The organism is Streptomyces aureus (assembly GCF_001418135.1).
Taxonomy (GTDB): Bacteria; Actinomycetota; Actinomycetes; order Streptomycetales; family Streptomycetaceae; genus Streptomyces; species Streptomyces aureus_A.
The window spans coordinates 1-50,483 of sequence record NZ_LIPQ01000004.1; the positions used below are offsets into that span (position 1 = coordinate 1).

Sequence of the window (50,483 nt, forward strand, 5' to 3'; positions counted from 1 at the left end):
CGGCAAGTCGACCCTGCTGCACGTCGCGGCGGGCATGCTCACCCCCGAGCGGGGCGACATACGGCTCTTCGGCCGTGCCGTCGCGGCCTGCCCGCCTGCGGAGCTCACTGCACTGCGCGTGCTGGCCCCCCAGGAGGCGTACGTCTTCACGGGCACCCTGCGGGACAACCTGCGGTACCTGCGGCCCGACGCCGACCGGGCCGCCGTCGACCGGGCCGTGGACGCGCTCGCCCTGGAACCGCTCGTCGACCGGGTGGGCGGGCTCGACCGTACGCTGACGCCCGACGCCCTGTCTCACGGCGAACGCCAGCTGATCGCGCTGGGGCGCGCCCATCTGGCCCCCGCCCCGCTGCTACTGCTCGACGAGGCGACCTGCCACCTGGACCCCGTCGCGGAGGCCACGGCCGAGCGGGCTCTCAGCGCCCGGCCGGGAACCCTGGTCGTGGTCGCCCACCGGTTGTCGTCGGCACTCCGAGCGGACAGGATCCTCGTCCTCGACGGCACCCGGGCCCAGTACGGAACGCACGACGAGCTGCTCGCGCGTTCCGCTCTCTACCGCGATCTCGTGGGGCACTGGAACCAGGTCCAGGAGTGAGCGGACCGCGCCCGCGCGGACGCCGCGGCAGTGCTCAGGTCCAGCCGGCGCCCTGGGCGATCCGGATGGCATCCACGCGGTTCCGTGCGCCGACCTTGCGGATGACGCTCGCCATGTAGTTGCGGACCGTGCCCTTGGTCAGGAACAACGTCGCGGCGATCTCAGCGACCGGCGCTCCGTCGGCGGCCAGCGAGAGGACGCTCAGCTCACGCCGGGTCAGGGGCATCTCCGCGGCCTGGAGGAACCCGAGCGCGAGCGTGTCGTCGATGTAGCGCTCCCCCTTGGCCAGACGGTGTACGGCCTCCAGTAATCGATGCTTCGGGGCGTTCTGGTCGACGAAGCCGCTCGCCCCCGCGGCATGGGCCCGCCGCAGAACCCCCGGCCGCTGCCCGGCCACGAGGGCCAGCAGAGCCGGGCGGCCACCCGAGCCCTCTCCCGGGGGCGGTGCGGCAGCGGCCACGGGCCGCGTCGCCGAGGGCGGCAGACACTCGGCGTCCGCCACGTACACGTCCGGTTCGGACTTCCCCGTCGCCGGGCCGTGCGGCCATCGGGGCAGCGAGGAGACCACCATGACCCCGCCCGACCTCAGCAGTTCGACCAGCGCGGTCCGCAGGAGCTGCGCCTCGTAGACCACCGTCACTCGTATCATTCCCACCCCTTCGGTTCTCCGTCGTGCCAGGGGTGCACGACGCGAGCAATCACCCCCACCCCTCTGCCCTTGCCGCACCAGGCGGAACGCCGCACCGGGTGCACAGGGGGCGCACTCCGGAGCGCGTCGGCCGGATCCGGTTCGTCCCTCCGATGGCGAAGCAGGCCGACGGCGTGTGATGCCTGCCGCGCCGAAGCAGGAATGTCCGGATCGAACCCGTACGGCGCGCGGGCGCGGGAGTGCGCCCACGGGGATCCGGCGAGTCGCCACGGACCCGCTCGGCCGGTGCCCGACTCCGCCGCATGCGCGTTCGATGAGGAGGACCCTGCCTGGCGGGCGGGCCGTCGGCGGCTGATCACCTTGGTGCGACGTGCGGCCGATGGATCCGAGGATGGGCGGTGGCTGTCCGAGGCGACATGTGCCGCATTGGACGAGCGGACCGTGACGGTCCCGGCGACCGGGGCGGCCGCGTTGATCCTCCCGAGCTTGGCCGGCTCGCGGACGGCTGTGGCGGTGGAGTCTTCGACAACCGGCAAGCCAGCACGCCGTTCTCTCGACCACCCACCGATGCAGGCCCAGCCGCTGCGAGGACTCGACACCTTTGCGGGGCCTGGCTGCCGTCACCCGTCCAGGAGCCGTACCGGCACTGTTCTACGATCATGGTTCTGCCGTCATGCGGCGCTGTACGAGTACGGGATGGACTGGGGGACGGAATGGCGATCGACAGGCCTGGCCGGCCGGAGAACCTGCCGGCAGCCGAAGTGTTGTGGGCGCGCTGGGCCCTGGTCGCCGTGCTGGAGGCCACGGCGAAGGCGGAAGCCCAAGGCGTTCGCCGCGGCGGCACATGGATTGACGGCAGCGGTCTGCACCTCGATGATCGCGGCTGCACCTGGTGGACGTTCCAGCAGATGGGAGAAGGCCGCTACCTGCTGTACGGCGAGGACGAGTCCAGTGCCGTGAAGTGGCACGAACCCTCGATCGACATGCTGGCGCAGGCGCCGGACTGGCTGCCGTACGAGCACCTTCGCGAGCTGCTGGAGGGCTGGGAGCTGGGCTGTGTGTACTGGTACGAGAACGGTGCCTGGGCTCGTGCGCCCTACCCGGACGACTTGGACGACGACGGCCTCGACTGCGGGATGAGCCGTTACGCGGTGCGCGAGGAATTGCTGCGCGACCTGATCGCCTCGGAGCGCGGCCTGCCCCGCGGCCGGGCTGACGGTCTTGTGGCCGCGGCGGAGGCGCGCAGCATGACGGCCGCCGAGATCCGGGAGGTGCTGGACGCGGCTGCCGCCGCGGACGAGTACGTGCCGGCGGACCGGGAAGCGCTGCTGCGGTCCCTGGAGCTTGCGGCGCTGGCTGCCCCCGGTTCCGTCGCTCCGGCCGCGTCGAACGAGCCCGGCTGAGGCGCGGGAATCCATCCACGCGCAGGCCCGCTCCCACTCAGGACAGAGACGTCGTTCGTCACAGACGAGTCCATATCTGAGACGTGACGACACCCGTGGGTGACCACGACGACCACCCGCCACCGTCGGCCGTCGCCCCTGCCCTACATGGCGACACCGAACAGCGGGCTGGTCGTCCCGGGCCCGCTTTCCGGTGTCGCCGCGTCGCGGGCTTGGAGCCCATCAGCACCTCTACAGGCTCCATCGGGACCCTCACCACCACCAGCCACGCGCCAGGACCCGCATCCCGTCACGGCGGCGGAGACTGTCCTGATGATTTCTGGCGCCGATCAGGTCTTGCGGGCCCCACCCCAGCCCTGCCGCACCTGTACACAATTGCCCGACCGAACCAGCATGGGCATCACTGCCCCTGCCGCATCACGGTCCTCACCAGCAGCTGCGCGGCCGCCTCGGTTTCCCTGCCCAGGTCTCACCCGCGCGGCTCACCCGCCACCTGCTTGTCGACAGGAATGTCCAGCCGGGCGGCCAAGGTGGTGAGGGCCGCCCCCAAAGGCAGTGCTACCCGCGTGACCGCGTGTCGGTCGCCGCGGGTCGGGTCCTGGTTGATGATCAACACCGGCTTTCCCGCCTGGGCCGCCTGGCGAACGAACCGGAGCCCGCTCATCACGGTGAGGGAGGACCCCAGAACCAGCAACGAGGCTGCTTGATCCACCAGCTCACGGCAGTGCTCGACACGCTGCGGTGGAACGGCTTCGCCGAAGAAGACCACATCAGGCTTGAGGACGCCTCCGCAGACAGCGCATGGCACCACACGGAAGTCCCCGACCTGTTCGTCGCTGAGGTCGGCGTCACCGTCCGGGTTGATTCCGGCCGCCATCGGCTCGAAACCTGCGTTAGCCTCCTCCAGCCGCCGCGCGAGATCGCTGCGCCGGCTGAAGGCGCCGCAGGAGAGACAGACCACCCGTTCCAGGCTTCCGTGCAGTTCCACGACGTCTTCGCTGCCGGCCGACTGGTGCAACCCGTCGACGTTCTGGGTGATCACCCCCGAGAGCAGTCCGTGGCGTCCGAAGGCAGTCACTGTCAGGTGCCCGGTGTTGGGCCGGGCGCGGCCGAAGGTACGCCAGCCGAGGTGGCTGCGCGCCCAGTACCGGCGCTGTGCCTGACCGTCGGCGATGAATTCCTGGTAGGTCATCGGAGTGTGTCGGCTCAGGCTTCCGCCCGCGCCCCGGTAGTCGGGGATGCCTGACTCCGTGGAGATGCCCGCTCCGCTGAGCACCAGGACACCGCCAGTGCGCAGTGCAGCGACGACCGGCTCCAGATTGGTCGTGCCCGGCAGCAGGTCCTCGGTGGGGGTCCAGCTCAAAGTAGGGCGCATACGCATGCCACCAGGGTACGGAGCCAGGCCGTTTTCTTCGGATCACATGCCGTCGGTGCCGCTCGCATCCACGTACACCGGACCACGGTCCGAGCTGCGCTCCGTCCTTTGACCGTGAGGCCACGTCTGGGCGCTGTTCCTCACCCCAGAGCCTCCTGACCAGGCACCTCACGTATGCCTAGTGGTCGATCCGGCACCGACGAAATCGTTTCCGCGGCCTCGGAAGAATGCCTGGCATGGGTACAGACCCAGCGGTTCATCGAGTATCGGGCTCCGCAAGACGCTCAGGAGGAGGCGTCCTGGTACAGCGCACACGGTCTCAGCTCCCTCGACACTGTCCGCAACTACGCGAACCTCCTTCCCCTGGCCCCAGGCAGGGGGTTTCCGCCGATGCCTCGGCCACCGCGAGTGCACGGCTCGCCCAATGACACGGGGCACGACAAGGGCGCCTGCCGGGCTCTGCCCGGCAGGCGCCCTCGGGCTGTTCCGGCCCGGCCCGCGCCCCTCCCCGGCGCAGGTCGGACCGGTTCAGGCCGTCAGGACCGAGTCGTCCTCGGGGCGCGCTCCGGGCAGGCGGTGGCGGGCGGCGATCAGCGCGGTGTCGACGTCCCGGGTGCCGGTGGAGACACACAGCGTGTAGGCGAGGTCCTCCATGCGCCGACGCACCTCGCGGCTCCCGTCCTCCGCGTGCAGCACGCTCAGTGCCTCGTACTCCTCGACCAGCTTGCTCAGCACCACGGGATGGGCCATCAGCACAGTGGATCTCTCCTCACCGCCTGGGCGCCGACCGCCCGGCTTGGAGCCGCGCCTACCCCGGTTTCCCAGGCGCATACCGACACCCGGGGGCATGCCCCCCACACGTCAGGGCGGCCGGACCGGGGGACGGCGTAGTGAACTCCCCGTCACCTCCGCACCGGGCGCCGTCCCTGTCTGCTCTCCGCCTGATTCCTCGCCCTGAACCACGACGGGGAGTTCAGCGTGTCGCAGGCAGGCTGCGGACAGCCATGGGTCACCTCGACAACCACCCGCCACCGCCGCCCGATGTCCCCGCTGTGCGCGGCGACACCGATCAGCGGACCCCGTACTGCTAGGGCGCTGTGGCGTGCTGCGGCATCGAGGGCATCGGCCCGCGGTGGACTATCGCGGCTTCTACCGGTTCCACTGGAACCTCACCGGCACCGTCCACTCGCCGCATACGGCGTCGGGGCCGGCTTCGTTCGCACACGCCTGCGCCGTCGCGAGATCCGGCGCAGTCCCGGCGGGGACGTAGGTGAAGCCGTCCCGCTGCTCCAGAACCCGCGGCTCGTCGGGCCGGAGGTGGCCACCGCATCCGGGGAAGGGCCGGTGACGGTGGCAGTCGTCCGGTGGCGGGCGTCTGCGCTTGTCGTACGTATCGAGCGGGTCTTCGGCGTTCACCGCGCGGGAAGACGCGGGACGGCCGGGTCGGGGACCGGGTCGGCGGTTGCTTGCTCATGCACTCGATGCTCGCGGGCTACGCACGGTCGACTGCAGCCATCTCGTACGAACAGGTGGCGGCGAACAGTGCGTTGGGGCACATCTGCTCTGGGACGACAACCGTGGCAGTGCTGGACATCGCGCCGGGAGACGCTGGTGGATCGCCAGAGCACCGACTGCCGGTATCGCGCCCTGAGGGGACGGCTCGGCGGCACGCACCACTGTAGGCGAGGTGAAATGAACCCCCGGGATACCCCGTTCATGTAGATCCGATCCTGCTGATCGTTCTGTACTAGCGGGCTAGTTCGGAGACGGGAGAGAAGCCCCGGGCCCCGTCGGCCCGGCCCTGTGCTCGCTCCCGAACGGGTCGATGCCGGCGGCGTCGAGGCAGAGGACCAGGGCACAGCAGCCGGTCTGGGAATTGCGGCCCGTGGACGCTGGCCCCTTCGCAGTGATCAGGGTCTTGGCCGGGTGGACACGCTCGCCGTCGTGGAACTCCCCTCTAGGACGTAAACGAACTCCTGCATGTGACAGGGGCTTTCGCCGAACGGGGCACCCGGCGCGAGCTCGAAGAGCGTCACCGACGGCTCATCACCGGTGCCCTCCTGCTGCGCCATGGTCACATGCCGTCGGCCGCCGGCGTCCTAGCGCCTGATCGACGTGGGCGGCTTCGAATTCTCCGCGCGTACCTTGAGGTCGACGCACGGTCGCCTGCGGCCGAAACCCAAGTTCCGTCGGTCGCTCGTCCGCGTGACGCCCAGCAGAGAATTGGTACGCCTCCCTGTGTGCCCCCACGCCAGCGATCCCCGGGTTGGGGGCGCAGTACGTTCCCCCTTTGCTGCGGGGCGGGGCTGTGGTGGACGGCGGTGGTCTCGCAGGCCTGGGCGAAATCGGTCTGCGCGTCGGTTTGGTTCTGGTCGGCTGCCAGGCCCCAGGGGCTCTTGGTGGTGACCCACTCGGAGACGAAGCGGCAGTGTGCCTCGGGGAGTTCAGGTAGCCACTCGACCGGGACCTGGTCGGCCTTCGACCGGTTCGTACGCGCGGTGACTACCAGGAGTGGGGCGGCGGCGTCCTGGTCGTTCAGGGCGACTGTCGGATTCACGTTCCGCGCTGTTGGTCCATCAAGAGCTGCTGGAGCTGACGAGGGTCCCTACGGTCGATCATGGACACCCCCGCCACAGGACGGGTGCCCCCGGGGCTGGTGCCGGGCCCGCCGCTTCCCCGAGCATGACGAGATCGGCCCCCCTTTGGGGCCTTACGCGAGAGTAAAGGACTGGGCCTCGGCGGCCAGCTTCGATACGCAGAAGGCCACACCCGGTCTCGGGCGGTCAGGTCGGCGTGGGGCCAGAAGCGGCGGGCAGCGCCGACGCCACTGGTTTCGAGGCAGCCGCGGATCTGGTCAGCCATCACCACTGCCTCCAGCGCACCTCACCATCGCCACAAGGCGCGCACCAGTCGCAGGGTGCCCCGGATCAGGAGCGGGACCAGGGCCGGCGTCCGTTGCTGTGGCGGGTACGGCCGGCGCCGATGCCCGCGACGTGCAGCGCCAGGGCCGTGAGCCCGAGCAGCATCACGTTCGTCGAGGAGAACACATCGTTGGTGCCGATATCCGCGGCGTTGATCAGGAAAGCGATGAAGAACAGTACGGCGGCTGCGATGCCGAGCATCGTGAGGCTCCTTCCGAGAGGTGCTGTCCGTGTGCCCGCGCACTGCTGCTGCACACATGTACGACCACGGGCCGGGTGCTGGCCGGGATGCGAAGGAGCGAACGAGAGGGGACTTCGATACACGGCCTAGCCTTGCAGGCCACCGAGCGGGTAACAAAGGTCTACCGCTGCATCCACCAAGTGAGAGCTGCTCCGCCGGTACGACGTGCTGGCTCGTCGGCGGAGGGGACGGCCCGCGGCGGCAGCCGTCATCTCCAGGGCCCGTGCGCGTCGTGCGCGACTCGCGGGGTTCGACTCCACGGATGCCGGCACGGAAGACCGAGGCGCACGGATCCGAAGTCGAGGTGGCCGAGTTCGCCGCCGTGGGCCTGGCGAGCCGGGTGTCGAGGGTTTCCCGCATGCCAGACAGCCGCAGGGCCCTTGAGTGACTCCCGCAGGGCGGCGTCCATCACGGTCATCGGGCTTCCACCTCGGCTTCGTCGTGGACCTGGTCGTCGTGGTCGCCGTCCGTCGGGTCGGGGGTCGCGACGGTGGCGGAGAGGCGAGCGGGGCCGTGGAGTAAGAGGTCCTAACAGAAGCTATTGATCATGTGACTGTCGGCTTGGCTGCTCGTTGGTCCGTTCGTGGCGAAGAGGAACTCCCGGCCGTGGATCGTGTCGGATGAACTGTGGTCGCTGGTCGAGCCGTTGTTGCCAGCTCCGGCGCCGAAGCTGGTGTCGGGGCGGCCGCGGGTTCCTGACCGGCAGGCTCTGTGCGGGATCCTGTTCGTGCTGCACACCGGCATCCAGTGGGAATACCTGCCCCAGGAGCTCGGCTTCGGCTCCGGCATGACGTGCTGGCGACGCCTGGCGACCTGGAACGAGGCCGGCGTGTGGGACCAGCTGCACCTGGTCCTGCTCAAGAAGCTGCGCTCGGCCAAGCAGCTGGACTGGTCGCGGGCGGTGATCGACTCCAGCCACGTCCGGGCCGCTCGACGCGGCCCAAAAGCGGACCCAGCCCGGTCGACCGAGCACGGCCGGGCAGCAAGCACCACGTCCTCGTCGACGGACAGGGCATCCCACTCGCCGTGTCGCTGACCGGCGGAAACCGCAACGACGTCACCCAACTGCTGCCCTGCTCGCCAAGATCCCGTCCGTCGCCGGCCTGGTCGGACGACCCAGGCGACGACCGGACACGCTGCTGGCCGACCGCGGCTACGACCACGACAAATACCGCCGTCTCATCTGGGCGCAGGGCATCAAACCGGTGATCGCCCGCCGCGGCGTCCCACACGGCTCCGGCCTCGGCGTCCACCGCTGGGTCGTCGAGCGGACCATCGCCTGGCTGCACGGCTTCCGCCGTCTCCGCGTCCGCTGGGAACGACGCGACGACATCCACGAAGCCTTCCTCGGCCTCGCCACCTGCCTCATCACCCACCGACACGTCCAACGCCTTTGTTAGGACCTCTAAGGCTGCTGCTCCGGCGTCTCCGCCGGTCTCGGGCTCGGGGTCGGTTTCGGTGCCCGCGATCAGGATGCCCTTCGATCGAGACTCCCGTTCGATCGACAGACTCCATGCTCGGTATGACACCGGCTTCTCAGGACCATCCCCGCAGGCGTGGGGGCGATGGAAGAGGAGACCGGGAACACCGGCCTGATCACGGAATTCACCCGGCGGGGGCTGCGCGGTCGTTCTCCTGAGCTGGAGGCCTTCCGGATCATCCCCGCCGGTGCTGGATCGGAGAGGGCCAGGTGATCCCGAGCGCCCGTCCGAACCACCCCTGCCGGCACGGGGCGACCGGTGACACACAGGAGTCTCGGGGTAGTACCTCGCACGTCAGACATGCTGTTGCAGCCGGGCCCTCATGCCATGGACCGGCTCCGGCCCATCGCACAAACCAGCGCCTGTGGGCCGCCGCGCGCCCATGCCCGGACGGCGCCGGGAAACCTGGAGACCTTCGGCGGCACGTTCCAACCTCACCATCCTGATAAAGGCTTCCGCCTGCCCGGAACAGTAACCAGGCGCGCCAGGGCCACGAGCGCACGTCCCGCAGCGTTGCGTGGCCACATATCGCAGTCGCACCCTTGCACCCCTCGAACACGACTGCGATTACGTGCCGTGGTCCGGGGCAGAAGGGCGCCATGACGGCGACGGAGGAGACGAGTGTGAGTGGTACTGACGGACAGAGATCCGCGCGCGACGAGACGCACCAGGAACGGGCGGACCGTCGGTGGACTGAGCTCATGCAGGAGATACGGGTCGCGCAGACCGGAGTGCAGATCATGCTGGGCTTCCTGCTCACCGTGGTCTTCACCCCGACCTTCCGGGGCTTGGGACAGACCGACAAGACGATCTACCTCACCACGGTCGTGCTCGGTAGCCTGGCGACCGGGGCCCTGATAGCACCGGTGGCTTTTCACCGCATCGTGTCCGGACGGCACCTCAAGCCCCACGGCGTCGCCTGGGCCTCGCGGCTCACCTTCACCGGTCTCGTGCTGCTCCTCGCCACTCTGACGTCCTCGCTCTTCTTGATCCTGCGCGTGGCGACGCACGACCGATACGTACCGTGGCTCGTGGCCGGGGTCGTGACCTGGTACCTGTGCTGCTGGTTCGTCCTGCCCTACTGGGCGCGCTTCCGCTACGCGAGCGGCGACGAGGACTGACCAGGGCCAGTCCAGAACCGGACGCCCTGTCCTCGCCCCGGCCGGTAGGTGGCACAGCACTGTCGTCGCCGGATGGAGGCGAGCCGGCCACCAGCGGGCGCGCAGTACGCCATCGCTGCCCGGTTGGGCAGAACCGGCCAAGGGGTGCCGTTCGTCGACGTAGTACGAACCGACTGGCACGAACACTTCGCGTCCTTCTACACCTTCCCCGACAAGTCCCGCGGCGCGGTGACGGGACTCCGGCCCGATCCGAAGGACGCGACCTGCTGGTCACGCTCGCCAGAGGCCGTGCGGGGGAGCAGCACTCCAGCCACTCCCCCGCCGGCGCTGGAGCAGCCTTCGGTCGGCCGACGCAGAGGTGAGGGCTGCCGCCGCAAAGGGTGCTCTGCCCCCACGGGACGTGACGCTGCCGACTCAGCCGCTGGACATGTTCCAGCTGGCAGCCACAGGCTGTGTCCCCGCTACCCAGGCCGCAGACTCTCGCCGACCAACAGACAAGGACGCCCATCACCGACAGGCCGCGCGCATTGCGCCAGGTGGCGGGCGTCCTGGCGGTGATCGTCACCACATTCGTGGGCGGGTGATGCCGGTCTGTCGTGCGCTGCGGTCAGGGGCGGGGAGGGAAGTGCTGAGGGTGTCCCGGCCCCCGGTTCCGGTCGGGTCAGTTTGTAGCTGTGTCGCTGCATACGCATCCGATTACGCGCGGGCCGGGCCGCTCACCCATCACCATGGCTGCACCACCCACCCCCAGGGGGAGCATTCAGCCACGGACGAGCCCCTGCACGCCTGCTCCCTTTGCACTCCCGGCCGTCCTGGGGCGCCGGGGGCTTGTAGCTACCACCTGGGGCGGGTATCGAAAGTGCCTGGTGGAGAGCCCATTTGTGATCCAGAATGTTTGAATGGTCACGCTTGAGACTCCCCGTTTGATCCTGCGGCGCTGGCGCGAGGAAGACGTTGCGCCCATGTCAGCCATCAATGCCGACCCCGAGGTCATGCGGTGGATCCGTGACGGCAGCGTCCGTGACGAACAGCAGACTCGCGGCGGAGTCCAGGCATGGGAGAGCGAGTGGGAGTCACAGGGATTCGGCCTGTTCGCCGTGGAGATCCGGTCCACTGCCGAGCTGGCCGGGTTCACCGGGCTTTCGGTGCCCGACTTCTTGCCGGAGGTACTGCCGGCGGTTGAGGTCGGCTGGCGGCTCGGACGTGCCCACTGGGGGCAGGGCTTGGCCACCGAGGCCGCCGCGGCCGCTGTACGGTTCGGGTTCGAAGAGCGAGGGCTGGAGCGGATCGTCAGCATCACTCAAGTGGGCAACGACGCCTCCGAACGGATCATGACCAAACTGGGGATGCATCCGGTCCGTGAGACCGTCAATCCCACCGGCGGTCGGCGAGTAAGGGTGTTCGAGTTGTCGTCGGACCAGTACGTCACAACCACTCGTTGATGGCGGCAACGAGGACGGTAGCCTCGTAGCGGACCGCGAGTTTGTCGTACTGGGTGGCTACGGCTCGATGTCTCTTGAGGCGATTGATGCCACACTCGACCGCGTGCCGGGCTTTGTAGTCCTCTGGGTCGAACTGCGGCGAGTCCCCCGCTGCCCTGCCGTCACCACGATCGACATGGGCTTCTGACCCTGCTCGACAGCCAAGTGCAGCTTGGTCGTGAACCCGCCGCGCGAACGCCCCAGCCCGTGATCATCGGGCTCGTCGAAGACACCGCCCGGTGGTTCTTTCTGCGGGTCACTCTGCTTGCGGGCGCCGGCCGCATGCTGATGGGCACGGCACACGGTGGAGTCGACGCTCAGGTCCCGCACAATCGCGCCCTTCGCATCGGCCAGGGCCTGGAGCCGGGTGAGAACCTGGTGCCAGGTACCGTCTCGCTGCCACCGGCGAAACAGGTCGTTGATCCGGCCCCACGGCCCGTACTCGACGGGCACGTCCCGCCATGGCACTCCGGTGCGGACCCGGAACCGTATGCCGTCAGCTGCCGCCGGGACCAGACCGGCGGCCGCCCCACCTTCATCCTCTTCGGCAACAACGGCTCCAGCACAGCCCACTGCTCATCCGTGAGATCTCCCCGCCCCATGAACCGAGATCATCCACAGCTCAAGATCCATACACGGCCGAGGAAACCACGCTCCCCCGGTACGCGAGCTCCAGGGGACGGTCAGCCCCGCCGGCCGGAGTGCCCCGTACGGCGGAACCACACCGAGCGGGCTGTACCGGTGGCTCCGTCGAACCGGCCTGTGCTGCCGGAGCAGGTGGCCGTGTTGAACGTGACCCTGCAGCCAGAGAGAGCGGCGCTCGAAGTCGATGCTGCTGTCCCTCCAACCGCGCCCCACGGACGCTGGCCTCGCCGTTGGAGAACTCCGCCTTGCCGAAATCGATCCCGCCGCCGGAGAACCCCGTGCCGAGAAACGGCGGAACGCACCCCACCAGGTTGCTCGCAAACCCCAGTCGACATCGATGGCAGGAGGTGGTGTCGGGAAGCCAGGACAGGTCGTGCCCGGCGACGGGATGCTTGCACGTCTTGGCGCGGCAGAACTTGCGGTTTGTGGGTTACCCAAAGCAGTTCCGCCGGCCAGCGGTGTGCCCAGTCGGGTGGGTCGGTTTCGTTGTAGCCGTTGGGTGTTCCGGGTTCGGGCCGCGGCTCGATCAGGTCGTCGATGATGAGACCCGCGCCGCGAAGGACCCTGACCCAGTCGCCGTAGGTGAGCTGATAGCTCGTCGCGCCGTCGCCTTCGGCGATGGTGTCCAGCCCGAAGAAGTCCTTCTGCAGCGTCGTCGTCACACGGCTGCCGCCTTCGTCGTAGCAAGCTTCGAACCACGGCGTTGAACACCAGGCGCCCACCCCGGCGCAAGGGCGTGCGGCCTACGGCACTGCCAGGTGCCGGGGGGCGCCCAGCTGAGCCCACCGAAGTCGCAGAACATCAGGTCGAAGCTCTCTTCGACGAAGGGGAGTTACACGGCCACGCCTTGTACCAGCTGGTAGCGGGCATCTCCCATCACGCGGTCCGCTGCAGCAAGTTGGGCTTCGGACAGGTCGAACCCGACCACGGTGGCGCCCTCGGCGGCGAGCGCCCTGGACCACTGGCCGGCGCCGCGGAGGAACGCCCGAGATGGGGGACAGACGATGGACCTGCCGAGTTGAGCCAGCAGGCCGTGCGCGCTCACAAGCTGTACGACAGGCTGAACGAGCACCAGCGAGGCCGGACCTGGACCCGAGAAGAGTTCAGGCTCGGCTTCACGGGCGACGTCGGGACCTCTCCAAGCTCGTCATGGGGCGGAAGGCGCCCGAACGATGCGCGGAGGCAAAGCCGCCCTGAGCCAAGTGGCCCTGGCTCACGTGCTGTGATCTGTGCCTGGTTACTCACCTGCGCAAACGGCGAAACCAGCCCGGCATCCTGCCGGTGATGACGCCACCGTCTTCCATGGCGAGGAGTCCGGTCCGGCAGCAGGGGCTCGATCCTGGCCAACTGAGCGTCGGTCAACACGCTCAAGACAGCGACAGGCGCCCAGCGCCTCAACGGCTCAACGGCTCAGAACCCGGCCATGGCCTTGTCGAGCACTCCGCCCAGCGCCCCGTAGGCGCTGCAGCGAACCGAGTGCCTTGCCCTGCGGCGCAGCCCGAATCCCACGACGAACGACAAGGCGAAGAGTCCGCCAAGGACCATCGTCACGACCGGGTTGTAGACGAAGTACGTGAAGCACGCCACCCCAGCCCAGACAAGGACCGGCAGGAACGAGCCGCGCAGTACCGACCAGAACCCGATCCGCTCAGGTCCCGACGGCAGCGCACGGTCATGCCACACCTCTATGTGATGCCTGGTCACACAATGCTCGGGTCGCATGGATCCATCAAATCACTGGTAGCTCGGCGACTGTCCAGTGATCGACAAGAAGCGGCCTGGACCTCCTGGCCGTGCCGCAGCGGCACCGGCCCGGTGATCACCACCGTCTGCGACTTTGCGGGTTCCGCGGACGGCAGCGTTGCCGCTGGCCTGCCCAGAACCCACACCCCGCACCACTGATCTTCGAGCGAAGACGTATGCATGGTGACAGGATCTGTGGGCAGCCGGGTGGAGAGCAGGTGGGACTGCTCACCGGGTCCGCGGACTCCCCTGCCGCAGGGCCCGACCGGGTGGACGACCGGCCCGCACTCGTGGTGTTGTGCGGGCCGGTCACCCGTACGGGCGCTCCAAAGCCCGGTCACTGTCGTCCCCGTCGCCATCCCGGCACTGACGGCCCTGTGCACGGTTCCGAAGAGCCCGAAGCGAGGGCATGCTAGCGACGAGGTCGCTACGAATCTCGTGTCCGCCTCATCCGCGGGTGCGGCGAAGGGTCGCACACATTCACGAGGCCGCTTCGCTCTCTCCGCGCTCTTCGCATGGCGTGAGTGGAGGGCTTGAGGGCTCGGCAGTGAAGTCGGACGGGCAGGGACTTCCGGCCCGTCGCAGCCCCAGCGCAGGAGGCAGCGGACTCGGCCGATCCGGGAGACGGTGTCATGGGACCCGACGTCGTCGAACAGCTCTACGCGGTTCGGTCCGCGACGTAGACGTAGGCCGCCGGCTCTCCGACGGCTGGATGGCTGTTCTCGGCGACCAAGGTACGTGCGCGTCGACGTCAGTCTCGGCGTCGCAAGGGATCAGACCGCGCTTGCGCGCCTTGATCCAGGTCAGGGCGAAGACGACGGTCGGGCGGGCGTCGTGGGCGGTGGGCCGCAGGCCACTGCCCGGTGTCCAGGGCTCGTTCGCTTGACGACCAGGAGCTCCGGCCGCGTGAGCACGACGTCGGGGCTCCAGTCGGGGGTGAGGGCTGCGGTGGTGAGGGCTTGTCGGAGTCGGTGGGCCGGGGCATCTCGAAACGTCGTGCTCGTCCAGGGCCGCGTACTTCTCGCCCCCGCACCACGCGGTAACGGGTACTGAGCACGGCGAGCCCGTCGCCGTACTCCGTCCCCAGTCGGGCGACCGCAGCCCGGCAGCGCGCCCTCTCCTGGGGGCTCTTCGCCAGCTCCTTCGCCCTCTCCACCACAGCAGCGCATTCACGGCGGCCGAAGAGCGGCGCACGCACGAGGACTCCCTCAGTCAGAGGACGGAGGGTCGGATCGTTTGATGGCCCGGCCGACAAGCACAGCGAGCGGGATCACGACTGCGATGTAGACCGCGCAGAGCGCTGCTGCCGTAGTGCTGGCGAATACCAGGAGGACAAGCCCTCCGAGAACGAGGGCCACGGTGAGTGTCAAGAGAAACACGCGCATGAGAGATTCAACGACCAAAGCAGCCTGGGGACCTCAACTACATCCAATGACTTCTTACCAGAGTGCGCGGCGCCAACGGAGCCGCTGCAAGCCGAGTTTCTGCCGGCCTTGTCCCCCACAAGAGTGGCTCAACCACACAGAAGAGTGCGAGACCTGTACCGGCGCTGCTGCGTCCGTGGCCCGGACGGGATCGTCGTCGGACTGGCGCAGGCGATCGGCTGAGGGGCAGCGGGCCCGGCGCTGCGACCAGGCGCTCCGTGCGAGAAATAGGGGGCCGCCGGCCGATTACGTGGCCTACGCTTCCGGCTCATGACCGTCGTACTGCGGGGCGAAGCCCTGGAACTGACCCCGGCCGGGCCGGACGACGTATCCGCTCTGGCCGCCATCCGGGCCACGCCAGAAGTGCGTGAACGCTGGCGCGGCGGGCCCGACCTGGCGTCCGAGATCACCGACGACCTCACCGACCCGGACACCCACTGCCTGACGGTCCGCAGCGAGGGCCGGATCGTCGGCATGATCCAGTGGTACGCGGAGGAGGACCCCGACTACCGGCACGCGGGCATCGATCTCTTCCTCGACCCGTCCGTGCACGGGCGCGGGCTCGGCACCGACGCCGTACGCACGCTCGCCCGCCACCTCGTCCACGACCTGGGCTTCCACCGCCTGGTGATCGACCCGGCCGCCGACAACGCCCCCGCCGTCCGCTGCTACACGAAAGTCGGCTTCCGGCCGGTGGGTGTCATGCGGCAGTACGAGCGCGGCGCCGACGGCAGCTGGCACGACGGGCTGCTGATGGACCTGCTGGCGGAAGAGCTGCTCTAGGGCGTGTTACTGATAGCTGCGGCACGGGCATTTGGGTTGCATGCGTGGGGGGGTGCCCCTATGTGTTTGGTCAAGGTAGTGGGTGCCGGGCGAGGGTCATCTGGCACTCTGCCTGCCATGAGTGATGAAGCACATGTGCAGGAATCAGCCGATGAGGGCATGCGTCCGTGCGTTTTCTGTAATCACCCTGTCGTGATCAACTGTCTCGACGAATGGGACTGCCCGGTGTGCGGCGTGTCCGATGAGGATCAGCCTGAGGTCACGGTCCGGGACTCGTAGAAGGTTCCGTCGCGGAGCATCGCGGACAGGACGTCGGCTCGTCGGCGGGCGAGGCAGAGCAGGGCCTGGGTGTGGTGCTTTCCTTGGGCGATCTTCTTGTCGTAGTAGGTCCTGGAGGCGGGGTCGGCCAGGGCAGCGAACGCGGACAGGAAGAAGGCGCGTTTGAGCTGCTTGTTTCCACGTCTGGAGGGTTGTTCACCGCGGATAGAGGAGCCCGAGCTGCGGGTTGCCGGGACGAGGCCGGCATAGGCGGCGAGGTGGGCGGCGGACGGAAACGAACTGCCGTCGCCGACGTCGATGAGGATCCTGGCTCCGGTCCTGACGCCGATCCCCGGCATGGACGTCGGGACCTTGGAAAGAGGGTGAGCCTCCAGCAGTTCCTCTATCCGTCCGGCCAGCGCTTTCCGCTGGTCAAGGACTGCGGTGAGCGAGCCGGCCAGGCTTGGGACAATCAGCGCGGCCGCGTCGGTGCCGGGGACGATCACGGTCTGCTCGTCCAGCGCGGTGAAGATGTCGTCGACCAGCCGCTCGGCCATCCGCGGAGCCTTCGGACGTATCAAGGTCACGAGTCGTCGTCGTCCGGCCTTGCGGATCTGGGCCGGGGATCCGAACCGTTCCAGCAGCGTGAGCACGGCCAGGTGCTGGATGCGAGGGCCGAGGACTCGCTCCAGGTGCGGGTGGGTCTGGGTCAGCAGGCCGCGGAGGCGGTTGGAGATGCGGGTTGCTTCTCCGGCCAGGTCGTCGTCGAACCCGACGATCATCTCCAGCTCGGCGATGGTCTCGTCTTCCAGCCCGACCGAACGGAGCGTGTGAGGCATGACGCGGGCCGCGTCCGCGATGACGAAGGCATCGCGGACATGGGTCTTGGCCTCACCTGGATAGAGGTCCGCAATCCGTCGCATCGTCAGGCCCGGCAGACAGGCGACGGGGCAGCCCATGTCCCGGGCCACCGCCAGTGGCAGGGCACCGATCGAAGCGGGCTGGTCAACCACGACAAGCACAGTTCCGTGATTGGCCTTGAGCTTGCCGAAGACCTCCCGGAGCTTGGGCTCGCTGCTGGACAGCCGCTTGTCGAACGCCTTCTTCCCGGCCGGCGTGACGGCAGTGGCGTGATGCTCGCCTTTGCCGACGTCCAGTCCGAGGAAGGCTCCGATGTCACTGACGTCGATCACACGCGTCCTCCGGTCGTCCCCGCCCGGCCGTCCCACGGCACCGATCGCCACATCCCCATTACGAAGAGCCTCCCGACCTGCGAAGAAGCCGGTGGTCATGCCCCTAATCAGCGGTCTGTCGATGCCTCCGGAACCGGTGACACCACCCCCAGGCCATGCGTTCGACAGGGGGAGCAATTCATGCCAACTCCGGAGGCCGGGCGCCCCATTGCGGGGCCGCCAAGAAGGTAATGGGGAGGTGAAGGCTGAACGTTGTGGGTGGAGTCGTTCCCGGGTCTGCGGATGCGTCAGTTCGAGCGGTTGCTGAAGGCGGTCCGTGAACGGGGCGGGAACGGCCCTGGTAGTGGCCTGCCGTGGCGTCTGCCCTGGCGAACCGGGTGCTGCTGGAGGCCGTGTCCTACCGCACCAACCTCACGATGCGGCAGCTCGCACCGCTGTTCGGCGCCTCGCCGGCGACGGTGTGCCGGGGGGTCCAGCGGTGGCGGCAGCCGCCGATCCATCGCGTCGGCCGCCCGCCCGGCCGACGCGGTGGATCGGCTGTGGATCAGCGGAAGTCGTTTCCGGGCAAGCGCCCGCCGGGGGTTGGTACGGGCAGGCCACCTGGCGCGGGGTGCCCGCCCATGACCGCGTTCGGGAACGCGGTGGTCAGCCGATCGGCGGCCTTCTTCCCACGGTGGGAGGAACCGTTGTCCACGATCCAGAAGACGCGTTTCGCGCTGGCGTAGGGCTCCTGGCTCATGACTTGGGCGGTCAGAGCCATGAACGGAACGATGCCGGTGGATTTCTCGCAGCGGCCGAACACCTTTGCCTGGTGGACGTCGTTGGCGGCGAGGTAGGCCAGGGCACCGCCGCGCCGGTAGGTGTGGTTGACCCGCATCGCTCTGGCCTGGCCGGGGGCGAGGGTGGGATGGCAGCGGCAGCGAGCCTGGACGGAGGTCTACTCGTCTGCGCTGATGACGTACTCGTCGCGGCCCAGCGCGGCGCCCTCGAACGTACGGGCATATAGGTCAAGGACTGGCTGGGCCCGGGGGCGGAAGTCCGGGTCGGTGATGAAGATCCAGGAGTGGTGCTGCCAAGGCTTGAGCGCGTCGGTCTTGAGCCAGCGGCGCACGGTGGAGGCCGACAGGGAGGTGACGATGCCCCGCTCGGTGGCCTCGCGGGCCAGCTCCAGGCCCGACCAGCGTGACAGAGGCACTCCGCTCTCGGCAGGCAGCCGGCAGGCCAGGGCCTTCACTTCGGCGGCCTGCAAGGGCGTGAACGACGACGGGCCGGCCAGGTCGTTGGCGGTCCCGCAGTCCGGCAAGTCCCTGTTTTCGGCGAAGCGGTGCAGCCAGCGGGCCACCGTGTCCAGGTGCAGGCTCGTCTCCCGCGCGACGCGGGCGATGGAGCGGCCGCGCGCGGCGTGCAGCACGATCTGCGCCCGCACCCGCTGCCGGTACTCGCTCTTGTGGCCCGGGCCATCTTCTTCAACCGCTTGCGGTAGGTGGCGGTGAGAAGGATCGGACAGGCGGCGGCAACGGGCACGGTAGACGGGCCAACTCCTGGTACGCGAAGCCCGCTGGCGGGCCAGTCAGTGGGGTCCGGAGAGCAGCGCGTTGAGTTCCGGGAAGGGGATGCCTCGGGCGAGGGAGTCGTAGCCGCCGGTGCCGAAGAGGTCCTGTGCGGCGCAGCGGGCGGCAGCGTAGGCGGCCTGCGCCACGCTCGAGCCGAGACTGACGCGAGCCACTCCGAGGGCGCCGAGCTCGGCAACGGTCGGGGCGCCGGGGCCGGCCATGACGTTCAGCGGTACCGAGATGTCCCTGGCCAGCGTCGCGATGGTGGCGGTGTCGGTGACTCCGGGGACGAAGATGCCGTCCGCGCCCGCGTCAACGTACAAATGCGCCCGGGCCAGGGTTTCCTTCAGCCGGGTGTCCGGGTCGCCGAGCCCGAACAGGAAAGTGTCGATACGGGCGTTGAGGAACAGATCCGCGCCTGCCCGGTCGGCACTCTGCCGGGCCGCGGCCAGCCGCGCCGCGAGCTCTGCCGGAGGCCGGGTGCCGTCCTCGATGTTGACGCCCACGGCGCCCGCCGCGAGGACCCCGGACACGGTCTCGGCAACGCCGGCGGCATCCGTCCCGTACCCGCCCTCGATGTCAGCGGTGACTGGCACCGCGACGGCAGTGACGATCCGGGCGATCAGCTTCAGCGCCCGGTCGCGGGTAAGGACGTCGCCATCTGGAGCTCCCAGCGACCAGGCGACACCGGCGCTGGTGGTCGCGATCGCGGGGGCGCCCGCGGCCTCGATGACGCGGGCGCTCGCAACATCCCAGGCGTTGGCGAGCGCGAGGGGTTCAGCTGGGGTATGCAGGGAGCGGAAGAGGCTGGCACTGTCCGGCTGCGTGATAGTCATTGATGCAGTCAAACATCGACTACTGCCCGTCTTCTGGCAAGAATCCGACACGAATGTCGATCTCGAAACCGCCCCATGGTCCCGGCTCCGAAGTCAACCCCCGAAGGATTTTCGGAGCCGACCACTAGGCACTGTCCGGCGGATCATGCTTCGGGGGCGACGGTCCGCAGGTCGTAGAGGTAGGAGCGGTCATCCTTGGAGCTGCGCCAGACGGTGGCCGGGGGTTCGGGTTCGTCAGCGAGGCTGTTGAGGGGATGGGCGGTGACGAGGCCGTCCGTGATCTCGCAGTGCCAGCCGTCGGCCGGCGACCAGACACACCACACCTTCCCGTCCGTTCGGCGGTAGGCAGGACGGCCGTTGTGCTCGCCGTCCCGTTCGAAGTGGTAGCGGAGCCCGTCTATATGGCGCACGAAGGTAAAGGATGCGAGTGCCGTCATACCTTCGGCACTGTATGGGATGACGCTGCCGGTGGCTAAGCAGTTCTGTGTGTAACCAGATGCAGGGCGCATCTCACGGGCGGAGCCAGAGCCGGATTGCGGCGACGGTGACGGTGCCGTGGAAGACGTAGGCCCTCTTGTAGTAGCGGGTGGCGACGGCCCGGGAGTTCTTGAGCCGGTTGATCGTTCGCTCGACCTCGTTGCGGCGTTTGTAGATCTCGGTGTCGAAGCCGGTGGGCCGACCGCCCTTGCTTCCGCGTCTTGTGCGGTTGGCCCGCTGGTCCTTCGGCTCGGGGATGGTGTGCTTGATCTGGCGTCTTCGCAGGTAGCGGCGATTGCGGCGTGAGCTGTATGCCTTGTCGCCGCCGAGGCGGTCTGGCCGGGTGCGTGGCCGTCCGCCCTGCGGTCGGGGAATGGCGACGCGTTCGAGGACCTCGATCATCTGCGGGGCGTCGCCCCACTGGCCGGGCGTGAGCAGGAACGCCATAGGCCGGCAGCCGCCCTCACCGGCGAGGTGGATCTTGCAGGTCAGTCCGCCCCGGGACCGTCCGAGTCCTTCGTCGGGGCGGTGGTGCCGAGGCGTCGTCCCTTTTTTGGGATGCGTGGCTTTTTCTTGCGTGCCCCGGCCGCGTGCTGATGGGCACGGCAGGACGTCGAATCGACGCTGACCATGCTCCAGTCGATCCGGCCCTCGAGATCGGCGTCCGCCTGGACAGCACGCAGAAGCCGGTCCCACGTGCCGTCCGCCGACCAGCGCCGGTGCCGCTCGTAGACGGTCTTCCAGCTGCCGAAACGCTCCGGAAGATCCCGCCACGGTATGCCCGTTCGCACTCGGAACAAGATCCCGTTGATCACCCTGCGGTGATCACTCCATCGGCCGCCACGCTGCCCCGACACTGGCAAATGCGGCTCCAACCGGCCCCACTCGGCATTCGTCAGATCACCCCGCCCCACGCAGCGAACAACGAGCCACCAACCCGACAGTCACATGATCCGCCGGACAGTGCCTAAGCGGTGGCGAGGCATCGCCACTCGCTACGACAAGACCGTCAAGTCCTACGAAGCCGCGGTCACCCTCGTTGCACTTCTCATGTGGGCGTGATCCTCTTGACCGCCTCCTGCGGTGCCGCCGAGGAGATGACCGCGATCAACGCGTGACGAAACCCAGACGGTTCGGGACATCGTCCATTGTGCAGAGCGCCGTGACCTGATCCTCCAAACGGCTCAGGGCATCCATGAGGGAAAGTTGATCGATCCGCTCAAAATGGAGGGTGTGCACGTGGGCGCCGAACTCTCCCCGAGGTCTTTCAAGGTCGACATCCACCCTGGCTTCAACGATGCAACCTGTCGAGGCAATGGTCACACCTGCCGAGAAGCGCAGCTCACTGACATCCGAATCGCCCTCCGCGAAGAAGCCGAAGCGGTGGTGGAGCCGTAGTTCAGGTCCCGAGAGGTGCTTTTCGATCAAGATGGAAGGCACCAGCCCAGAGTCGTCCCCGAAGTCGTAGGCGATGTGGAGCTGAGTGGTGAAATCGTCCAGTTGCTTGTGCAGCCGGTGCATCGTGGTCAGCAAGAGAGCGGTGCTGTCGGCATCGTCCGCGCCGGTGACATTCAACATCGGTCAATCATCGCCCAGGCGCAGCAGCACTGGCACGTGAGTTTCGCTCACCAGGCCGCCCCATCCTCTGCACCGTTCAAACCCCGATCTCGCGATCCGTGACCCTTTGACGACACGGCCTAAGGGCAGTCCCGTAAGCGATCTCAGACGTGCTCCTCATCAGCCGTCGGCATAGACCTGCTATCCGGTCAGGGCGAGGTTGTGGAGGCGGGCGATGCCGAGCATGGCGTCGTGGACGCCGTTGCCTTTCAGTCGGTAGTCGCGGAGGATCTCCCAGGCCTTCATGCGGGCGAAGGTGTGCTCGACTCGGGCGCGGACTTTGCGAAGACGTACTCGACGCGGGCTCGGACCCGCTTGTGGGACGTGTTGGGTTCCTCTTTCCAGTCCGGGAGTTCGCTCTGACCGCGCTGTCGGCGGTGCGGGATGACCAGCCCGGTTCCCGGGTAGCCGCCGTCGGCGATCGCTACGGTGTTCCCGCAGGCGGCCTTGGCGCCGCACTCCTCCCAGGCCTTGCGGTCGTCGCGGTTCCCGGCGAGTGGCCGGCCGACCACGACGACCAGGCGGGTGTCGGCGTCGATGGCGACCTGGTGGTTGGTGGGGTAACGGTAGTCGCCTGGCGATGATGTGGTCGCAGGTGGGGACCAGGGTGCTGTTCACGACGAGCACGGCGTCGTTGGCGAACCGCTTGCGGGGCTGGAGCGCGAGCATCGGCCCGAGGTGGTCGATAATGCGGTCCGCTGCCGACTTCGAGGCCCCGCACAGCAAGGCGAGCTGGCGGTCGGTCAGGTTCGTACGTCCGTACGCCAGTACGCCGCGACCAGCAGGGCACGGTCCTCCAGCGGAAGGCTCCCCGGCCTGCCCCTCGGACCGCGTCCGCGCCTGCGCGACGCAGCACCGTCACCAGCTTCCCGAAGGCTCGCGAGCTGAGCCCGGAGAACGGGGCGACCATGACGACTCCGACCCGTGATCACACCAGCCACATCAAGATCATCCCAGTTGTCAGCTGGTCAGCCAGAGCCGGCTGCACTACGAATATTGGGGCGCCCGGGCCCCGGCGCATCGGCCAAAATGCCCCCATGAGTCAAGATCTGGTGACGTTCCTCAACGCACGGCTGGACGAGGAGGCCGACCTGGCCCGACGCTGCGACGGCGACGGATCTGGGGAGTGGGCCGCTCAGGGGCACACTGTCGACTTCGGTCAAGGAGAACTCGCCGGATTCCATCCTGCGGTCGCCCTGCACGTGGCGCTGTACGACCCGGCTCGCGTTCTCCGGGAGGTCGAGGCCAAGCGACGCGTGCTCGCCCGCCATGAGTTCAGTCCGGCCATAGGCGACCCGGAACTCCCCTGGGACAACCGCGATGATTGCCAGTACGACGGCGAGCCCTGGCCGTGCGACGACCTGCTCGATCTCGCCTCGCCCTACATCGATCACCCTGACTATCCGGGACACCCCTGAGTGGAGATCGTTTACGGGGTAGCCCTTAGCTCTCGCAATGTACCCAGCAACGAACAACACCCACGCCACGCCACCCCGCAGCCGCTCCCGCCTCTCCCAAGCCGTCACCTGCGACTGGCACCAGTTCCGGATCCTCGCCCGCACAGGCCTCGCCCGCTACGACGAAGACGGGGCCCGCCCTGCGCCGCGCTCTCGCGATCGTCCCCGGCCGGCCCCTCGCCGCAATCGACCCCCAGCGCCACGCCTGGGCCGAGCCGGCCGTCCAGGAAATGGTCTCGGCCATCGCCGACGTTGCCTACGAGCTGTCCACTCGCCGCCGAGGGGCCGCCGACTATGCTGGCCGCGCTCTGGGCCGCGCACCAAGGTCCTGGCCAGAGACCGAGGGGGTACCACCATGCCGCAGGTCTACCGGGCGGAACAGCTCCTGCCGGGCGACTACGTGCGGACCGGATTCGAGCGATTCAGCGCCGACGGCCCACGCGCGGGCGAGTACTACGCACGCATCGAACACGTTGAGCACGTCGAGCGTCCCGACTTCGTCGGCCCGGACACCGGCTTCGGGCTGGATCACACCGTGAAGCGCTTGGTGGCAGTTCGCATCCAGGGCATGCCCGGTCCCGTGCTCCTACGCGCCGGAGATCACCACGTGGCCAGGGCCATCGACGAGGAACGGCAGAGGTGGGACCGCCTGCACCCGACATGGCCGGAGCCGTCCACGGCTATGTTCGTCGGAGGCAAGGCACAGACGGAGCTCCTCTGGGGTCGCACTGAAACTCCAGGGCCGGAGCCGATCCGATCGAGCCCTGGCAGCGAGGTCAGGCGCAGGCCGAGGACGTTCGAGAAACGCGCCGGCGCCCTTCGTGTGGGTGACTACCTGCAGACTCAGACCTGCAGGTTCCCCGCCGAGGACATGGGAGTCGACGAAGGGTTCTGGCGGGTGGAGTGGATCGCCCACCTTGAGGGCGCGGCCCTGCAGAACCTGTTGGCCGACCCCGCATGGGCACGTGGCAGGGTGACGCTGGCCAACGTCTACGGCATCTCGGGGGTCCTGGTGATTCCCGAGACCAGCGTGCGGGTTCTCGTCGTCCCCAATCCCGAACGGCTGCGCAACGATCTTGACGGACCCTGGCGCGAGAGGCCGTACTTCCAGTTCGTTGGCGCCACTGTTCCCAACGAAGAGGATCAACAGCGACGGGACGCCGTCCTGCGCTCACCGGCCCAGGCGGATGAAGCTGACCTCTACCCGAGCGCCTTCTCCGACCCTGCCGACCGTGAGCTCTTCTTGAACGGGGTGCAGGGGATCCGTCCCGTGCCGGCCTCGCAGCTGCCGTGGCCCCACCGTCTGTCCAAATGCCGTCACTTTCCGCGTGTGGAAGCGATCGAGAAGAGCTATCCAGACGACTGGTACGCCGGACAGGTGGCGCATGCCGAGCTCTTCGCCCGTCTGACGCCGGAGGACTTCGCCGCCTGCCCGTATCACCAAGGGAACTGGGCAGCGATTGCCGAGGCCGCGACCGAACTGGCGGCCGCCCAACTCGCCGGCGACGACGAACGCGAGAGAACGGCGTACGCGATGGAGCACCTGGACAAACAGGATCGCCAGTGGGCCCGCGCCCTGGTGGCGGATCCCATCTGCTGGGACGACAACCATGACAGTCTGACGAACGGACAACACCGAACCTGTGCCCTACGTGCGGCAGGGGTCCCCTACCTGCCAGTCGAAGGCCGCCACCTGCCCCACGCCTCCAAGCCGGATAGCGTGGACGCCCGCACTCACGCCCAACAGACCGTCCACGGTTTCTGGCGCGACGTTCTCACCGCCGTCTTCGGTCCCGCGCACCCGCTGGTAAAGGCAGTGCCCCTGCTCATGCGCTTTCCGATCTTGAGGCTGCTTCTCTCCTCGGCACGAGAGCGCCGCGAGTAGGGACCCGACACCCCCAGCTCCTGACAGTTCGTGCTGTCCACCGAACCCCCGCGCTCCAGCACCATCCCCGCAGCCTGACGCCGTCCTACAGGACGGTCGCCGTGGATGGGCCCGTCACCACCCGTAGGGTGGTCCCGGCCACGTCAGGGCATCTGCCAGAGCAGGACCGAGGTCTTGGCTTCAGGGGTGATCGCCAAGCTGAGGCCGATTGCCACGGTCTTGCCGTCCGGGCTGACGGCCACTGCCTCGACCTGGTTGGGGCACTCGTAGCTGCCGACCTCTTTCCCTGCGACCGTGTCCCATACGTTGACGGTCGTGCCGGCGCCGCTGACCAGGAGGCGTCCCTCCGGATGGAACGCGAGGGCTGTGGCCCAGTCCTTGAGCCGGATGACCTCCGAGCGGGTTTCGGTGTTCCACAGCGCGATACTGCCGCTGTTGTTCCCGTAGGCGAGGAGGCTCCCGTCCGGGCTGAACACGGCGACCTTGGTGTTGCCGCTGCCCTTGACCGTGCCGGTGACCTTGCCCGCGGGGGTCAGGGTCTCCAGGGAGTTCCCACCACTGACCAGCATTTCACCGTCGCTGCGGAACGCCACGGGGCCGCCGGGTTCGTTCGTGGAGACGCTCGTGTGCTTGCCGGACGGCAGGTCCCAGAGGTGCAGGCTCTCCCCGGTGCTCGCGGCCAGCCTCTTGCGGTCCGTGCTGATCGCCAGGCCCGTGGGCCAGCCCTCCTGGCTCGTGCCACCCTCGGTGGACAGCGTGAACGTGTGCACGATCTTGCCGGTGGTCGTGTCCCAGATGCGGACCCTGCCCTCCTCCGCTCTGACCAGGAAACTGAGATCCCGACTGAACACCGCTTCTTGCCGGTACCTTTGGGCGCCGATGTGGACCGGGTCGCCTGCCCCGGTGCTCGGATTCCAGCGCCAGATGGTGCTCTGGTCCGCTCCGTACAGCTGCCTGCCATCCTGGCTGAAGGCGAGCGTTCGCCCGCCTTCGAGGCCCTTGAGGAGAACGACCTCGTCGGCTTCTTCCGGCTTTGAAGTGAGCGGCAGGGGGGCGGGCTTGTCACCGGCGTCGGAGGAGCCGCCCGCCTTGTCGTCGTTGCGCAGAAGCATCGGCACCCCGACCGCTGTGGCGGCTACCGCCGTCCCGAGCCCGGCGAACAGGAGCGTCCGTCGCGACAGCCCGCCCGGGCGGGTCCTGTCGCCCGCCTCTTCAGTGGTGCTCGCCGGCCCGAAACCCGGTGGCGGAGCACTGGGGGCTGCGGTGACGGTCGGCGGGTACGTCACCTGTGGGGACGGGGCAGCCGCGGGTGCACCCGCCAGAGCCATGGGGATACGAGGGTCTACCGAGCCGGCTCCCGCCGGTCGCGGCCCCGCAGCCCGACCCCCGCCTGCGGCTGCACGCGTTGCGAACAGCCCTGGCAGCTCATCAACGGCCGGCCGCGCCTCGGGGGCCTTGGCCAGGCACGCGGCGAGCAGCTCCCGCAGCGCACCGTCGTCGATGCCGTCGAGCGTGGGTGCCTCGTCCAGGATGCGCTGGACGATTTCGATCAGTGTGGGAGCGTCGAACGGCCCGCGCCCTGTCGCGGCGAACGCGAGTACCGAGCCGAGCGAGAACACATCGCTCGCCGTTCCCGCCCGGTCGGCCCGGATCTGCTCCGGCGACATGTACGAGTAGGTGCCGATGACGGTGCCCGTCGCGGTGAGCGAGCTGGCGTCCACGGCGCGGGCGATACCGAAGTCGATGACGCGCGGCACGTCGGCGGCGATGATCACGTTGCCCGGTTTCAAGTCCCGGTGCACAAGGCCGCACTTGTGGATCGCGGCGAGTCCTTCAGCGAGCCCTGCACCGAGCCGCCGCACGGCTGTGGCATCCAGCGGTCCGCCCTTGGCGACGACTTCATGCAGTGTCGGTCCCGGGATGAATGCCGTGACGAGCCACGGGGACGCGGCTCCGGGATCGGCGTCGACCACCTGGGCGGTGTGGAAGCCGCCCACCCGCCGCGCCGCGTCGACTTCGCGGGCGAACCGCTCCCGGAAGTGCGGGGCCGCCGAGAGCTCTCGCTTGATCAGTTTGACTGCGACCTTCCGGCCGCCCGGTGACGTGCCGAGAAAGACCGATCCCATGCCTCCCTCCCCGAGCCGTCCGTCCAAGCGGTAGGGGCCGACCCACTGCGGATCGTCGGGCCTGAGTGCGTCCATGTGTTCCGTCCGGTGCGAGGAAAATCAGAGGGGGCTGAGCGAGGCGGCGGCTTGAGTGGTCTCTCCAGTGCTGCCGCTCACGGCAGCTTCCACAGCTGGATCGACGGCTCGATCCCGTCCTCGCCGGCCGCCGGGGTGCACACACCCGCCAGAGTCCTGCCGTCCGGGGTGAAGGCAAGGTGGCCGATGTAGGCCCGCATCGGGGTCTTCGGATCGCCGACGACCAAGGTGGTGACGAGATTCCCGCCGGCCACGTCCCAGACGCTGACCGTGCGGCCGACGGTGTCGGTCTTCTCGGTCTCTACGAAGCGGCCGCCTCCCACGACGATCGCCTTGCCTGAAGTCCCGGCGTCGGCGGGCCGGTATGCCGCGCTGTCCAGGTGCCCGTGCTGGTCGGTGAGCTTCCTGGTGATTCTTCCGGAGGCCACGTCCCATAACAGGACGCCGGGGCCGTTCGCGATGAGAATCTTGCCGTCGGTGCTGAACGACACCTCGGAGTAGTCGTCGTCCTCACCGTCGCGCAGGGTCTTCAGCAAGCGGCCGCTTGCGGTATCCCACAATCGGATGCCGCTCTTGTCGGCTGCGGCGGCGACGCTGGCGAAGGTCTTGCCGTCCGGGCTGAAGTCGATGCTTCCCGCCTTCCCGTCGAGCGTCTCGCGGACCCGGCCCGTGCTCGGGTCCATCAGCTCGATCCGGCCGCCGACGCCGACGGCGAGGGTCTTGCCGTCCGGACTCACGGCCAGGCAACGGACGAAGTCGTCCTCACTCCTATAGGCAGCCAGTTTCTTCTTCGCGGCCCCGCTGTTCGCGTCCCAGGCGAGCAGCTCCATGAGAGCGCCGGAGTACAGGGTGGCGCCGTCGAGGCTGAAGGCCACCGCCCTGACGGCATTGGTGTGGCCTTCGAAGGTTGTCTTCTCGCGGCGCGCAGTGAGGTCCCACAGCTTCAGCGTCGTGTCGTAGCCGCCCGTGGCGAGGAACCTTCCGTCCCGGCTGACCGCCATGCTCTCGATGTTCCCTTCGTGACCCTTGAGTTCGCCGACGGGCCTGGTGATGTCCCGCTCGGGGCTCTTGCTCGCCTTCGGCTTGCCCTTCGGCTCGGCGGGTGGTGTGTCCTTCGGCCACAGGACGAATGCGGCGGGCACGGCGACCACGGCCGTCGCGGCGGCCAGCCCACCGAACAGTACGGAGCGGCGCCGGATCGGATGGCCGTCGACGGGAGTCGTTGCGGGAAGCGGGGGTGTCACCGGAGGCATGGTCGGCACAGGAGGCGCGGCGGGGGCTGTGACAGCCAACCGGCACAGGACCTCGGAGGTCGGCGGGCGCCCGGTGGGGGCCTTGGCGAGGCAGTGGCAGACCAGGGCGTGCAGCGCGCTGCCCACAGCGATGCCGTTGAGTACGGGTGCCTCGCTCGTGACCCGGTGGATGATCGCCAGGACGGTCGACGCGTCGAACGGGCCCCGGCCGGTAGCGGCAAAGGCGAGCACCGAGCCCAGTGAGAAGACGTCACTGGCCGGGGTCACCTGGGCGGGGGCACGAATCTGCTCTGGCGACATGTAGGCGTAGGTGCCGATGATGGCGCCCGTGTGCGTCATCGGACCGGCGTCGGGGGCGTGCGCGATCCCGAAGTCGATGATGCGCGGGCCGTCGGCGGCGAGTATGACGTTGCCGGGCTTCAGATCCCGGTGCACAAGACCGCAGTTGTGGACCGCGGCCAAGCCCTCAGCGATTCCGGCGCCCAGGCGGAGCACGGCGTCCGGAAGGAGCGGGCCTTGCGCGGCGACGACCTGCTGGAGCGTGGGGCCCGGGATGTACTCGGCGGCCAGCCAGGGCGATGCGGCGTCAGGATCGGCGTCGACGATCTGGGCGGTGTGGAATCCGCCCACCTGCCGTGCCGACTCGACCTCGCGGGCGAATCGTGCGCGGAACTGAGGGGCGGACGCGAGCTCCGGCCGGATGACTTTCACCGCGACCTTGCGTCCGGCCGCCGATGTTCCGAGAAATACCTGCCCCATGCCCCCGGCGCCGAGTCGCCCTTCGAACTGGTACGGACCGATGCGCCGGGGATCCGTAAAGGCCAGAGGCTCCACCATGACTACGCGAATCTCCCAGATATCTGTGTGATCACACACGGAATTCAACCGTGCCCGGATGCATGAGCTGGGACGCCGACCTATTCCCGAGGCCCTGATCCGATCGGACCGGCCCTGGGGGCACCAGCCCGGTGGACCGCGAGAGCGGCATGGTTTCCCTCTTCGCCATGGGCCAGCTCCCCCATACCCGCCTGAACTGCACCGACCCACGGTCAACGGACGTTGTCATCGCCGTGAGCTGACGCGTGCCGCCACCCATACCCGGGTCGGCGAAGCCCATCTGCCTTTCACCGGCGATGGCCGCGAATGCGCTTTCCCAGGCGGGCCTTAGGGCCCGCGTATCGGGAGGTCGAAGTCCTGCGGGTGTCGCCGATGGTGAGAACGCGACGGCGAGCGTGATCAGCGGCGGCGTACCTCAGCCGACGCTGACGATGCCCCCCACCACGTACCCGGCCCACGGCGGGCGTCTGGCCACGAGGTGGCCTGCTTCTCGCCCAGCCATGCAGCCGTGCCTGATCCTGTCATGCCTTCCCTACCCCCAGGAATCCCATCGTCGCCACGGTGTTGTGGTGGGTTCACAACTCCGCACTCTGATTGCCACTCTGGGGCACCCCCATGCTCCGGCGCTGAAATCGTGCTGCAAAGAGCATGAATCCCGTGGCCACACCCTCGCCGCGCCTGTCACAAGGCCCACGAGCCTGGCTGATGGCCGGTCACCGCTCGAGCCACGCCCCGACGTCGCGTGGAAACGGCGAGGCGTGCGTTCAGGAGTCTCGACTGCGGCATGTCCGTCACCTGAGGCCGCTGCGGAAGCTGATACCGCGGCCCCGCGGCCGGTCGCTGACGTGGACCGGTTGTGGATCGTGGACGGCACCTTGATCCCGGTCCGCGACCGCAGCGTAGGCGGGTGCCGGCTGGTGGTGGCGTCAGGTGGTCCGCGGCCTTCTCAGGGGTGCTCCCGCCGCGTGGAGGCTGGCAAGGGTCTGCCGGTAGGAGTTGATCAGGCTGGTCTCCGCGTAGCTGACCCCGAGCTCCTGGCAGTACTGGCGGACGATGGTCCGGGCCTTGCGCAGGTGCACGCTGGGCATGCTCGGGAAGAGGTGGTGCTCGATCTGGTAGTTGAGACCGCCGAGGGCGATGTCGGTCAACCGGCCTCCGCGCACGTTGCGGGAGGTCAGGACCTGTCGCCTCAGGAAGTCGGGGCGCTCGGCGCCTCGCAGGATCGGCATGCCCTTGTGGTTCGGGGCGAAGATCGAGCCGAGGTGGACGCCGAAGAGGCACTGGTGGACCAGGAGGAAGACGACCGCCTTGCCGGGCGGCAGCACAAGGAACAGCGTGCCGAGGTAGGCGGCGATGTGCCCAGCGAGCAGGGTCCCTTCCCACATGCGGTGTTTGAGCGAGGGGTCGAGCAGCGACCGCATCCCGGTCGCGTGCAGGTTGAACCCCTCCAGCGTGAGCAGCGGGAAGAAGAGGAACGCCTGCGAACGGCCGAGCAGCCGCGGCAGTCCCCTGGCCGCGCGGGCCTGGTCCTGCGTCCAGACGAGGATGTCCGGGTCGAGGTCGGGATCGAGACCCTCGTGGTTGGGATTGGCGTGGTGGCGGGTGTGCTTGTCCTGCCACCAGCCGTACCCCATGCCGATACCGAGGTTGCCGGCGAAGCGGCCGGAGATCTCGCTGGCCTTGCGCAGGCGGAAGACCTGTCGGTGGGCGACGTCGTGCGCGAGCAGCGCTACCTGCCCGAACACGAGGGCCAGAAAACCGGCCACCAGCAGCGTCCGCCAGCTGTCGCCGATCATGACGAACGCCGTCCAGCCGGCGGCGTACAGGGCGGTGACGGCCGTGATGCGCAGCGCGTAGTACCCGGGGCGCCGGGCCATGAGCCCAGCCTCCTGGATCTTGCGGGAGAGACGGGCGAAGTCGCTCCCCGTATCCGCCCGTACGGGAGGGGGACGCACCGTCTCGGAGGAATGCATGATCAGAAGCCACTTTCCGTTCCGTCGGAGAGAAGGCAGCACCGGCCCGGGCGGAGCGCTCCAGCCGGGGCTCCACCCGGCCTGCGGGTGGCACTCCCCATACCGCGCATACCCGGGATATCGGAATCGACGTATGTCTGGGTCCACCTTCCGTTCCCACTGCCGGCGACGGGGCGCCGGTCTGGCCCACACGGCGTTTCCGCTGAGGCGAAGCCGCTGCGAGCAAGTGTGAGCGGTCACGTGAGTCAGTCCCGCCCCCACTCCCGCCCGTGAGCCCGCTGCGGCCGACGGCACCCCTGCCGGGCGGAGCGTGCAGCCACCAGGAGCACCGGCGCGCCTGCGGCGGCGTGTCTGCCGGGGGCTGGTCCGGGTGAGGCGCTCGCCTTGGACAGTGCCAAGCGATGAGCATGATCAGCGGGGGCTGTCCGCCTACGAGCGCGGTGACGAGACGGATCAGCCCGGACGGATGGTCGTGACGGGCAGGCCGTGCTCGGCGCGCAGGCGCTCGGCCACGAGTGAGCGGTGGCATGCCTGCGGATCGCGCTCGACGCAGAAGAGGGCGGTCACCGAGCCTCTCGGAAGCTCGGCCACGAGCGTGCCGAGGTCGAACGGGTCGAGGATCTCACGGGTGTATCGCTCGGCGTACTCGGGCGCCAGCGCGATCCGGTTGCGCTTTCCCACGCCTTGGCGGTCGTCCTCGCGGTACTGGAGATGACGCAGTTCCGTCGTCGGCGCCAGCTCCTTCACGTGCCGGTAGCCGATGTTCGCCGTGGCGAGCGCGCGCTGGAGCCGCGCCGAGTTCGCCCAGGCGTAGTCGGGGCCCCGAACGCCGCGGCGCTGGCGGAGGTCGAGCAGCAGCGCCACGCCCCCGCTGGCGAGCTTCTCCAGAAAAGCCTCAGCCGTGAAGCCGTAGACGCCGATCGTCGCAATGTGTCTCATCGCAGTACCCCTCATGGGCGTGGGGGCGCCGAGTCCATGTCTGAGGCACTCGCCGCCTGGCGTCGCACGGCGCGCGCTGCTCCTGCACACGCCGCTGTACGTCGGCGGTGGGCTCGGCCACGCCACCCCGCCCACCTCTGCTACGGCATGAGTGACGGCTGCCGGCGAGCCCGACCTCAAGGGCTGCCTGCCTCACCGGGGCACCTGCCCGAAGTAGCCGGTGCTACGCCGGCAGGCTGAGCGCCCGCGCCCGTCATGCAGTGCGGCCGAGTGGTCTCCCGGCCTGAGACAGGGCAGCGGGGGGTCCAACGGTGACGGCGTCGAGCGCGGTGAACACGCTACGGCGGCAGCGTAGGGCCGCCCCGGTTCGGCAGACTTGATCGGCCCGGCAGCCGCATGCCGCGGCCGGACACCCGTTGCGGTCAGGACTGCCGTCCCTGACGGGCTGATCCATGGCGCGGTAGTGGCGTGGACGTCGTCGGCCGACGCCTGATGCGGGTCCCACGACGCGGCGGCGACGCACCAGGAGGAGCGCGCCGAACGGGTTCCCGTCGCCGGCAGCAGCGTCTACGACAGACCGGCACCCCAAACCGAAGCGCTGGAACGACCCGTTCCACGCCACCGAGCAGGAGAGCCCCGGACGCGGGCCCCCATCACCAAAGGGGCGCCCACGAGCCACGGCGACCGAATCCGTGGAATTCCGGCAGACCCCAAATTTCGAGAGCCGCGTCATCCCCCCACACTTCGGCGAGATGGTCAGACTGTCGGATGTTTGGAAATCCCCGGGCTGTGAAGAAGCTGAACTACCACCGGCTACGACCAGGCAGGAAGGCATCATGGGCATCATTGCTTGGATACTCATCGGGCTGCTCGCCGGCCTCATCGCCAAGGCGCTGATGCCGGGCAAGGACCCGGGCGGCCTCATCATCACCATGCTCATCGGCATCGCGGGGGGCCTGCTCGGCGGCTGGCTCGGCAAGGTCATCTTTGGCGTCGACTCCATCGATGGCTTCTTCGATCTCTCCACCTGGATCGCCGCCATCGTCGGCTCCCTCATCCTCCTTGCCCTCTACCGCCTCATCACCCGCAAGAAGCACCGCCATGCCTGACGCGGCGCGCTGATCAGCCCACCACCCGAAACGGCTCCCCCTCCCGCTTGAGGGCGGAGCCGTTTCCTGGGCTCGGCACTCGGCTCCCGTTCACGGCGACGTCGTTGCCCCTCCGTCGACGATGCGTTCCATCCAGTCGTTCGAGCATCTCGTTCAAAGCCGTGGCGGCCCGCTCGCGCCTCATCTGCACGCCCTCGCCGACAAGCCGGTGCATCACCGGCCTCAACGTGACCTTGAGCGGCGCGTACCCGTCCACGTCATGTACCCCTCCGCGCGGCCGCCGGGCGCTGTTCTCGAAGATGAGCACGTGGGGCCGCACGGCGCACTCACTCCAGAACTGCAAGGTTCGCCACCTCATCAGCCGCAACGCGCGGCACCGCCGGACCTCACCGACTCACACCCTGTCCAGTGCTCGAAGCTCGTACGGAAGAACGCGTGACCGTGCGGCAGCTCATCCATCGAGGATCCTGAACCCGAGAGCCCCGTGCGGGCAGAACGCGCGAGGACCGGCCGGCGCCCAGCGCCACCGGTCTTTTCAAAGACCTCGCACGGTCGGAGGTGCCGTAGGCGTCACCACGGCACCGACCGGACCACACACGTCCTGCCCCGGCGGACGCCGCCCGCCAGCCCCTCAGAGATCCAGAACCTCTCATGGCTGACGAATGAGACGTGCCGTCGCGACGACCAGGCTCGACCACGGCAGCTGACCTGCACAAATGGAAGACCACCATTTTCGGGGTTCCCGCCTCCGGCAGCACATCCGGTCCCCCGCCCAGTGCAACGCCGCCATACACCTGTCCCGCTCCCCTTCCGGTACAACCCTCCTGCGGGCCGGAGTGAGGCCGCCAGCCGCCCCTGCCGAGATCGACACTGCCCGACGCGGTGGCAGCTGCGCCGGCACAACGACGACGGGGGCGAGGAACGAGATGAACGCAGCCCTCGCCGCCGGGGTGGGGCGTACAGCATGAGCGACGGTCCCGGTAACAGGAGAACGCAGTTGGTTGGAGACCTGTTGCCCCTTCCAAGGTGTCGGCAGCCAGCGGATGATGTTGGCGAGCACCGCGACGCCCCTTCCGACAGACCGTGGCGGCCTTCGTCGACGACCTGCGCGCACCTGCGCGCCGGTCGCTTCCGCGCCGGTCTCCGCGTCCAGCGCGTCCAGCGCGCATCCGGCAGCTACGAACTCACCTGGCGCATGGGCTCCGGCACCGCGGGACGCGCAACCTGGGAGTACGGGGTGGCTTTCTTCGCGAAACCGGTTCTAGTGCGGGTGAGTATGGACCGCCACTGCTTCCAGTCCACCAGGTCAGCCCAGTTTGATGCCGGCCTGGCCCCGTCGCCGGCGATGCGAGCGAAGGGCTTCGTCGGCGAGGCCCGAAGGGCCGAGCGCCGCTCCGGCGTGTTGACTGAACAGGCTTGTGCGAATGCTCAGGTCAGAGACTGGTCGCTGCTGGACGAAGGAGCCACGAAGAGTGGCCTGCTGCGCCGGTCACGGTCGGCCTGGGGTCGCTGAGAGGTTCCGGTACTGCGCTGCTGTACCGGGGCAGCTAGCGCAGTGCGGTCGGATGCACGTGCCTCCAAGCCGTGCGGATTCCACCGAGCAGCTCGCGTTGTTCTTTGATCCAACCGCGGTTCACTTCCAGGCTGATGGCCACCCGAGTTGTCTGCTGGTCGGCGACCGTGACAGTGATCTGGTCCTGGTCGTCTTCCCTGTCCACGAGCTGGATGCCTATCTCGGCTACTCGGGCGTGCTCGCGCCACACCGCGTCTCGGCCGGCCTCGACCTCGTCCAGCACGTGCTCCCAGGGAGCGAGGTCGGACGGCTCGACGTAGGTGCGAGTGAGTCCGGCCACGAAGTCGTTGTGCACCATCAGCTCGCCACTGGTGTCCGGAATGCCGGACACATTTGATTCATCGAGTTCAATGGCTACGCTGCCGCCGTACTTGCCAGTGATCCGCAGCAGAGTGAACCGCTCACGATCTTCCACGTCCCGCCCCAGGGTGTTGGCTACCCAGCTTTTTGCCGTGCAGCGTACAGGCCCTGCGGTCGGGTGACCGCGTGAGGTCGCAGAAGCGGGTGTGGACTGAAGCTGCCAAGGAGCGACGGATCATGGCCCCATACGCCGGCTCCGTAGACGGGCAGGTTGTGAGCCTGCCCGCTGTCGCTCGGATCAGGGCCGTGATCCTTAGAGGACGTCTTAGTTGGTGATTCGGCGGTAGCAGATGAGTGCTGCGGCGATGCCAATGAAGCCAAGAAAGTGATCTGGCATACGTTCATAGCGGCGATGTAGGCGACGGAGTCCGTTCATCCAGGCCACGGTCCGTTTAACCACCCAGCGGTGCCGGCCGAGTCGCTCCGATGACTCGATGCCCTTGCGTGCGATACGAGGCGTGATGTTCCGGTCTCGTAGCCATCGTCGAAGGTGGGGATAGTCGTGGCCCTTGTCTCCGTGAAGCTTCGCAGGACGGCGTCGGCGTGGTCCACGACGCGAGCGAATCGGCGGAATGCCCTGGACCAGGGGCTTGAGTCCTTGGCTGTCATGGGTGTTCGCCCCGGAGATGCCGGCTGAGAGAGGCAGTCCGTTGCGATCGGTCAGCAGGTGGATCTTGGATCCCATCTTGCCTCGATCGGTCGAATTCGGTCCCGTTAGGGCCCCCCTTGAGAGCCCGGAGACTGACTGAGTCGATGGCGCATCGAGACCCGTCGAGGATGCCGTCGGAACCGAGCTCGTCGAGGATCACCCGGTGAAGCTTCGCCCAGACACGGGCTTCGGTCCACTGAGAGCCGGCGATGGACCGTCTGCCAGGAAGCCCCGAAGACTGGTGGAAGCTGCCGCCACGTGCAGCCGGAGGTGGCGACGAACAGGATCGCGGCCAGAACACCACGGTCGTCAGTCTGCGACGTCCACCTCCTTGGGGACGGACCGGTGCCTCAGGCACCACTCGCAGGAGGAGTTCCCACAACTTGTCCGGCACCAGCCGCTGCGTCATCTCCATGCCACCACAACGAGGGACCCGGCTGACCGGAGTCATGAGATGTGGTCGATGCTGTCCGAGACGTGGCCCGTCAGCATCCTTGAGGAACCATGACCGACTACCTGCAAGCCATCTTCGACATGCTCGGCCCGGCGGAGAACCGATATGCCGACCATGCCGCGTGGCTTCGCCTGGAGCAGGAGCTCGGCAGAGAACTCCCCACGGACTACAAGGCGATCGTCGACGCCTACGCGCCCGTCCAACTCAATGGCCACCTCTACCTCTCGGCTCATCCGGCTTGCGCAGGAAGCGAGCTGGGCGAGGAGATCCGGTCGACGTCGAGAGCTTGGGCGGAGAGCCTGTGGGAGTCCTACGACCTGGCTCCCGACGAGGATCCCCGTGTGATCTGCAACCGTCCGCAGATCACCTTCGGCACCCCCGACGGCCTCATCCCACTCGCCGGCACGGACCAGGGAGCCGCCATCTTCCTCGCTCCAGAAGTCCACGGATTTCCCGACGGCGTGGTCGTTCAGGGGGCAGAGGGAGAATGGGCCGGCCACCCCATGACCTTCGCCGAGTGGCTGTATCGCTATCTGATCGGTGAGGAGATGGCCGGCTGGGACAGCGCGACCTTCTACCCCGGCCCCGTCCAGCTGGAGTACCTGCCCACAGGACCGGGAGAACGCACCCGCAAGACATACGGCCCAGAGCGCGGCATGTGAGGTCCGCACCAAGCGAGACGACTTCTTAGCGCAGAGAGGGCACCCCTCACGTGATCTGGCGCCGCATCGGAACCCGCTCGATCCTCACCGAGCCCTGGCTGCCGAGTGTGCCCGTCGTGCCGGACCGGCAGCAGTCATGGTGTGCCGGCATCACGCGGATTGGCTGTACTCGTTGGGTGGGGTATGAAGCAACCCACCCCTCAGGACCCGCTGGGCGAGAGCCCGGTGGTCACGGTGTGTGCGCCCGCTGATGCCGTCGGAGCCGAGCGGTGAAGCACCTGCGACAGCGGGCCCATCCGCATTGGACGAGCAGACCGCCACCGTTCCCTGGACCGACGCGACCGCGCTGACCGTCCGAGCCTGACCGCCTCGCTGCCGGCCGTCCTTGACCAGCGAAGACTCTCGCCCGGCCGGATCGGGGAACTCCTGGAGGCCCACATTTCGAAAGCCCTGACGCCGATGCCAGGAGTCGGCGTCAGGATCGGAGGCCGAATCCTGATCGAGGACGGTGACGGCAGCACATTCCCGACCGCCGGCCACCTCGCTGCCTACGTGGGACTCGCCCCGGCGACCCGGAGCTCGGTGCACGACGTGCTCGTGGATTCGAACGGTGGGCTGGACGTCCCCACGGTCTGCGGGAAGCTCGCCCGGGATCCTGAAGAAGCCGTCCGGCGGGGTGCCACAGCCCATCTCGGCGTGGACAGACGCCGAAGGACCTTGATTCCGAGCCGTACCGTCTGCGTGCTGCTCAGTCCTCGCTGATCGTTTGCAGCGCTTCGTCCCAGACGTTGCCCCCGTCGGCCCAGGTCCAGAGCCAGTGGCGCAGCGACGACGCTGCGTAACGCAGGCCGTCGTGAGGGCCCTGTCCCCAGTCCGGCTCCCAGCCGTCGGCGTCGTAGAGCAGGACCGGGTGGTCGACCGCCATCAGCGAGACGTACCACTCCATGCTGCAGCCGCCGCCCGTCAGATAGAACCATGACCGCGGCGGTGCCCAACCGGGGCGCTGGTCGTGGATGGTCAGCGCGCAATGCCAGTCCGTCAGATCCCCGGGCGAGCGGAGGCCCTCCGTCAACGACGCCAGACCCCCCTCTGGCCCAAATCCCCCGTCACCGATCTCGGTGTAGATGCGCCGGAGCAGGTCGGGCAGGCGATACCCGATCTTCCGTTCCGCGCGCTCCAGCTCGGCCACAGCAAGCGGAGGGAAAGGGCCCGCCGGCATGACGGTGGGGTAGGGAACCACGCCTCCTCCGGCACCCCATGCGAGGGCGTGAAGCCTCTCCAGCAGCGCGTCGTCATCCGCGGCAGTACGGAAGGCAGGATGGGTCACGCAGCAGGAGTCTAGTGCGAGACGCATTCAGCGCACCCCGGGCCCGGGCGGGGGTGCCGCCGAGACCGCCCGAGACCCTCCGCGGGCAGGGCACAGGCCAGTGGTACTACGGGGCCCGCCCTGCATGACCTGTCCCGACGAGACTTCGACACCTGAGCCTGACCGGCGCCCTGTACGGACGCAGACCTGCGGCGGCGGTCCGCCTGGGAAGTCCCCCACAGGCCCACGACAGGACCGCGATGTGGGCACTCCGATCACGACCCGCAGCCCGGCACCGCCGCCCGGTGTCGGGCAGCCTGCACAAACATCTGGCGCAGAGGACGAGAAGGCCTACTGTGGTGCGCGGAGCAGTACGGCGAGGGACGCGGCGAGTTCCGCAGGGTCCACGGGCAGGGTGATCACGGCGTCGGCGTGGCTCCAGGAAGCCAGCCAGGCGTCCTGCGGCCGTCCGATCAGAAGCAGGACCGGTGGGCAGCGGAAGACCTCGTTCTTGAGCTGTCGGCACACCCCCGCACCGCCGGCAGGCACCGCTTCGCCGTCCAGCACGCAGGCGTCTATAGGGCTTGTTTCCAGCGCCAGCAGGACCGCGGGCAGAGTCGCACACTCGACGAACGCGACCGGCGGGACATCGGACGTGGGGCCACGGCCGATCGCCAGCCGGACTTGCGCCCGGGTACCGGCGTCGCTGCTGTACAGGAGGACCGAGACGCTCGGCAGCATCGTTGCTCCGGCTGCATGATCAACATGGCGGACCACAGTCGCCACCTGCCGGCGGCAGGCAGATCCAGAGGTTCAAAGTTACATAAATCGGGGTATTTTCGCATGTTCGGCATCCGCCGGGCGCCCGCCCCGTCCCGTACCGGCAGGCATTCGACTGGCATGGCGGTGAGAACCGATGACCCAGTGCAAGACCCCCGACTTCCGCACCGGCCACCGCGGCCCCCACTGGACCCACGCCCTTCGCTGCGCCCAGAAGGCCGGAGCCGTCATCGTCACCGACGATACGGAGGAACCGGTGACCTACGCCCACGAAGCCTCCGGACCCGGCCGCTTCCGGCCCTGGATCACCGACTCAGGCTCCCGCTACGACAGCCACGACGTCCACCCCGAGTGGTAGCCGCCGACGGTTCCGCCCCGTACGGCCACACAGATTCACCACGACTCCGGCCAGGCACGATGGCCGGTCTCGCTGTAGGGCGCTGCCGTGCCTCATCTTGGCCGGCGGTCCGGCGGAGCAGGCGTGTCCGTCGCCGTACAGGCTCATGACGCTCAGCAGGGGTTGTCCGCCCTCCGCCAGGCCCCATCTAATCATCGACATGACTACTCACTTTATTGAGTAGTATGCGGTTCCGGGTGCGGCACGCTGATGCCGCGGGAGAGACGGACGGCGCATGAGTAACGGTCAGTACGTGCGGTACGTCGCGCTGGGCGACAGCCAGACCGAGGGGGTCGGCGACGGCGACGACATCACCGGGCTGCGTGGCTTCGCGGACCGCCTCGCCGAGAGGATCGCGACGGTGAGCCCCGAGGTCCGGTACGCCAACCTGGCCATCCGGGGCCGGCTCGCCGGACAGGTCCGCGCGGAGCAGCTCGGCCCCGCGCTCGCCCTCCGCCCCGACGTCGCCACTGTGGTCGCCGGGGTCAACGACCTGCTGCGACCCCGGTTCGACCCGGACGAGACCGCGGCCCATGTGGAGGCGATGTTCGCCGCGCTCACCAGCACGGGCGCACACGTCGCGACTGTCACGATCCCCGACATCACCCGTATCGCGCCCATCGCCCGCCCCGTCGCACCCCGGATCGCCGCCCTCAACGACCGCATACGGCTGGCAGCGGCCCGGCACGGCGTCGCTCTCGCCGAGACCTCTCCGCACGCCGCCGCCACCGATCGGCGTCTCTGGGCCGCGGACCGACTGCATGCGAGCCCGCTGGGACACGATCGGATCTCCGCCGCGCTCGCCCACGCGCTCGGCCTGCCGGGCAGCGACGACTCGTGGACCCTGGAGCTGGCTCCCGACACGGACGCGGCCGCCGGCGCGGTACGCACGGCAGCCGCCGAACTACGCTGGGCCGCGGGGTTCCTCGGCCCCTGGCTGGTACGCCGCCTGCGGGGCCGCTCCTCCGGCGACGGCCGCGCCGCCCGGCGCCCGGAGCTGCTGCCCGTGGCGATGCCGCCGGTCAGCACCTGAACAACAAGAGCGCCGCGCGGCCGTAGCGCGACGATCGCGGCCGAGCCGAGTGGGCGTTCCCTTCCGACGGGGTAGCGCGTTGCTCCGACCCAGTACGGTTGCGATGCCGACGGGATTCGAACCCGCGAGACAGACAGGGGCAAGGCCGCCCCGTCTCCGTCACTCGCCGCGAGGGGGCCCTCCCCCACGGCGATCGCATTGGACCGCTCTGCCACGGCACGCAACCTGCAGGACCACGCGCAGTCCCACTCGCACTCAGGATAGAGACGTCGTTCGTCACAGACGAGTCCATATTTGAGACCCGACGATCGTTGCGAAGCCGTAGGCCTCTGCGGCTTGATCGGTGACCGGCCCTCTCCACCCTCAGCCGGCCCGAGGGCTTCAGAGGCAGGCCAGCGGGACGTCCTTCTCGATGCAGAGTCGCAGAATGTCCGCCAAGCCGGCGGGAGTCCGTGATGTGCTGCAAGCGGGAGCTGGTCGCCGGCCTCACTCGCCCACTGGTCGGTGATCGCCTTCAACCGAGGCAGGAACACCGCGCAGTCGGCGGGCGCGAGGTCGTCACCGCCGGTATCCGGATGACCGAGGGGTGGCTCCAGAACAGTGGCCACCTCGTTCCTCGGACGCTCGCCCGACCCCCGCGTCTCAGAGAGGACGAGCTTCTCGGCTCGACAGACCCGTCCTAAGCTCGACCGGCATCAACAGAACCAGGGGGAATAGATGGACTGGCAGTGCGCAAAGTGCGGGGAGCCCATCGCCTTCGCCGACGGGGAGTCGATAGTGGACGCCACCCGCCGCCACTCACGCGAAGCCGTACACGCGTGGACTGGTGCACAGCGGACACATCCGAACGGCGCTGAGCAGCGGTGGCTCACGCCGTCCGAGCGCGCCGACCGCTCCGACCGCTCCGACCGCTCCTCGACCTCCCGTCCTGAGTCCGTTGACCTGTCCGGGCACAGCGCTGCTCGCCCCCGAGAGGGAACGGTGAAGAAGGCCAACGGAGCCGAGAGGTGGGGCCCCGCGGGCGCCGCCCTCTACCTCGTCGCCGGTCTCGTGATCGCCATCGGCTTCATGGCCTTCCCCGCCGGCTCTGCCGGGAAGCCAGACCCCAGCCCCTCGGGGCCGTCCACCGTCCTGCACCCCGGGCCCGACGGCAGCCCTTCTGAGCCGTACACCGCTTCGATCACCGAGCCCGAGGACAGCTCCACCCCGACGTCGCCCACACCTGTCGGCTCCTCTGCCCCCGCGTACATCCCCGAGCCGGGCGACGGCACGAACACCGCAGGCGGCCGGCCTCGCGACGCACGCGACAACGACAGCTACTACGACGGGAACTACGACAACGACGACGAGTGGCACCGCGACCACGGCAACCCTGACGAGTATTACGACGGCGACTACGGCAACGACGACGACTACCACCGCAAGTACGGCAGGGACTGACCGTTCGCTCGGCCAGGCGCCTCGGCACAGCCGAAAGGGCGCCCGGCCTGAAGTTCCAGGCCGGGCGCCCTTTCGTCGGGGCGTGCGCGTCAGGACGCGGAGACGCTGTTCGCCGCGGGTGTGCCGGCCAGGATCGTCTCCTCCACCGCTTCGTACCGCATGCGCTGTTCGGCCGGGTCACGCTCGTGGAGCACCGTGCCGAGCCAGCCCGCGAGGAAGCCCAGCGGGGCCGAGAGGATGCCCGACGTGGTGAACGGGAACCAGTTGAAGTCCTGGTCCGGGAAGATCGCCTGGGGCGATCCGGACACCAGGTTGCTGCCGGCCATGAGGATGAACGCGGAGGCGCTGCCCACGATGAGGGTGCAGAGCAGTCCCTTACGGGAGTAGCGGCGCCAGAACAGGCTGTAGATGAGGGCCGGTGCGACCGCGGACGCGCCGATGCAGAACGACAGGGTGAGCAGTGCCTGCAGGTTCAGATGCCGTGCACCGGCGGCGATCGCTATCGCCACGAGCCCGACGACCGCCGCGGCGGTCCGGGCGATGGCCATCTCTGCGGAGTCCTTCAGTTGCGCCTTGCGGCGCAACCCGTGCGCGATGAGGTCGTGCGCCAGGGTGTTGGCACAGGCGAGGGTGATCCCGGCGACCGAGGCCAGCAGGGTGAGGAAGATGGCTGTCGACACGGCCGTGAACACCAGTGTCTCGACGGTCGTCTGGTCCGTGCCCATGACGGCCTGGCTGACCATGAGGAACGCCGTCTTGCCCTGCGGGTCGCCGGCGACGATCCCCTGGTGGCCGACGATCGCTGCCGCGCCGAAGCCTATGACGGCGATCAGCAGACAGGTCACGACGACGGTCGACACGGCCCAGGACATCGAGCGCCGCACGGCTGCCGCGCTGCGCGCGGTGAACATGCGCATGGTGATCTGCGGCAGCACCGCGGCGCCGAGCACGACCGTCAACTGAGTGCTGATCATGTCGAGTTCGTTGCCGCCGAACTGCAGACCGGAGGCGAGATAGGCGTCTCCCGCCCCGCTGCCGCGCTTGGCGGCGTCCAGCAGGGAGGGCAGGCTGAAGTCGAAGCGGTTGAGGATGAGCGCGGCGATCGCGAAGGACGCGCCGAGCAGGGCGACGGTCTTGACGATCTGGATGAAGGCGGTGCCCTTCATGCCGCCGATCGCCGCGTACGCGATCATCAGCAGGCCCAGGAACACGATCGCCCCGGTCTTGAAGCCGTCGGAGTCGAAGCCGAGGACGACGGAGAGAAGATCGCCGGCACCCGCGAGCTGGAAGATCACCAGCGGCAGCAGTGCGGTCAGGGTGACCGCGGCCGTGGTGATCCGCACGGCGGGGCCGGGGAGACGCCGGGTGAAGACGTCGCCGATCGTGAACCGGCCGGCGTTACGCAGCGGTTCGGCGAGCAGGAACATCATCAGGACCAGCGAGAGCGCGGTGCTCAGGGCGAGCGTGACGCCGTCGTACCCGACGAGCGCGATGATGCCGATGGTGCCGAGCACGGTGCCGGCGGAGATGTAGTCGCCGGCGATCGCGAGACCGCTCTGCACAGGAGAGAGCGAGCGGTAGCCGGTGTAGAAGTCACCCAGGTCATCACGATCGGGGCCGGTCATCACGCACAGCAGCAGCGTGACCGTGATGACCGCGATGAACGCCATCAGCGACATGGTCTGGGCCTCGGAGCTGAAGCTGGTCATGCGCGCGCACCTCCGGTGGGCTGCTGCCACGCGGGACGTCCGGAGCGACCCTGGCGTTCTGGGCGGGGCGCGGCCGCCGCGGCCGCCTGCTCGGCACGTTCGCGGATCGCCGTGGCGAGCGGGTCGACGTGCTTGCGCGCGATCCGCTCGTACAGCGCGATCGCAGCCAGCGCGACAGGCAGCTGGAGGAGCCCCAGGACCAGACCGGTGGTGAGACCACCGGTGATCTTGCTGGTCATCATCGAGGGGGCGTAGCCGGACAGGAAAAGGAAGATGACGAAGTAGCCGAGCGCGGTGAAGGTGGCGACGCGGCGGAGCCGGCGGTAAGCCGATCCGAGCCGGTGCAGATCATCACGATCGTCGGTGCCGGCGAGCGGTTGCGGCTGCGGGGACGCGTCCCAGGGCTGCTGCGCGGAGTCCCAGCCCTGCGGCAAGGAGTCCCACGCTCGCGGGGACGAGTCCCGGGCTGCCTGTGGATGGGCGTCCCAGGACGGCGATCCACCCTCCCAGGACTGCGACGCCGCCTCGTGGCGGTGCCGCCCGGCATTCCGGTGCTCGGGTATGGGTGGTGGGCCGGGGAAAGGCTGGTGGTACGACATCGATCTTGCTCCTTGCCGCCCCGGGGACCGGGCGGGTGGCGCTGGTGGTCCGCGTACGTTACTCATGGGTATAGCCCTTGCGTAAGGGGGTTCCGACCGCTTGGTATGTCGGTTCGGTGACGATCCTGTGCGTGTGGCGACGAAACCGGCGGTATCCCCCCGTCGTGGAGCTTTCCGCAGGTCACGGGAGGGTCTCGGGCCGCCTCTGGGGCCGGGCGGCCGCTCGGCACGACCGGTCCGGCGAACGCGCCGGGGGGCCGACGACGTGGTCGGGTGGATGCCCCCGACTGCCCCCTCCGGCCCGGATCGGTCCGGCCTGCTGCCGACGACGGGAACGCCTCCAGGTCCCCTCCGCCCGCAGCCCCGGGCAGCAAGGCCGATGCCCATCCTGGCGGGAGTCGGATGCTTCAGGGCGCCTGTCGCAAGTGGATCATGAGACCTGGCACCACGAGACGGGTGATGCGGCTCGGTGGGGCGGTCGGGCGCATGCGGCATGGAGCATGGACCATGGCGATCGTTTCGGGGTGGGGCCCGGCCGGCGCCCATTCAAGCGAGAAGCGGCCCGTGCCGTGGTCTTCGCGGAGACCGGGGTCGCCACCGTAGGCGAGAAGTGCATGCACCGTCTCGGTATGGCCTCAGCACGCAGCCGCGCACAGGGGTGTGCCTTCCGCGCCGCGTCCGCGCTGCTGTTGTGATGGGCAAGGTGGCCGCGTTGGGTGGTTCCAGGAGGCCTGGGGGTTTCTCACGGACGGTCGGCGGCAGGTCGGTCTGGTGGTGCTGAGTCATCGGCCCGTCGGATGCGGATCGGGCCTCGGGCCTTGCCTGGTGCAATCGGATGTCCGCGCTGAGTGATCTCCACCTCTCCCTCGTCGACCAGGTGGCGGGCCGCGAGGCGGGCAGGCTCCATCAGGGCACGCCAGCCGTCGTCGTCCCCTTGGTACGCGGCGCGCGCCGCGTCCGACGGGCAGATCGACGCGCCGGGAGCGCGGCGCTGCAGGAGCTTCAGGATCGTTTGCTCCAGGCGCCGAACCGTCTCCCTCCCGGTTTCCGTCATCTGTCCAGTCTCCACGATTCGCTGGATTCCACGCCTGTCCGGTGTTGACCACTGGCCCCGTTTGGACGCCCGGCGTCCTCTTGCCCGATGCGCGGCGGAGAATCGGATCGACAGAGTCGCAGCCTCGTACGCGCGCGGCGCGTCGCCGCACGGAGATCGTCGGTGCGGCGACGGAGAAGCCACCACGCGGCGTTCACGTGCGCCGCTGCTCCGGTTGCCCCTCTTACCCGGGTGGGTGAGCTTGTATAAGGGGCCCGCACAGGACCGCCCCTCACCGATCGTCCCTATTCCCAGGAGGAGACATGGCGCACTCCGAGCAGGACCCGAACCAGCAGGAAGGTCCGGCGGACGGTGGCGCTGTCGGCACACCCGGCGTCCACGACGGGGGTGCGGACGGCGGAGCGGACGGCGGAGCCGACAGCGGTGCCGACGGAGGTGCGGACAGCGGTGCCGACGGAGGCGCCGACGGAGGTGCGGACAGCGGTGCCGACGGAGGCGCGGACAGTGGAGCGGACGGAGGCGCCGACAGCGGTGCGGAAGGCCCCGCTGACGGTGGCGCGGCCGGCGCCCCCGGCGTACACGACGGCGGTGCCGACGGCGGTGCCGAAGAGGCCGGCGGCCGCCTTTGAGCACCGTTCCCACGACACTTCGGGACACGGCCGACGACGTCGACGGCCGTGTCCTGGAGACACGTCTGATCCGACTCAGCCGCGAGAAGTTCGCTCGGGACGTCTGGGGGCGCACCCCGCTGCTCACGCGCGGAGCCGGTGACTTCTCCGACCTGTTCTCAGCAGCCTCGGTGGACGAGCTGATCTCCCGACGCGGCCTGCGGACGCCGTTCCTCCGCGTCGCCAAGGACGGCTCCACCGCACCCGAGTCGTCGTTCACCTCCCCGGGCGGAGTCGGTGCGTCGGTCGGGGACCAACTGGACGACACCGCGGTGTGGCGGAGCTTCGCCGACGGCAGCACCCTGGTGCTGCAGGCGCTGCAGCGGACCTGGGGGCCGATCACGGACTTCGCGACGCGGCTCGGCACGGAGCTGGGCCACCCCGTCCAGGCCAACGCCTATGTCACCCCGCCGCAGAGCCGCGGTTTCGACGACCACTACGACGTCCACGACGTCTTCGTCCTGCAGATCACCGGTACCAAGCGCTGGATCATCCACCAGCCCGTGCACCCGGCGCCGCTGCGCGACGAGCCCTGGACGGAGCACCGCGCCGCGGTCGCCGGTGCCGCCCGCCGAGGAGAGGCGTACATCGACACCCTGCTCGGGCCGGGCGACGTCCTCTATCTGCCGCGCGGCTGGCTGCACGCCGCCGAAGCCCAGGGCGCCGTGTCGATCCATCTGACGCTCGGCGTTCACACCTGGACGCGGCACGCGTTGGCCGAGCAACTCGTGCAGTCCGCCTTGGAGCTGCTGCGCGAGGACCCCGAGATGCGCCGATCCCTCCCCCTGGGCGTGGACGGACCGGGCGCAGAACTCGCGGTCGTACGCCGACGTCTCCTCGCCGCGGTCGCCGAGGCGGACCCCGCTCCCCTGTTCCACCGCGCCCGCCGCGGCCAAGCACGCCCGGCGCCCCTGGGGCCGCTGGAACAACTCGGGGCTCTCGACGGACTCGGGCCCGGCACAGCGGTCCGGCTTCGTGAGGCGTTGGAACCACGCCTGGAGGGCCGGCGCCTCGCCACCCGCGTCGGGTGGCTCGACTTCCCGGAGAGGGACCTGCCGTCGGTGCTCCGGATCCTCGACGGGAGCGCCCGTCCTGCCGGCGAGCTCGGTCTGCCCTTCGTCGAGCGGCTGCTGCGCGCGGGCGTGCTGGTGCCTGCCGAGCCGTGAGACGGTCGGCATGACGACGCCGGCGCGTTTCTTCTGCGCCGATGCCGCCCGCCTGCGCGGCGACCCGCTCGCGGGCACGGCGCCGTACGGCTCGGTCTGGATCCTCATCGAGTACCGGGCCGGCTGGCCGGTCAACGGCTTCGACGGCCTCCCTCTTGATCCCGAGGCCAAGGCACGGGTGTACGCCGCCGCGCGGGCGGCACGCGCCCGCGTCCTGCTCATCAGACGCCATGGCCGCGGTCGGCCGGACGAACCGCCGCGGTGGGCCGTTCTGCGGTACGAGAAGGACGGAGCCCACCGTCAGGAGTGGGGCACCTGGCACGACGACGGGGATCTGGCGCAGATCGTCGACGCCCTGGACGCGCCCGGGGAACGAGGCCGGCCGCCCGTCGTCCTCGTCTGCGCCCACGGCCTGCACGACACCTGTTGCGCCGTCCGCGGCCGTCCGGTGGCGCGTGCGCTGAGTGACCGCTGGCCGCAGCTGGTGTGGGAGTGCACGCATGTGGGAGGGGACCGGTTCGCCGCCAATGTGGTCGTCGCGCCCGACGGCGTGTACTACGGGAACCTCGACGCCCTCTCGGCGGTCACGGTGGTCGAGGAGCACTTGGCGGACCGAGTCCACCCGGACCACCTGCGCGGGTACACGGACCTCGTCCCGCCCCAGCAGGCCGCCCTGTCCGCTGTGCTCCGCCACGCGGGCCCGTCGGGTCGGCACGACTACGTCATCGAGGAGACGGTCCGGGACGGTGATCGGTGGCGGATGCGCGTCACCGGGCGCCTCGCCGGTCTGTCCGCCTTCGAGGTCGAGATCCACGCCCATCGGGCGCAGCCGCACCAACTGACCTGCCGCGGCCTGTCCCTCAGCTCGGCGGTGCACTACGAGGTCGCGTCCCTTCGCGTCGGGTGACGGTATTCCTGCCCCCGTGGGCTGGGGCTTGATAGACGTGGGTCCGTGGAAGGTTGGTTTCCAGGTGCGGGATGACGCCCGGGCGCCCTCCCCCGCACCCGTCGAGGGTCGCTTCGGTGGAGGGTGTCGGCATCCGACGTGAGGTTGGCGCGTGTCTCGACCTCGTACGTCCCGGTCCGGCAGGGCGAAGGTCACGGTCCAGGCCGACTCTCCACGCACCGAGCCGGGTCCTCAGCGGTCCAGCTGTACTGCTCGCACGACCACAGTCCCACGTCGATGCCCGCGTCCTCGCACCGCTGGACACCCTGGTCCTACACGATGTCGAGCACCGACCCGACCGGTAGTCCACCAGGTCGCGTCAGACCGTCCAGACCCGCTCGGGGTCGCTCAGCCGCGTGACGGCGGGCCGCGTGACGGCGGGCGGCGCACAGCCCCCGACCGGGTGCGCCGCCCACCCCGAGTCACCCATGGATGTTGCGTTCCGGCACGGGATGCCCATCGCGTTTCAGGACGGTCCGCTCGGGAAGCCGCCATCACAACGGACGACTTCCCCGACGGGAGCTAGGCCGATGTCAACAGGAACAATTCTGGCCATCGTCATATCCGCTGTGGTGCTGATCGCGCTGATCGCCGTGGCGGTGACCCTCAGCATGCGTCGCCGACGTCGTCTTCGTGAGCAGTTCGGGCCGGAGTACGACCGCACGGTCGAGGACGCCGGGAGCCGACGAGCCGCCGAACAGGAGCTGGGCGCCCGCGAGGAGCGCCATGAAGCCTTGGACATCAAACCGCTGTCGAGTCAGCAGAGGGAGAGGTACGCCCAGGAGTGGCGCGGAGTCCAGGAGGAGTTCGTGGACCGCCCTGAGGGCGCGGTGCACGACGCGGACCAGCTCGTCACTTCCCTGATGCACGAGCGGGGCTATCCCACCGAGGGCTTCGAGCAGCAGGCAAAGGATCTCTCCGTCGAACACGGGCGCACGCTGGAGCACTACTGGGCGGCCCACGAGATCAACACGCTCAGCACCACCCAGCGGGCCACCACCGAGCAGCTGCGGGGAGCCATGGTGCACTACCGGGCTCTCTTCGACGAACTCCTCACCAACGGAAGCTCGGCCGGTCCCGGCCGGAGCTGAGAGGGAAGGCGCGTCATGCGCGAGCGTGAGACACCGTCGCGGGCCGCGAGCGGCCTGTCGACCGAGGACATCGCCCAGCGGACCGGTCGCGGTACGGAAGAGGAGACCCGTCGCGACACGCAGGAGGATCGGTGGGAACAGGACCGGGAGCGTGACGGCGCCGCTCGGAACGCACCCGTGTACCCCGGGGAGAGCACTGCGGTCGGTGACACCACAGACGCCGGTGAGGAGCCGGAAAGCAGCGCTTCCGCATCGGGGACGCGGACGGACGCGGAGCCGGGCGGGGACGAGCCTGCCACGGAAGAGCAGGCCGACCACTCGGCCCGCCTGCTGGACAGTGACGACGACGCGTCGTTCCGTGCGCGGTGGAGCGACATCCAGAGCATGTTCGTCGACGATCCTCGGGAAGCCGTTCACGCGGCCGACGCGCTGGTCGCCGATGTGATGCAACAGCTCGCCACCACCTTCGCCGACCACAAGAGGAATCTCGAAGGGCAGTGGGGCGAGGACGACCGCGTCGACACGGAGAGCCTGCGGGTGGCCCTTCGTCAGTACCGGTCCTTCTTCAACCGGCTCCTCTCCCGATGACTCGGGTTCGCCGTCCGCCGCGCTCTGCCGGGCCTACGGCCGGAGGGTGCGCGGCGGATCCGCGTCCCGTGCCCCCGCGCCCCGCCCGTGAGGAGCGATGTGTCAGCACGGGCTGGGTCGTATCCGCGAAGTAGCCGATTCACCCAGCGAATCCTCAGCTTCCGTAGGTAACGGTCGTGACCGCCGTCAGCTGCTCCGCCTTGTTCGGAGAGAGCGAGACGGCGGTCGCGGGGTCGCGTGAGGAGGACCCGTCGGCCTGCCGTCCGTGAGACCGGAGGAGGGCCATCCCCAGAGATGCCCAGGGTGGGTTGCTGTCACCACTGCGGGGCTTGGTGCTTGACCCCTCGCAGAAGAGCTCGCAAGCCCGGGCGGCCTGGAGGTCAGGGCCCGAACGCGGATTCGGCGTCGGGATGGAGCGGGAAAACCTGGTCCAGTCCGACGAGGCGCAAGACGCGAAGGGCGTTGGCCGGAACGGCGGCGAGTGCGATCTCGGCTCCGACGGAATGGGCGTGGTTGCGGGCGGCGATCAACGCGTTGATGCCGCTGGAGTCGCAGAAC

44 protein-coding genes, 1 tRNA gene and 8 pseudogenes are annotated in these 50,483 nt (G+C 68.9%); 19 read left to right on the forward strand and 34 right to left on the reverse strand.

Translation table 11 applies throughout. The features are described from left to right. Positions 1–595, forward strand: a 595-nt coding sequence (locus AOK00_RS00190; RefSeq protein ID WP_159041656.1) for an ATP-binding cassette domain-containing protein, incomplete at its 5' end; no start/stop codon positions are given. Between the two features lie 34 nt (positions 596–629). Here AOK00_RS00190 and AOK00_RS00195 read toward each other — a convergent pair. After that, on the reverse strand, positions 630–1,244 hold the full coding sequence (locus tag AOK00_RS00195; RefSeq protein WP_055598288.1) for a response regulator transcription factor: 615 nt from the start codon (positions 1,242–1,244) through the stop codon (positions 630–632). Positions 1,245–1,760: 516 nt separating this feature from the next. Further along, positions 1,761–1,850, reverse strand: a pseudogene (locus tag AOK00_RS38005) (IS5/IS1182 family transposase); the annotation flags it as partial. A 107-nt stretch (positions 1,851–1,957) separates the two neighbouring features. On the opposite strand from AOK00_RS38005, the gene AOK00_RS00200 reads away from it, so the two are divergent. Further along, on the forward strand, positions 1,958–2,647 hold the full coding sequence (locus AOK00_RS00200) for a hypothetical protein (RefSeq protein WP_055598289.1): 690 nt from the start codon (positions 1,958–1,960) through the stop codon (positions 2,645–2,647). 469 nt (positions 2,648–3,116) lie between these two features. Here AOK00_RS00200 and AOK00_RS00205 read toward each other — a convergent pair whose 3' ends face one another. The 5 genes from AOK00_RS00205 to AOK00_RS00215 all read right to left on the reverse strand — a co-directional run bounded on the left by AOK00_RS00205 (position 3,117) and on the right by AOK00_RS00215 (position 7,144). After that, positions 3,117–4,028 carry an NAD-dependent protein deacetylase gene (locus tag AOK00_RS00205; protein ID WP_055598290.1) on the reverse strand — a complete coding sequence of 304 codons (912 nt, stop codon included), beginning with the start codon at positions 4,026–4,028 and terminating at the stop codon, positions 3,117–3,119. 522 nt (positions 4,029–4,550) lie between these two features. After that, entirely contained in the window at positions 4,551–4,778 is a 228-nt protein-coding gene (locus AOK00_RS00210; protein WP_055598291.1) for a DUF5133 domain-containing protein, read from the reverse strand. Between the two features lie 146 nt (positions 4,779–4,924). Next, positions 4,925–5,095 (reverse strand): DUF5954 family protein, encoded by a 171-nt coding sequence (locus tag AOK00_RS39865; protein WP_367870019.1) that lies wholly within the window; start codon positions 5,093–5,095, stop codon positions 4,925–4,927. Between the two features lie 76 nt (positions 5,096–5,171). Continuing rightward, positions 5,172–5,438, reverse strand: a complete 267-nt coding sequence (locus tag AOK00_RS39870; protein WP_254047187.1) for a DUF6087 family protein — start codon at positions 5,436–5,438, stop codon at positions 5,172–5,174. Positions 5,439–6,949: 1,511 nt separating this feature from the next. Further along, entirely contained in the window at positions 6,950–7,144 is a 195-nt protein-coding gene (locus AOK00_RS00215; RefSeq protein WP_055598292.1) for a hypothetical protein, read from the reverse strand. Between the two features lie 653 nt (positions 7,145–7,797). On the opposite strand from AOK00_RS00215, the pseudogene AOK00_RS41255 reads away from it, so the two are divergent. The 4 genes and pseudogenes from AOK00_RS41255 to AOK00_RS00235 form a co-directional block, all read left to right on the forward strand. Further along, positions 7,798–8,091: pseudogene (locus tag AOK00_RS41255) on the forward strand (transposase); the annotation flags it as partial. Beyond that, positions 8,016–8,584 (forward strand): annotated as a pseudogene (locus AOK00_RS36530) (IS5 family transposase). The pseudogenes AOK00_RS41255 and AOK00_RS36530, both read left to right, overlap by 76 nt. A 782-nt stretch (positions 8,585–9,366) precedes the next feature. Further along, positions 9,367–9,786 (forward strand): DUF6328 family protein, encoded by a 420-nt coding sequence (locus AOK00_RS00230; protein ID WP_437441369.1) that lies wholly within the window; start codon positions 9,367–9,369, stop codon positions 9,784–9,786. A gap of 899 nt (positions 9,787–10,685) precedes the next feature. Further along, positions 10,686–11,228: a GNAT family N-acetyltransferase gene (locus AOK00_RS00235; protein WP_079041753.1), complete on the forward strand. Its 543-nt coding sequence runs from the start codon at positions 10,686–10,688 to the stop codon at positions 11,226–11,228. On the opposite strand, the pseudogene AOK00_RS00240 reads toward AOK00_RS00235, so the two are convergent. From AOK00_RS00240 to AOK00_RS41260, 3 genes and pseudogenes are all read right to left on the reverse strand, one after another. Next, a pseudogene (locus tag AOK00_RS00240) lies at positions 11,212–11,869 on the reverse strand (IS5 family transposase). The gene AOK00_RS00235 and the pseudogene AOK00_RS00240 overlap by 17 nt on opposite strands. 1,453 nt (positions 11,870–13,322) lie before the next feature. Beyond that, positions 13,323–13,595 carry a hypothetical protein gene (locus AOK00_RS00250; RefSeq protein ID WP_254047188.1) on the reverse strand — a complete coding sequence of 91 codons (273 nt, stop codon included), beginning with the start codon at positions 13,593–13,595 and terminating at the stop codon, positions 13,323–13,325. A gap of 811 nt (positions 13,596–14,406) precedes the next feature. Next, positions 14,407–14,853 (reverse strand): DUF5954 family protein, encoded by a 447-nt coding sequence (locus AOK00_RS41260; protein ID WP_367870018.1) that lies wholly within the window; start codon positions 14,851–14,853, stop codon positions 14,407–14,409. A 496-nt stretch (positions 14,854–15,349) separates the two neighbouring features. Here AOK00_RS41260 and AOK00_RS00255 point away from each other — a divergent pair, with 496 nt between their 5' ends. Further along, on the forward strand, positions 15,350–15,862 hold the full coding sequence (locus AOK00_RS00255) for a GNAT family N-acetyltransferase (protein ID WP_055598297.1): 513 nt from the start codon (positions 15,350–15,352) through the stop codon (positions 15,860–15,862). Positions 15,863–16,110: 248 nt separating this feature from the next. Here AOK00_RS00255 and AOK00_RS00260 read toward each other — a convergent pair whose 3' ends face one another. The 8 genes and pseudogenes from AOK00_RS00260 to AOK00_RS00300 form a co-directional block, all read right to left on the reverse strand. Continuing rightward, entirely contained in the window at positions 16,111–17,313 is a 1,203-nt protein-coding gene (locus tag AOK00_RS00260; protein ID WP_107097279.1) for an IS110 family transposase, read from the reverse strand. A 544-nt stretch (positions 17,314–17,857) separates the two neighbouring features. Further along, the gene (locus AOK00_RS39590; RefSeq protein ID WP_055598299.1) at positions 17,858–18,190 is read right to left on the reverse strand and encodes a hypothetical protein; all 333 of its coding nucleotides are present in this window, start codon (positions 18,188–18,190) and stop codon (positions 17,858–17,860) included. Positions 18,191–18,250: 60 nt separating this feature from the next. Further along, positions 18,251–18,739 (reverse strand): helix-turn-helix domain-containing protein, encoded by a 489-nt coding sequence (locus tag AOK00_RS39595; RefSeq protein ID WP_055598300.1) that lies wholly within the window; start codon positions 18,737–18,739, stop codon positions 18,251–18,253. A gap of 144 nt (positions 18,740–18,883) precedes the next feature. Further along, the gene (locus AOK00_RS00275) at positions 18,884–19,702 is read right to left on the reverse strand and encodes an isocitrate lyase/PEP mutase family protein (RefSeq protein ID WP_055598301.1); all 819 of its coding nucleotides are present in this window, start codon (positions 19,700–19,702) and stop codon (positions 18,884–18,886) included. A 143-nt stretch (positions 19,703–19,845) separates the two neighbouring features. Then, a complete protein-coding gene (locus tag AOK00_RS00280) occupies positions 19,846–20,112 on the reverse strand; it encodes a hypothetical protein (protein ID WP_254047189.1) in 267 nt (88 codons plus the stop codon). 100 nt (positions 20,113–20,212) lie between these two features. After that, positions 20,213–21,093 (reverse strand): IS5 family transposase gene (locus AOK00_RS36545; protein WP_107097280.1). Its coding sequence is split into 2 segments (ribosomal slippage): positions 20,213–20,721 and positions 20,721–21,093, totalling 882 coding nucleotides; the frame shifts between segments, so codons are not numbered across the junction. A 193-nt stretch (positions 21,094–21,286) separates the two neighbouring features. Further along, positions 21,287–21,757 (reverse strand): hypothetical protein, encoded by a 471-nt coding sequence (locus AOK00_RS00295; protein ID WP_055598305.1) that lies wholly within the window; start codon positions 21,755–21,757, stop codon positions 21,287–21,289. A gap of 180 nt (positions 21,758–21,937) precedes the next feature. Further along, positions 21,938–22,706 (reverse strand): annotated as a pseudogene (locus tag AOK00_RS00300) (transposase). A gap of 127 nt (positions 22,707–22,833) precedes the next feature. Here AOK00_RS00300 and AOK00_RS00305 point away from each other — a divergent pair. Together AOK00_RS00305 and AOK00_RS00310 are read left to right on the forward strand one after the other, a co-directional pair. After that, positions 22,834–23,214 (forward strand): DUF6221 family protein, encoded by a 381-nt coding sequence (locus AOK00_RS00305; protein WP_055598327.1) that lies wholly within the window; start codon positions 22,834–22,836, stop codon positions 23,212–23,214. A 394-nt stretch (positions 23,215–23,608) separates the two neighbouring features. After that, complete coding sequence (locus AOK00_RS00310; RefSeq protein WP_055598306.1) at positions 23,609–25,138, forward strand: hypothetical protein; 1,530 nt, start codon at positions 23,609–23,611, stop codon at positions 25,136–25,138. 143 nt (positions 25,139–25,281) lie between these two features. Here AOK00_RS00310 and AOK00_RS00315 read toward each other — a convergent pair whose 3' ends face one another. From AOK00_RS00315 to AOK00_RS00335, 4 genes are all read right to left on the reverse strand, one after another. Next, a complete protein-coding gene (locus tag AOK00_RS00315; protein WP_055598307.1) occupies positions 25,282–27,339 on the reverse strand; it encodes a WD40 repeat domain-containing serine/threonine protein kinase in 2,058 nt (685 codons plus the stop codon). A 77-nt stretch (positions 27,340–27,416) separates the two neighbouring features. Then, positions 27,417–29,429 carry a WD40 repeat domain-containing serine/threonine protein kinase gene (locus tag AOK00_RS00320; RefSeq protein WP_079041756.1) on the reverse strand — a complete coding sequence of 671 codons (2,013 nt, stop codon included), beginning with the start codon at positions 29,427–29,429 and terminating at the stop codon, positions 27,417–27,419. Positions 29,430–30,355: 926 nt separating this feature from the next. Beyond that, positions 30,356–31,402 carry a fatty acid desaturase family protein gene (locus AOK00_RS00330; RefSeq protein WP_055598310.1) on the reverse strand — a complete coding sequence of 349 codons (1,047 nt, stop codon included), beginning with the start codon at positions 31,400–31,402 and terminating at the stop codon, positions 30,356–30,358. Between the two features lie 453 nt (positions 31,403–31,855). Further along, entirely contained in the window at positions 31,856–32,341 is a 486-nt protein-coding gene (locus AOK00_RS00335) for a DUF488 domain-containing protein (protein ID WP_055598311.1), read from the reverse strand. 836 nt (positions 32,342–33,177) lie between these two features. On the opposite strand from AOK00_RS00335, the gene AOK00_RS00340 reads away from it, so the two are divergent. After that, positions 33,178–33,450 (forward strand): GlsB/YeaQ/YmgE family stress response membrane protein, encoded by a 273-nt coding sequence (locus tag AOK00_RS00340; RefSeq protein ID WP_055598312.1) that lies wholly within the window; start codon positions 33,178–33,180, stop codon positions 33,448–33,450. Between the two features lie 13 nt (positions 33,451–33,463). Here AOK00_RS00340 and AOK00_RS00345 read toward each other — a convergent pair whose 3' ends face one another. The 3 genes and pseudogenes from AOK00_RS00345 to AOK00_RS36560 form a co-directional block, all read right to left on the reverse strand. Further along, complete coding sequence (locus AOK00_RS00345; protein WP_055598313.1) at positions 33,464–33,793, reverse strand: hypothetical protein; 330 nt, start codon at positions 33,791–33,793, stop codon at positions 33,464–33,466. Positions 33,794–34,997: 1,204 nt separating this feature from the next. Then, positions 34,998–35,438: a DUF5959 family protein gene (locus tag AOK00_RS00350; protein ID WP_159041657.1), complete on the reverse strand. Its 441-nt coding sequence runs from the start codon at positions 35,436–35,438 to the stop codon at positions 34,998–35,000. A gap of 210 nt (positions 35,439–35,648) precedes the next feature. Further along, positions 35,649–36,441, reverse strand: a pseudogene (locus AOK00_RS36560) (IS5 family transposase). Positions 36,442–36,536: 95 nt separating this feature from the next. Here AOK00_RS36560 and AOK00_RS00355 point away from each other — a divergent pair. Together AOK00_RS00355 and AOK00_RS41530 are read left to right on the forward strand one after the other, a co-directional pair. Then, positions 36,537–37,148: an SMI1/KNR4 family protein gene (locus AOK00_RS00355; RefSeq protein ID WP_055598315.1), complete on the forward strand. Its 612-nt coding sequence runs from the start codon at positions 36,537–36,539 to the stop codon at positions 37,146–37,148. Between the two features lie 295 nt (positions 37,149–37,443). Next, positions 37,444–37,730: pseudogene (locus tag AOK00_RS41530) on the forward strand (transposase); the annotation flags it as partial. Positions 37,731–37,896: 166 nt separating this feature from the next. Here the strand turns inward: AOK00_RS41530 and AOK00_RS00360 are convergent. Together AOK00_RS00360 and AOK00_RS00365 are read right to left on the reverse strand one after the other, a co-directional pair. Continuing rightward, complete coding sequence (locus AOK00_RS00360) at positions 37,897–38,475, reverse strand: SMI1/KNR4 family protein (RefSeq protein WP_055598316.1); 579 nt, start codon at positions 38,473–38,475, stop codon at positions 37,897–37,899. Positions 38,476–38,805: 330 nt separating this feature from the next. Next, positions 38,806–39,195: a response regulator transcription factor gene (locus tag AOK00_RS00365; RefSeq protein ID WP_055598317.1), complete on the reverse strand. Its 390-nt coding sequence runs from the start codon at positions 39,193–39,195 to the stop codon at positions 38,806–38,808. 175 nt (positions 39,196–39,370) lie between these two features. On the opposite strand from AOK00_RS00365, the gene AOK00_RS00370 reads away from it, so the two are divergent. Both AOK00_RS00370 and AOK00_RS00375 read left to right on the forward strand, forming a co-directional pair. Then, positions 39,371–39,592 (forward strand): hypothetical protein, encoded by a 222-nt coding sequence (locus AOK00_RS00370; RefSeq protein ID WP_055598318.1) that lies wholly within the window; start codon positions 39,371–39,373, stop codon positions 39,590–39,592. A gap of 274 nt (positions 39,593–39,866) precedes the next feature. Beyond that, positions 39,867–40,664, forward strand: coding sequence for an SGNH/GDSL hydrolase family protein (locus tag AOK00_RS00375; RefSeq protein WP_055598319.1), 798 nt, complete (start codon positions 39,867–39,869; stop codon positions 40,662–40,664). Positions 40,665–40,765: 101 nt separating this feature from the next. Here AOK00_RS00375 and AOK00_RS38870 read toward each other — a convergent pair. Then, positions 40,766–40,884, reverse strand: a tRNA-OTHER gene (locus tag AOK00_RS38870). 761 nt (positions 40,885–41,645) lie between these two features. On the opposite strand from AOK00_RS38870, the gene AOK00_RS00385 reads away from it, so the two are divergent. After that, entirely contained in the window at positions 41,646–42,104 is a 459-nt protein-coding gene (locus tag AOK00_RS00385) for a hypothetical protein (RefSeq protein WP_055598321.1), read from the forward strand. 89 nt (positions 42,105–42,193) lie between these two features. On the opposite strand, the gene AOK00_RS00390 is transcribed toward AOK00_RS00385, so the two are convergent. The 5 genes and pseudogenes from AOK00_RS00390 to AOK00_RS39355 all read right to left on the reverse strand — a co-directional run bounded on the left by AOK00_RS00390 (position 42,194) and on the right by AOK00_RS39355 (position 46,113). After that, complete coding sequence (locus AOK00_RS00390) at positions 42,194–43,813, reverse strand: sodium/solute symporter (RefSeq protein WP_055598322.1); 1,620 nt, start codon at positions 43,811–43,813, stop codon at positions 42,194–42,196. Then, entirely contained in the window at positions 43,810–44,247 is a 438-nt protein-coding gene (locus tag AOK00_RS00395; RefSeq protein WP_063886484.1) for a DUF485 domain-containing protein, read from the reverse strand. Before AOK00_RS00395 ends, AOK00_RS00390 begins: the two co-directional genes overlap by 4 nt. Positions 44,248–44,819: 572 nt before the next feature. After that, positions 44,820–45,098, reverse strand: a pseudogene (locus tag AOK00_RS39880) (hypothetical protein); the annotation flags it as partial. A gap of 56 nt (positions 45,099–45,154) precedes the next feature. Next, positions 45,155–45,466, reverse strand: coding sequence for a DUF3253 domain-containing protein (locus AOK00_RS36580; protein ID WP_079041760.1), 312 nt, complete (start codon positions 45,464–45,466; stop codon positions 45,155–45,157). Between the two features lie 284 nt (positions 45,467–45,750). Then, positions 45,751–46,113 carry a hypothetical protein gene (locus AOK00_RS39355; protein WP_055598328.1) on the reverse strand — a complete coding sequence of 121 codons (363 nt, stop codon included), beginning with the start codon at positions 46,111–46,113 and terminating at the stop codon, positions 45,751–45,753. On the opposite strand from AOK00_RS39355, the gene AOK00_RS00405 reads away from it, so the two are divergent. The 4 genes from AOK00_RS00405 to AOK00_RS36340 all read left to right on the forward strand — a co-directional run bounded on the left by AOK00_RS00405 (position 46,092) and on the right by AOK00_RS36340 (position 49,925). Continuing rightward, positions 46,092–47,300 carry a cupin domain-containing protein gene (locus AOK00_RS00405; RefSeq protein WP_055598323.1) on the forward strand — a complete coding sequence of 403 codons (1,209 nt, stop codon included), beginning with the start codon at positions 46,092–46,094 and terminating at the stop codon, positions 47,298–47,300. The genes AOK00_RS39355 and AOK00_RS00405 overlap by 22 nt on opposite strands. Positions 47,301–47,310: 10 nt before the next feature. After that, the gene (locus AOK00_RS00410) at positions 47,311–48,207 is read left to right on the forward strand and encodes a sucrase ferredoxin (RefSeq protein WP_055598324.1); all 897 of its coding nucleotides are present in this window, start codon (positions 47,311–47,313) and stop codon (positions 48,205–48,207) included. 569 nt (positions 48,208–48,776) lie between these two features. Beyond that, positions 48,777–49,337, forward strand: a complete 561-nt coding sequence (locus AOK00_RS00415; RefSeq protein ID WP_055598325.1) for a hypothetical protein — start codon at positions 48,777–48,779, stop codon at positions 49,335–49,337. Positions 49,338–49,514: 177 nt separating this feature from the next. Beyond that, positions 49,515–49,925: a hypothetical protein gene (locus AOK00_RS36340; protein WP_254047190.1), complete on the forward strand. Its 411-nt coding sequence runs from the start codon at positions 49,515–49,517 to the stop codon at positions 49,923–49,925. Positions 49,926–50,305: 380 nt separating this feature from the next. Here AOK00_RS36340 and AOK00_RS00425 read toward each other — a convergent pair. Then, a partial coding sequence (locus tag AOK00_RS00425) for an STAS domain-containing protein (protein WP_159041658.1) occupies positions 50,306–50,483 on the reverse strand: 178 nt, incomplete at its 5' end.

Excerpts from the sequence above, each read along its gene's own strand:
- AOK00_RS00275 (WP_055598301.1), bottom strand. The coding sequence starts at position 19,702 with ATGACTATCACGCAGCCGGACAGTGCCAGCCTCTTCCGCTCCCTGCAT.
- AOK00_RS36580 (WP_079041760.1), bottom strand. The coding sequence starts at position 45,466 with ATGACGGAAACCGGGAGGGAGACGGTTCGGCGCCTGGAGCAAACGATC.
- AOK00_RS00415 (WP_055598325.1), top strand. The coding sequence starts at position 48,777 with ATGTCAACAGGAACAATTCTGGCCATCGTCATATCCGCTGTGGTGCTG.
- AOK00_RS00315 (WP_055598307.1), bottom strand. The coding sequence starts at position 27,339 with ATGGACGCACTCAGGCCCGACGATCCGCAGTGGGTCGGCCCCTACCGC.
- AOK00_RS00365 (WP_055598317.1), bottom strand. The coding sequence starts at position 39,195 with ATGCTGCCGAGCGTCTCGGTCCTCCTGTACAGCAGCGACGCCGGTACC.
- AOK00_RS00320 (WP_079041756.1), bottom strand. The coding sequence starts at position 29,429 with ATGGTGGAGCCTCTGGCCTTTACGGATCCCCGGCGCATCGGTCCGTAC.
- AOK00_RS00340 (WP_055598312.1), top strand. The coding sequence starts at position 33,178 with ATGGGCATCATTGCTTGGATACTCATCGGGCTGCTCGCCGGCCTCATC.
- AOK00_RS00330 (WP_055598310.1), bottom strand. The coding sequence starts at position 31,402 with ATGCATTCCTCCGAGACGGTGCGTCCCCCTCCCGTACGGGCGGATACG.
- AOK00_RS00410 (WP_055598324.1), top strand. The coding sequence starts at position 47,311 with ATGACGACGCCGGCGCGTTTCTTCTGCGCCGATGCCGCCCGCCTGCGC.
- AOK00_RS39590 (WP_055598299.1), bottom strand. The coding sequence starts at position 18,190 with ATGCGGGTCAACCACACCTACCGGCGCGGCGGTGCCCTGGCCTACCTC.
- AOK00_RS00295 (WP_055598305.1), bottom strand. The coding sequence starts at position 21,757 with ATGTTGAATGTCACCGGCGCGGACGATGCCGACAGCACCGCTCTCTTG.
- AOK00_RS00390 (WP_055598322.1), bottom strand. The coding sequence starts at position 43,813 with ATGACCAGCTTCAGCTCCGAGGCCCAGACCATGTCGCTGATGGCGTTC.
- AOK00_RS00215 (WP_055598292.1), bottom strand. The coding sequence starts at position 7,144 with ATGCTCGGCATCGCAGCCGCCGTACTGTTCTTCATCGCTTTCCTGATC.
- AOK00_RS00305 (WP_055598327.1), top strand. The coding sequence starts at position 22,834 with ATGAGTCAAGATCTGGTGACGTTCCTCAACGCACGGCTGGACGAGGAG.
- AOK00_RS00255 (WP_055598297.1), top strand. The coding sequence starts at position 15,350 with ATGACCGTCGTACTGCGGGGCGAAGCCCTGGAACTGACCCCGGCCGGG.
- AOK00_RS00205 (WP_055598290.1), bottom strand. The coding sequence starts at position 4,028 with ATGCGTATGCGCCCTACTTTGAGCTGGACCCCCACCGAGGACCTGCTG.
- AOK00_RS00200 (WP_055598289.1), top strand. The coding sequence starts at position 1,958 with ATGGCGATCGACAGGCCTGGCCGGCCGGAGAACCTGCCGGCAGCCGAA.
- AOK00_RS00355 (WP_055598315.1), top strand. The coding sequence starts at position 36,537 with ATGACCGACTACCTGCAAGCCATCTTCGACATGCTCGGCCCGGCGGAG.
- AOK00_RS00375 (WP_055598319.1), top strand. The coding sequence starts at position 39,867 with ATGAGTAACGGTCAGTACGTGCGGTACGTCGCGCTGGGCGACAGCCAG.
- AOK00_RS00195 (WP_055598288.1), bottom strand. The coding sequence starts at position 1,244 with ATGATACGAGTGACGGTGGTCTACGAGGCGCAGCTCCTGCGGACCGCG.
- AOK00_RS00235 (WP_079041753.1), top strand. The coding sequence starts at position 10,686 with ATGGTCACGCTTGAGACTCCCCGTTTGATCCTGCGGCGCTGGCGCGAG.
- AOK00_RS00310 (WP_055598306.1), top strand. The coding sequence starts at position 23,609 with ATGCCGCAGGTCTACCGGGCGGAACAGCTCCTGCCGGGCGACTACGTG.
- AOK00_RS00370 (WP_055598318.1), top strand. The coding sequence starts at position 39,371 with ATGACCCAGTGCAAGACCCCCGACTTCCGCACCGGCCACCGCGGCCCC.
- AOK00_RS00230 (WP_437441369.1), top strand. The coding sequence starts at position 9,367 with ATGCAGGAGATACGGGTCGCGCAGACCGGAGTGCAGATCATGCTGGGC.
- AOK00_RS00335 (WP_055598311.1), bottom strand. The coding sequence starts at position 32,341 with ATGAGACACATTGCGACGATCGGCGTCTACGGCTTCACGGCTGAGGCT.